Raw genomic sequence first — 51,859 nt, 5'->3', positions numbered from 1 at the left:
CTCCTAAGGAAGAACCCGAGTTAGGAACCGTCTTACTGTGGATTGCTAAATTAGGCGGGCACTTGGCTCGCAATTCCGATGCTCCTCCGGGCCCCCTTACCATTTTTAAAGGCCTCATGAGAGCTATGGAAATCGGGTTTATGTTTAAATTACTCACGAAAACCTAACTTGTGGGTAAGGTTATGGTAGTGAGCGTTTCACTGAGTTCAGATAGTGATCACTTGAAATAAGTGCCTCATTCTCTATGGGTCATTCGGCAGGGAGCGAGATTGAGTTACGCCTCGCGACCCATAGATAAATCTAAATCGGCCACCGCAAACCAAAGTGTAGCGGCTTAACAAAGTCGACCGTGAAGGAAACTCAACACCTCACTCCGACCCGCGAAAAATCCTATCTGAATCAGAGCCGTATCAAAAAAATGAGTAAAATCCACATTCTAAAAAGGCAAACCTAACTCTATGTTCTACGAAATTACAATCCTTCAATTTTCAAAAATGCTCCGTAATCTAAAGCTACTTATGGAAAAAGCCGCTTCTTATGCGGAAACGAAAAAGTTCGATGTGGAGGTTCTTTTGAATTCAAGACTGGCTCCCGACCAATTCAATTTCATCAAACAAGTTCAGATTGTCTGCGACACGGCAAAGTTGGGAGTATCAAGACTTACGGGAAAAGAAGCTCCGAAACACGACGATCAGGAAAAAACTCTATCGGAATTGCAAACAAGAATTCAATCCACGTTAGACTATCTTGAAACGTTTACGGAAAAAGATTTCGTCGAAGCAAACGAAAGAAAAGTGTCGCAACCTCGTTGGGAAGGAAAATATCTCACCGGAAAAGAATTCGCGATTCAGCACATGATTCCCAATTTCTATTTTCATATCACAACGGCTTATTCGATCCTCCGTCACAACGGAGTCGATATCGGAAAAAAGAATTATCTGGGCGAAATGCCTTTCAGAAGTTAAACAAAAAACGAAGAGGCCGTTTTGAAATTCAATCTTATTCATATTCTTAGATACGAACTTCTCTGGATCGGAATATTCGTTTTTTTAACCGGAACGTGCAGTTCTCCCTCGAAAGATTTTCAAACGTCCCTTCACCCGAATCCGAACGGAATTCCGGTTCTTATCTATCACGAAATCATAACGGACTCTTCGAAAACGCCGGGAGAAACCGTAATCACTTTGGAAAAATTCGAAGAGCAGATGAAATATCTTTTTTCCAAAGGTTACAATCCGATTACGATGAAGGACCTTCTGCTATACATAAGAAATAAAAAAGTTCTACCGGACAAATCCCTGGTCCTAAACTTCGACGACGGTTGGAAAAACGTCTTAAACGCGGTCCCAATACTCGATCGTTATTCGTTTCCGGCTTCGTTTTGGATCATAGCCGGACCCACAGGGATTGGAAAAGGGGAATATCTGGAATGGTCCGATATCCAAGAGCTTGCAAAAAATCCTAGATTTGAAATCGGATCCCACACGTACAGTCATCCTTGGAACCCAAAAGATAACTTGGTGACTTGGGTTGACAATCGTGTCGACGGAAAAAGTAAAAAAGACGCACTCTTTGAACTGAAGGAATCCAAAAGGATCTTAGAATCCAAGTTAGGCGTTCTTGTAGAATATTTGGCTTGGCCCTGCGGTTGGTACAATGATCAACTTATAGATTTGGCTCAGCAGTCGGGTTATAAAGCGATACTTACAACGGAAGACGGAACTAATTTGCCGGGAGGTGATCCTCTCAGAATCAAACGAGTATTTATAGACGGGAAATGCGATCTTGAGTCCTTTATTCAACAGTTGGAAAATCCGAGATACATCGTCTGTCAAAAATCGCAAAAACCCACAAAAGGAAATTCTCCCTATTCGGATTAACTTTTTTCGTATCCGCCTAAAACAACTCTCGGCCTTTACAAGGCCTGGATTCGCCCAAACTTTTTCCACGAATTCACGTAATTTTAAGAAAAGAAGCCTGAAATATCGAACCTTTCGGTAAGATTTCCTTTCCAACGAGTTTGAGCAAGTTTCTGCTTCCTTGAAGGTCTCCAGGAAACGATCTGAATTACTTTTTCTTCTTCAAGGAATTATTATGATTTCATCGCAGAAGCATAGTTTTGTTTATTGTAAGTTTAAGTAAATTTGAATGAAAACCGATCCAGATTCCGTAACGCAGTCCACACATTTGAAAAAAAGCCGGTATTACCGAAACCAGATCTGGATCACAAGAATCTTTCTTTTTTTAACGATCGTCGCCTGCGCCTGCGCCGGTTTCGAAATGTTCGGAGTTTTGTGGGAAGAACTTCTGGATCATAAACCGTTTGCGGCCATCGGACAAATCTCATTCTTTGTAATCATCGCACTTCTGACCTACGGTAACTTCGTTTATCAATTTACACGATTGGGTTACTTCAAAAGACTTTTGAAACATATTTCTCCCGATCGGAAGGAATTGGAAAAAATCTACGAACAGGATTGTCCTCCTTTGGCAATTCTCATTCCTTCCTACAAGGAAGAATTGGATATCGTTCGCGAAACTCTTCTTTCCGCCGCTCTTCAAGATTATCCGAATCGAAGAGTAGTATTGCTCATCGACGATCCTCCGGAATCGAAAAGTTATGCGGATTTTGAAGCCCTTCAAAATATGAGAGCGTTGCCGAATTCTCTTCAAAAGGAATTCAACGAGGCGGCCCGTCCTTTTCTTCAGGCAAAGAAGGAATATCTGGAACGCAAGGTTTTCAATAAGTCGAAAGCGCTCAAAGAAACGGAACGTTTGATCGAACTTTATAAAAATGCAGCTCTCTGGTTTCGAAATCGGATGGATCTCTACGACGATTCTTCCACCCAAAAAGATCTTCCGGAACATACTCGCATTTTTATGAGAGACTCTTTTTTTAAGGAGTGGCATAAACTTCATTTAGAGAGAGTCTCCGATCTGGAAATTCTTTTAGAGCAAGGCGGAGCCGACTCCGAAAGAATCGAAAAAGAATACAACCGTCTTGCGTCCCTCTTTACCGTAAACTTTACCACCTTTGAAAGAAAGAAATACGTAAACCTTTCCCATCTCCCGAACAAAGCGATGAACTTGAACAGTTACGTCTATCTTTTGGGAAAAAGATGGGAAGAAAGAAAGGATTCTCACGGAGTTTTTTTGGAGGAATCCGAGAATCTTCATTCTTCCTTTGAAATTCCCGGAGCGGATTTTTTAATCACCTTGGACGCGGATAGTATTCTTCTTCCGGATTATATTCTGAAATTATCATACGTTATGTTTTCTCCCGGAAACGAAAGAATCGCCGTGGCTCAAACCCCTTACAGTTCCTTTCCGGGAGCGCCTAACGTGTTAGAGAGAATGGCCGGAGCGACAACCGATATTCAATATCAGATTCATCAAGGTTTCACACACTTCAACGCGACGTTTTGGGTGGGCGCGAACGCGATGTTACGATACGAAGCCCTTTTGGATATCAGGACCGTTTACGAGGAACGCGGTTTTCAAATTCATAAATACATTCAAGATAATACGGTCATCGAAGATACGGAATCCAGCATCGATCTTTTGGATGTGAACTGGAATCTTTACAACTATCCGGAAAGACTCGCTTACAGCGCAACCCCTCCCGACTTCGGTTCTCTTTTGATTCAAAGAAGAAGATGGGCCAACGGTGGACTCATCATTCTTCCGAAACTTCTTCGTCACGTATTTCAGTGGCCTTGGAGTTTTGCTAAGTTTACGGAAGCGTTCTTTCGAGTTCACTATCTCGGATCGATCGCGGCCGTGAATATCGGTCTTGTTATTCTTATGGGAAGTCCTTTGGGAGAAGGAATGGAAACGTATTGGATCGCAATTTCCTCCCTTCCCTATTTTATCTTATACGGAATGGATTTGGTAAGAATGGGATATAAATGGATCGATCTGATTCAAGTTTATTCTCTCAACTTACTTTTGATCCCCGTAAACTTAGCCGGTGTTTTTATGTCGATCAACCAGGCGATTACCGGAAAACAAATTCCATTTAGTAGAACTCCAAAAGTGATCGGTAGAACCGCAATGCCAGCGCTCTATGTCATCGCCGAATTTTCCCTTTTGGCTCAACTTCTTTTCGGATTTATCACGAACTATCTGTATCGAAACTGGGTATATTCCATCTACAATTTAGCAAACGCGATTCTTTTAGGTTACGCGATCGTTAAGTTTATAGGACTTAGATCCTGTTGGGAAGACATTCTACTTTTCATGAACAAACCTCCGGCGGAAATCACTGTCTCTCATTGGGTGGAACCGAGAGTTGCGATCGATTTGGAAGGAGCGATGATTTATACGAGTGAAAGCGCCGAGGAAGACAAAATCGCTTCCTAATTTCCTCTTGTAATTTGGTTCCTGGAAAAAACTCTCGTTCTATATGTCTGCCAATCCAGGACCGATATCCGTACAGGAAGTTTTGTACAAAACGCGGTTATTCTTTTCCGGATTTTTTCTCTGCCTAATCGTAATCCTCGGACTGATTTTTTTAAGTCCTCTTTTTTTAATCCAAGACCGCCCATTTCCTAAAAGCGACGCCCTCGTATTGGAAGCAAAAGAAACGATCCCGCAAGATATACTCAAAAACGCCGCCGACGGTTTCAAAAAAGGATACGCGGGAATTCTGATCGTTCTTTACTCCCCTGCAACCTTAAATTCCAACTTGGGTGTGACCCAAAACTTAACGACCGAAATCCAAAATTCTTTGGTCGCCTTAGGCGTGGAAGAATCAAAAATTCTAATATACAAACTTGAACCGTATCCTATGGGCGCTAAGAATTTTTCCAAATCCCTTTTAAAAATCTGCCTGGATCGACAACTTAAAAATATTATCATCCTCTCCAAAAGATTCGAATCTTCTTTCAATCAAAAACTCTACGAATCCGTATTGGGTCCGGCCGGCTTAAAAATTCACGTGGTTCCTTTGTCGGATAAGATCGGGCTCGGAAATTGGTTCTTAAGCGAAGAAGGATTTGAAATCGTTTTCTTAAATTTAGCCAGAATGTTTTATCAAATACTCCCGGGAAAATAAAATCGAAAATGTCAGACGCAAAAGAATCGAACGAACTCATTCAACAAAGAATTCAGAAAGTCGAAGAACTAAAAAAACAGGGGATCAATCCGTATCCGGTTCGTTTTTTTCCGGATTCTAAATCGAAAGACATCGTCGAAAAGTTCGAAAAAAATCCTACCGGACCTGAAACCAAATTCAAGTTAGGCGGGAGACTACATTCCAAAAGGGTAATGGGGAAAGCGAGTTTTGCCCATCTCAAAGACAACGCCGGAATCATTCAACTTTACGCGACCCGCGACGATCTTGGAGAGGCCTCTTACGCGATTTTTAAGTCCCTCGACTTGGGCGACGTCATCGGTCTCGAAGGTTATCTTTTTACCACCGGAAAGGGAGAAATCACGTTACACGTCACCTCTATCGAACTTCTCGCAAAATGTATCCGCCCCCTTCCCGTTGTAAAAGAAAAGGACGGGGTCGTCTACGACGCGTTTGCCGATGTCGAACAAAGATATAGAATGCGTTATGTGGATCTTGTAGTCAACGACCACGTGCGGGACACTTTTATAACGAGAAGTAAAATCGTTTCCGAAATCAGAAGTTTTCTGACCCAAGAAGGATTTTTGGAAGTGGAAACTCCGATGATGCAACCGATCGCGGGAGGCGCCGCGGCAAGGCCGTTCGTAACTCATCATAATACCCTAGACATGCAATTGTTCTTAAGAATCGCTCCCGAACTTTATCTCAAACGTTTGATCGTGGGTGGAATGGATCGAGTGTTCGAACTCAACAGAAATTTTAGAAACGAAGGAATATCCACAAAACACAATCCGGAATTTACGATGATGGAAGCTTATATGGCCTTCGGCGATATGAGCACGATGCTCGATCTTACGGAAAGACTCATCACTCATTTGGCAAAAAAAATCTGCGGAACTTTAAAAGTTCAGTACGGTAAGGATCTGATCGACCTTTCTCCTCCCTGGAGAAGAGCGACTTACGTGGATATCATCCGAGAATATAGCGGAATCGATTTCAGCCGAATCACTTCCTTGGAAGAAGCAAAGAAAAAAGCTTCCGAGCTAAAAGTGGACGTTTCCAAATGCCAAACGATCTGGAAAGTGGCGGACGAGGTCTTTTCCGAAAAGGCGGAACCGAATCTGATTCAGCCGATCTTCATCACGGATTATCCGAAAGAACTTTCTCCTCTTGCAAAGTCCAATCCGGACAAACCGGATTATGTGGAAAGGTTCGAACCTTACGTGGCGGGAAGGGAAATCGGAAACGCCTTTACGGAGTTAAACGATCCTTTCGACCAAAAAGAAAGATTTGAAGATCAGGTAAAACAAAGAGAAGCGGGAGACGACGAGGCCTTTATGATGGACGAGGATTATATCCGCGCGTTAGAATACGGAATGCCTCCAACGGGAGGACTTGGAATCGGAATCGATCGTTTGGTAATGCTTTTGACCAATTCTCATTCAATTCGAGATACGATTCTATTTCCATTGATGAGACCGGAATAAAACTGGATCGGATTGATTACCCTTGAAGCCTTTTCTTTTTACCGGGAATAATCGTTTCCAAATCGAATCGCTAAACTGTCCACTAAAACGTCGATTCTATTTCTAAGCACAGAATGACCCGTGTCAAAATGAGTTTCCAAATCGTATGCAGAAATCCGAAAATAGAAACGAATCCCAAAAAAACGGTGACCAACAACGTCAAAAAAGACAAATCCGTCATACAAATAAACTCGTATCTTCAAAAATCGAAAACAAGCGCTTTTCTGGCGTTTCTATATTCAAAAAAATAAATATTCTTACGACAAACAAAATAGGTTTTAGTGATCTCTATAAAATAGAATGCGATCCAATTTGAGAGCAAAAACACTGCTTCAATGCAAAATATTAGGTTTGATTGTTTGCACACCCATTTTTGCTTCGCTAAGAATCTTCGTTTTGTTGCGGCAACATTCGTCTCCGCGAGCACTCGACATCTATATTATAAAATTTGATTTTTAGAACAGACTGCGTAACACAATCTCGAATTCGATCGTGTTTTAGGATTTCTTTCTAAAGAGAGATTTAAAAAATAAGATCGTAAAAAACTGAAACATTCTGAAAAGGCGGAATAGTCTCCAAGGTTTGGAAAAAATTCTCCACAACCAAATGAGCCCTTTGAGTTTAAAAAAGTTAGGCGCCTTTCTCACCTTGCCCGAAAGAATATCCAAGGAACCGCTGACTCCTATGATCACGGAATGTCCGAAAAATGCAGTGTTGTTTTCGATCCAGATTTCCTGTTCCGGAAAATCCATCGCAAGAAAAATAAGATTCGGACTCGTTTTACGAATCGATTCCTTTACCATCAGCTCCCTTTGAGGATTCATATAACCGGCGTGTCTTCCGACGATTCTCACCCCCGGAAAATGTCTGGAGAGAGTGAAATATACTTTTTCAATGATGTCTTCCCTACCGCCGAGCATAAAGATAGAATAATTTCGGAGTTCACAGAGACGAACCAAATCCATCATTAAGGCGATCGGAGAAATTCGCTCTTTCAGAATTTTTCCAAGACGAGTCGCAGCCCACTGAAGTCCGGCCCCTTCCGCCAGAATCATAGTCGCCTTTTCCGTGATCCTATGAAGTTTTTTTCCCTTCCGAACCGACATGATCTTGATCGGATCCAAAAAAAGAATATGATGAAACTTTTCCTTTTCCTCCAAGAGTCTGTAGATCTTGGCGACCGATTCGTCCTGGGTCACGTTGTCGAACGGAACTCCAAGAATATCAGTTTTTCCTAATGTTTCCGTCTGAATGATCTGATAATCCAAGAGATAGTCTCGGTCGTCTTTGGCGGAAAGATGTATGATTTCACCAGGCTTTTTCATCCTAAAGGCATCCTATACGACATAAGTCCGAAGTCAATTGAAACTTATCAATTTCGCTCCCGTATTTTCGCGGCGGCAGTTCTAAATTCCGTTTCTAAACAAGCCATGGAAATGCTTGAAAGTAAAAATTCTCCCGCTTTCAAAATCAGATCCAAATTTCCAACTTGGATCCCCCCGATCAAAGTTACGGGCAACGAAGTTCCTCCCGCAATTTTTTCCAAAATTTTCGTCCCGGTTACGGACTTCGCGTCCTCTTTATTCTCGGTAGGAAAAATGGGTCCCAGTCCGGTATAATTCCAAAGGGAAACATCCAAGGCATTCACCTCTTCCAAAGTATGAGACGAGGTTCCGAGATAAAGATCGGACTCGAATAGAGCGGCCTCCTCTTCGGAATTGAGAACTTCGTAATCTTCCTTTCCGACATGCGCCCCGAAACAATTCCATTCGATCGCCCGTTTCCAATCATCGTTTAAAATCCAAGGCACGTCAGGATACCGGTCCTGCAGGGACTTAACGAGAAATTCCAATTCTAAAACGGAAGCCGACTTGGCGCGGATCTGAACTAAAGGAACGAGATCCGGATATTCCAGCCAAAGTTTCGGAAGACTCAAAATATCCAGATTTCTTTTATTACAAAAGTCCAAATCGAGGATCGGATAAATTCCCGGCAAAGGCCAAGAGAAAATTTTATCCCGCACCGATAGATTCCGTTCTCTCACTTCCGATCTGCCCCTAACACCGATTCACTTGACATCTAAAACGCGAGAAACTCCCGCAAAAATACGATTCGTCAAGAAACGATGACCGGTAAATAAGGTTATCCTCTCGTTTGAGAAAATTTCTTATTTCCGGAAACGAGATTTCAGTTTCAAATATTCTAATAGGAAAAAAATTCTTGTAGATTCCGACTCAAGAAGGCGAAACGGTTTTTGCGTTTACTTCCATAAAGTGATCCTAGAAAGTTGGGTTTATGAATCTTTCAAAGTCCAATCTTTTTTGATTTACGCGGAATTCCGAAATTGGCGATCATACATTTATGAGGAAATTATTTTCGGTCCTACTTTTTTCATTTTTCTTTTTCATCGTACTGTCGGATTGTAGTCCAAGAAAGGACGAAACGAAGGAAAAAGCGATTTTAAACTACATTTTATACTGCGGTCCGGGCGGAACGATCGATTCTTGTAACGCGGCTTGCGGAGCGACTTACGGAGAAACCGCGACGAACGCAAATTTACAATCCCTTACTTCCTGCACGAGCGCCTGTTCTACAAACTGCAACGTGCTCAATTTATTTCTTCAGTTCAGCAATCTCAATAAGTAAAATAACGGAACATCGAGGCCGCAAAAATTCCGGCGGTCTCGATTTTTAAAACCGTATCTCCAACCCTAACTCCGAGTATATTCTTTTCTTGTAATAAACGAGTTTCCTTTTCTCGAAATCCGCCTTCCGGACCCACGATCCAAATCGCATTTTGAAAAAATTCCGGCTTCGGTTTCGATTCTCCCTTCGGATCGAATTGATAGACGGAACAATTTCGGTTTTCTTGCGAGTTTAAAAATTCTTTTAACGAAACGGGGGGAAACACATCGGGAAGGAAAATCCTTTTCGATTGAATCGCCGCTTCTTCCACGATCTTTTTAGCTCGACTCAAATTAAAATCCTTTCGATCCGATTGTTCGAAATTCAAAAAATAAAAATGACTTAGGCCCAGTTCGGTTCCTTTTTGTAAAAGCCATTCCAAACGATTTCCTTTCGGAATTGCGGTCGCGATCGCAAAAATCGATTCCGATTTTGTGTGGGTTTCCGTCTTTTTGAGAATTCCTTGAAGTGAATTGCCTCCGACTTCGTAGATCCATTCCGATCCGACTCCGTTCAACACTCTCAGATTTTTATCTTCGGAAAAAATCCGCTGCGCCTTTAAATGGGATATTTCCTCCTTATTTAAGGAGAACGGAAATTCGGAATTCCATTCCCTCCTGAAAAGAATCGCTTCTTCCAAAATAAAAATCCTATCGGTTCAGGTTGGCGAGTTCGAAGAGGGAAGGATCGGGTTTGACTTCCTTATCTATTTCAGTATATTCCAATACACTAATGGATCCCGTGTTCAAGTCTAGAATTTCCAATCGGTTTGCGTATTCTTCCTTTGTGGTCTTCTGGTTTTGTTTTACTTTTACGGGTCCGTATTTGATGTTCATCGTTTTAAATAGCACTCCGTCCCGATCGTGAAAGTCCAATCGCGCGGGTTTCAAGGATTCCAAATTCAAAAGCAGAATCAATTTGGAATAAAAATAAGGTATGATCGGTTTGAGCGAAACCCTTTTGAAAGATTGATCTGCGGTTTTGAGATCGCTCTGAACGATCGGGTTGTAGTTGGCCTGATAGGAAGCTCCCGATAGATCGATGAAACTGAATCCCGTCCCTAAATGGGATTCGTATTTTTCCTCGTCCACTTTCCGAAAGATTTTTTTGGAAAGCGCGTTGAACGCATAGACCTGTTCCCCCTCGTCCTTGATCAAAATCTTATATTCGAGTCCCCTTCCCCTACTTTCAAACAAATAAAGCGTATCATCCTCTTTTCTGAATATGTTTACGTCCCAACTCCAGGTTTCTCCGCTGCGCCGAATGAGGATCAAATTTGCCTTGATCAAACCTTGACTGGATTTTACGAGAGCCTGATCGAGCCTGGCGACCAATTCCTGAGCAACCCTTATCGCGGATCCTTGCGGGTTTGTTTCTTTGCTCAATATTGTAAGAGCGAAAAAACCTACCGTAAACGCAAGAACCCGATCCAATTTACTCGGCCCTCATCGTTGGCGCGCTGAAAGAATAAAGGCCATGTACGGAACCTTGAGCCTGTGCGGATTCGGATCTTCTTTCAAAACGAAGTTCTCCTTCTCGAAGCGCCTTATGGATTTCGGGTATTGATTTATAACCCATGTCCTGAAAGGACAATCTGAGACCTTGTGACAAGTACGGTATAAAGTTCAGAATCGATCCCCTGTCCACGACGGACCCGCTGACACCCTGCGCCACTTTGACTTTTTGGCCCTCGTTAAAATAACGTTTGTCGCCGCCCGCTTTCATCGCTTCAATCGAAGCCATTCCTCTGTATTTCTTAAGACGAATTCCGTTCTCATAAAAATACTCTCCGGGTGCTTCCGTGGTTCCCGCAAACATAAATCCCATCATACAAGTGGAAGCGCCGATCGCTAGAGAATTTGCGATATCGCCGATATTGGAAATTCCTCCGTCCGCAATGACCGGAACGTCGTATTTTGCGGCATGTTTTGCCGTTTGAAATACCGCAGTCGCCTGAGCGCGGCCAACCGCCATCGTATCCTGTGTGATACAGATCGAACCCGGTCCCATCCCGATTCTAAGCCCATCCGCTCCGGCTTGGATTAGATTCTCCGCTTGTCCGCGGGTAACCACGTTTCCGGCGACCACGTCCAAATTTTTAAATTCCTTTTTAATGAACTGAATCATCTCGATCTGATAGTTCGAATTTCCTTGCGCCGAATCGATGATGATCACATCCACCCCCGCCTCGTAAAGCGCGGCCACCCTTTCCCTCGATTCCAAGAGTGTGGAAACCGCCGCTCCACAACGAAGCCTTTTTCCTTCGTCTTTTGAGGCATCCGGAAATTCTTTATTCTTTTTTAAGTCGGAACGACTTACAAGAGACACCAACTTCCCCTCGGAGTCCACAATCGGAAGTTTTCCGATCTTCGTTTTCTTAATGATCTCGTTCGCATCCTGCAACGTGATTCCCTCTTTACCCGTAATCACGTTCGTAGTCATCACTTTGTCTAAAGTGATTTCCCGATTCCTCTCAAAATCAATGTCTCTGTTCGTAACGATTCCGATCAGTTTGGAATTTCTTGTGCCGTCTTCGGTTACGGGAATCCCCGTAAATCCCTTGTGTTCTTTGATCCAGTCCAAATCGCGAATAACGTTCTTCGGTCCCAAGATCACCGGATCCGTGATAAATCCGTTCTCAAAACGTTTTACCTTTTCTACAAGAGCGACCTGTTCTTCGATCGAATTGTTGTAATGAATGATTCCGATTCCACCCATTAGGGCCTGTGCAATCGCCATCTGAGATTCCGTTACGGTATCCATCGGCGAACTTATGAAAGGTCTCTTTAGTTTTATATTTCGAGTCAGTCTGGTTTCAAGCTCAACTTCGGAGGGATGGAAGTCGATAAATCCAGGGAGAACGAGAAAATCTCTGTACGTTAGACCGATCTGAAGACTGAATAGCTCGTCTCCGGATAGTCCGTCTAAATATTCGGAGTTGCGGTAAGTTTGGTTTGACATTACCTAGTACATAAAAGGTAAACTGAGAACTAAGATCAAGAGAATTTCCCCTCGTTCGCTTTGAAAAACTATGGAAACGATTCAGAGAAAAAAAAGAGAGAAGGAAACGGTCTCCGACCCCACGAAAAAGTTTCATATTATTTCGAAATTTCTCGTGCAAACGGATATCATCGCGCGCGCACCGGGCCCCTTAAAACAAATCGTTAAAATCTTACAGGTTTCCAAAGACGCCACGAAAATCCTGATTCAAACACAAACGCCGAACGTGTTTCCGTTAAACAGTCAAGTCACTCTTACAAAACTTCTTGCTAAATACGTGGAATTGAGTTGTGAAGTTCTGGATGAAAAACCGAACAACCAATTGATCCTTTCCGTTTCGGAAATTTCGATCGCGAGCAAAGAAAGAAGTCTCAATCGTATCACACCTCCCGAAGGAGCCGTTTGGATCACCAATATACGCACGAGTAAAACTACGATCGACGCGAACCTTTTTAACATCCCGACTTCCGTTAAGGTAAACTTTGCCGACTACGAAACGAAATTAAAATCGAAATACGATTTTCTAAAGATAGACGTTTTTGGAACGATCGGAGATAAATTCGATCTCGTAAAAAAAACTCGTAAGATCCTTTTTATTCCGAACACTCAAAAAGAAAAAAGTTATACGGCCTATAATCAGGAAGATTTTATAGACTACGCCGCCGAGTTAGGGGACGCGGAGGACGTTCGCAAACGAATCATTGAATATGCGAATCAAAAAATCAAATCCGAACTGATCGTTCCCGTGATTTACCTGAGCCACGAAGAACAAGCGATTCCGATCGGGTTCGTTCACGCCCAAAATCGAAATAGGGAAATCGACACTTTGGAAGTGATGGAGATCAAAACTCTCACCTTTGAAATGGTGGATCGAATCCGGGAATCCAATACGATTTTAGTGAAGGAAAGATTTCCGATCGTGAATATTTCCACGGGAGGTCTGAAAGTAAAAATCAACCATCCCGACTTAAATCAAGATTTTACCAAAAGGGCCGGGTTTTCCTTTGATATTTTTTTCAAGATGCAGGCCCCTCTCACGGCTTTCGGTGTCATTCGTTCCGTAACCAAGGATGCGGAAGGTAATCTTTACGTAGGCCTTTCCATCGAAGGAAATTCTTACAGACCGGGGGAAAGAAAAAAATACATAGACAATGTAAACCGACTCCTTGCGGAAACCAATCCCATTTAACTTTTTGCAACGCGATCCATAGAGAGCGTTGTGTTTTAGTTCTTCAACGCGTTCTAAAACCAGCCGAGCGATTTTAAAGGAATTCTATTTTTCTAATATTCAAGAACTTGAACATCCACGAATAAGACGTTTTCTTTTGAAATTTTTTTGCTGTAGGTCACCAAAAGAATCCCGTAACTGATATCGTAGTATGGATTGCTGATGATCCATTCCGCTCGGATATCTTTCATCGATTTATAGAGCTGCTCCAAAAAATACGGTCTCCAGCTCCAGTTCCTTCCCGCAAAAGAATGATCCACGTCTATGGAATCGTTCTCGATTTTCATGTAGTTCGGAGAAACCTGACTTCCGATAAGGTTCGTAACGTAAATTCGGAACACAAAATCGCTGAGAAGACCCGGATTACGGATTTGAATCGAACAAAATTGCCCTTCCGCATCCACAAGAATTCCCGCAAGATCCAACTTTTGCTCCAATTCCTTCTCCAACGTAATCCGTCGCGTCAATTGACTCCTTTTGTGATTTAAGAAACATTCGTGCACGGCGGAAAACCTGCGTTTTAATTCATCCTGACCGACCATTTTCGGAAGCGCTTCCGCAAAATAGAATCCCTGCAAAAAACGAGCGCTGTAAGTGAGGGATTGAAAGAGTTCCGTATCATTTTCGATTCCTTCGAACAAAAGCGAACAACCGAGAGATTCGGAAAGCCTCGAAATCGTAAAAAGAATTTCCTGAAAATTCCGGGAAATGACCGAATGCCGGAGCATTTGCAAATCCACCTTTAAGATATCGGGATGAAAGATTCCGATTCGATCCAAATTGGAGGAACGAGTCCCCAGATCGTCGATCGCAACCAAAAAACCTTCTTCCTTATAACGAGAAATAAGAGGTCTTAAACTTTCGATACTTCCGTCGAAATGTTCTTCGACGATTTCAATCACGATCTTGGAAGGATCCAAACCCAATTCATTCACGAGCCGAATCGTATAAGGATCATCGGCCTCCTCTTCTTCGATATGATCTCTCATATACGCCGGAGAAATATTTACGAACAACTTCGCTTCCGGAAATCGATTTTGATTTTCTAAAAGATGAAGAATTGCCTTTTTACGAATATCCCGATCGATATCTCTTTTCAGATTGTAGATTTCTCTTCGCTCTTGAAGATCCTCTACTCCGGACATCGCGTTTAAAAAGAAGGGACCGAGGGAATGAATTTTTCCGGATTGATCCTTAAACCTTCCTAAGGTTTCATAACCGAAAATAGAATCCCTTTCCACGGAAAGGATCGGTTGAAAAAAGGGAACGACCTCACCGGATTGAAACCAAAGTTCCCATTCCGATTTCGTTTTTGGAAATATGCGGGAAGACTCGATCATTCGGTTACACGTTTTTCGATTGTCCCAATTCTACAAGGAAATTCCACTCATCGTAAAAAAACAACGTATCTTCCGAAAGTTACTTATGAAAAAAGGAACACAATTTTGAAACGTATTGTATATTTCGCCTTTACTCTTCTACTGATTTTATTCGGCGTTATCTCCGCATATCGGATGCGTTGGATGGCAGACGACGCGTTTATTAGCCTACGATATGCTAAGAATTTCGCGGACGGAAAAGGATTGGTCTTCAACGAAGGAGAGTTTGTGGAGGGTTATACTAACTTTCTTTGGACGGCTCTTTTGATTCCGTTTCATCTTTTCGATCGAATTGATCCCGTAGACGCAAATTACTTTTTTGGAATTCTTTCCTTTTTAGGAACGTGTATCTATCTCATTCTTTTTAGAAAAAAATTTGCAAAAACGGAATTCCCCGTTCCGTTCGCTCTTTCCTGTTTCGTTTTGCTACACCACAATCGGGTTTTTGCCACCGGCGGTTTGGAAACGTCTTTACACGGGTTTATATTCTTAACCGCATCTTATCATTTGATAGATTTCAAGGCCGCCGATTTCGATCCTGTAAAAAGAAAATTCAGCGATTGGTTCTCTACCGATCGTTCGGCAAATTTTCGGGAACACTATAAACCGTTCGCAGGAGTTTTTCTTTCCTCCTTAAGTTGTCTCAATCGACCGGACGGAATTTTATTTCACATTCTCGCAGGCATTTACCTAACTCTAAAATTTTTTCAAGAAGCGAAATCGTGCGGCGCACGTTCCACGTTTTTCAAAACTTCTTTCGGAATCCTTTGTGCGATCTATTTATCACCCGCCCTTTTCTATATTTGGAAATTGGAATATTATGGAAACTTACTTCCCAATACTTTCTACGCGAAGTCGGGGGGAAGTTCCAATCTTTTTCAAGGACTGATTTATCTCTTTTCTTTTTTAAAAATGTATTACGGAATGATCCCGATCGTCGGATGTTTTTTCTTTTTTTTCTTTCAAACGATTCGAAAACAATTCTTTGAGGCGCAACAAGAGAAGGACTTTCGTTGGATCTTATTCGTTTTGTTTCCGATTTTTTACGCGGGTTATTATACTTGGATCGGAGGGGATTTTATGTTCTCCCGGTTTTATCTTCCGATTCTGCCCGTCGTTTTTGTTTGGGTGGAACAGGAAATTCTTTCGTTACGAAAAAAATCCGTTCCCAAACGAACATGGGTCGCGGACGCGCTTCTCTATTCGATCCCGATTTTGATTTTATTACGTTGGGATATTTACAAAGGTCTTCCGTTTCCGATCGTGTCCGGAATCGCGGATGAAAATCAAATCTACAAAAGGGAATCCGTGGAAGGAATTCGAAAAAGAATTCTTCCCTGGAAAGAACATTTTGAGAAGTCCAAGGTTCGAGTCGCCTTTCAAGGATCGGAATGTATTTTGATCTATTACTTGAATCCGATATTGGCGATCGAAACGGAAGCGGGACTTACCGATCCGGTCATTGCGAGAATGGAATTTAAAAATCGAGAAAGAATCGGACACGGCAAACCAACCCAGTTACAATATCTACGAGAGAGAAACGTACATCTTCTTCTTTATTCGAGCGGACTTCCCGGTCCAAAAGAATACGATGAATTTTTAACGGGGGATTTTTCAACACCTTGGAGAATCCTAACGTATTCACCTTCCGTGATGAAGGAACTTCTAAAAATTTCCGCCTTTCGTGCCGTAGACTTCGAATCTTATTTGGACGCTTATAAATACAAATATAAAAAACTCGATCCGACGTTTCGAAAGGAGAAATTTTTAGAATTCGAATCTTACTACTTCCGAAACGGAGAGGATGAAATCAGACGGGAATGGTATCGAAAAAATTTGTAATTTTTTTCAAAACGCGGGCGTCCTTCCCCCATGGAGAATCTTGATTGCTAAAATCGGGGAGAGAAGATAGCCTGCATTTATTGTCGTTTAAAAACCCAAACAAAAAATAAATGAGTCAGTTTCTCAATTTAAAAACCGTTCCTCTTCTAATCCTTGTTTTTTCTCTTACTCTGCTGTTCTTTTTTGATCCTTCCAACCCGTCCCTTTCCAGAGATTCGGCGGTATTCAGTTTTTTTGTTTGGGTCGTTTATTTAGGAATATCGTTTCGGAAAAAGAAATCGAGAGTCCATCCGCTTTTTCAATTGGCCTGCCTATTGTTAATCGGACTTTCCACGATCAACGGAATCAATAGCGCTCCCGTCGTCTACTTTCCTCAAAAGTTGAATTTAAAACTTCTCTACGTCGCGGCTTTGTGTTTTACGATCTATCTTTTCTTTAAGAACGTCCATCCGATCTTCTTATTCGTTCACACCGTTGCCTTTGCGTGTTCTCCTCCTCTTTTTTCAAGTATCAAATCGGTCCCGCTTTTACTCTTTGTGAGCGCCTCTTTTCTTTATTTGATTCCTAAAAGAATTCGATTCCGTAAACTGCACGCGGTCCTTTCCGTTTTCATTTTTGTGTTACTGATTTCATCTTTACTTTCTTTTAAATCCCAGGCTGCTCTCCTGCAACTTTGTCTTTTATTTTCCGGGATTCTGATTTTCTTTTTGATTTCCTCTTATCCCAGTCGGTTTATCAAAAGAGGACTTCTTTTGATTCTTTCCTTAAATCTTCTTTTGAATACGGCAAACTTATTCTCTGCGGTTCATATGATCTGGCCCTTTAACTTTTTGCTGCCTCCGCTTTTTCTTACCTATGCCGGTCTTCCCGTATCGGCGATCGCGGTGATATCCGCATTTTCCGCGTTAGTCGCCTTTTATACTGCGTATCAATATCGCGGATATTCTTGGTTTTTAGTTCCCGGCGGTCTCATTGCGTTATACCTTGCGTTCTTCAATCACTCTCGCGCCAGTTTATTGGCTTTTACCCTCGCCGTGTTATGTATTTTCCTATTTCGTCAGATTAAAAAAAGAATTTTCTTTCGAGTTTTGCTTCCCGTCTCTTTCCTAGTTCTTTTGTTCTCGATTGGAAGCGTATTTCTTTTACCGAAAGATACCGCACCTCGATATTTCAACCCGGAAACTCTCCTCATTCGATTTTCTCTTTGGAATTTCCACTTTCAATCCGTGCTTCAAAACTCTCCGATTTTCGGGATCGGCTTGGATGCGGATTCTCTTTTGGCTCATCTCCCCGGAACGCATTCAGGAAGAATCGGCTACGATGATTTCTACAGATTTTTACATTCTTTCCGATCCTATCCTCAAGCTCATAATCTATATGTGGAGGCTTTTACAAGTTTCGGAATTTTAGGTTCCTTACTTTTTCTTTGGATTGCCGTATATCTTTCTCTTCTCACCTATCGGATGTTAGTTTCCAAGAGTAGGGAAATTTCCAATTTAGGGATTTTCGTCTCCGGCGTCCTTGTGTTCGTGGCCGTACACGAGTTCTTCGATTACAATTTAGGAGAACAACATTTTTTCATTCCGGCCACACTCGCCATGTCTTTGATCCGAATTCGATCCAATGTTCAAGTCGGAACGTTCAGTCAAAACGTTTCGTTTAAGACCGCTTACGCGATCGTACTGATTCTTTTAGGATTTCTTTCCTTTCAGTTGATCTGGGAGCAAAGACTCAGAAATCTCATCTTAGCTTCCGCTCAGGACGAAATTGAACTTGACAATTTTCTAATATATAAAGAGAAAAAAAATTCCGGAAACCGCAAAAAAATTTCACCGCCCTTCGAAGAGATCGTAAAAAATCAGTTTTGGATCCGTTCCGAGGAAAACATAGTCCTGGCGTCCCTAATCCTTCGTAAAAGTCCAGACTATCCGGATTTGGTCGAATCTCTTCTGGATCGATGCGTCCAAAAAAACCCCTATTCATCCGTTTGTTGGAAAGAAAAAGCGGATGTGCTTAAAAAAACGAATCCGAATGACTTGGAAGAAGGTAAAAAAACGGATCCGTTTCATATCATATTTACGGAATAAAACTCAATGTTAAATCGATTGTCTCATCCTTATTTCCGCTATTTTATCTACGTACTCGTAGTCTTATTTCTCGCTTTCAATCGTTCCAAGTTGGACGATAAAATCCCTTTCGTTTCGAGCGACTCGGAGATAAAATATTATCAAACTTTAATATTTGCGGAAAAAGGATTTACGGCAATCACGGAATCGGAATGTGCCTATCCCGGAAAGGTTTACGATCCCGAATTCAGTTATTTTCCATTCGACTATCCTTGGGCCTTTCTCAAAAAAACCGGAAATTCCAAGTGTATCTTTCAATATCCTCCCTTATTGGCGCTTTTAAACGGACTTCCGGCTTATTTATTCGGAACGAAAATCATTACTCTGCTTCCCCTTCTCTGCTTACTCGGATGTCTTTTGATTTTTGACAAAATTCTTTCCTTATTCATCGCTAACGTTTGGATCGTCTTAATCGCCACCTTAATTCCTTTCACATTTAGCTTTCCGGTTCTTTCCTCGGTTGAATTTTCGGAGGTTCCTCTCAACAATTTTCTCTTGCTGTCTTTCGGATACTTTTTGACCCGTTCGCTTTTTGCGGACAAGATCACGGCTCAAGACAAAAGTATACATTCAAATTTTAGAATATTTTCTTTTATTTCCGGGCTTTTGGCTGTGGCAGCGTTCTTTTTAAGAACCGAATCCGCGTTCCCGGTATTCCTATTCGGTTTTCTTTCCTTCTTTTCCGAAGGTTCAAGAAACAAACTCAAAGAATATTTGATCTTTTCGACGTTAGGTGCGATTGTTTCTTTGGGATTTATAGGCGCTTTGAATTCCTTTTATTCCGGCCATCCAATGGGGATTCGTTTTCTTGTCAGTTCTCAGGATGCGATGAGTCAGTTTTCTATCGGAAAACAGATCTCAATCCTTCAAGGATATCTTTTAGGCGACGCGACCAAATCCGGATTCTTAAAGGCTTCGCCTTACGCCGTTTTAATTCTTGGAATTATTTCCAACCTCGTCCGCAGGAAAAAACTTTCCGGTGAATCTATCTTCGGGCTTGTGGGAATCGGAACCGTCTTTTCCATTTCCTTTTTAAGTCCTTATACCGCGGGAGTTCACCATTTCGGACTTCGTTATTTGGAATCCGGCTTTATCTTTTTGTCCTTGGGAATTTTTATTTTCCTCCACCGAAGGTACGTCGAGTTTCCGAACGCCGGAAGAATTTTAGTTTTGTTGGCTTTTTTAAGCTTATATTACAATTATAAATTCACGAGAGAAGGTTTTAAGATTTTATTCGGAGCCGTTGCGCCTTATACACAAATTCAAAACGAGTTTCAGACTCGAAAAATCATCGTTCACAAAGGACAGTTTACGAATTATTTAATCGGTTTTTCTTATATGAACTCCGTTCATTTTGCCGTAAACAAAACAAAGGACGCGCTTCAATTGGAAGAGACTTTAAAAAAAAATCGAGTGGAATCGTATTCCATCTTGGAATACGAGCTGGAGCCTCCGCGCGACCCAAACCTTCCGGAAAAACAATTTAAAGAAAAAATCGCGGTTCGTTTTCCGGATCCAAACGTTTACTATCAATTGAAAGACCAGATGAAAATTTTGGACTTCACTTTAAGAACCTATCAACTGAAAAAGAATTAAATTCTTTGAATATTATAGAATCATTCTTCTCGTTCGACCTTTTATTAGGCGCGTGGATTTTTCGTTGTGTAGAAAATCCGAAGAAAAAAAGTCGTCCGATTTAGAAAAGTTTTAGGACATAGTTTTAATAAAATAGAAAACGTCTTCTTAATAGATCGCGATATTTTTCAACTCCGTTGAAAGCCCAACGCTTTTGCTTCGCGGCTTTTGGCTAACTCGCTTCCTATCATAACGTTACCCACAAGTACTTGGATCTCAAGATAAATCTGTCGGAATTCCGACAATCCTCCGCCGTGAAAAGATCAGCCCCACCCTGATTTTGGGTGGTGGGGCGGGAGGGTGGGAAGGCTCGGGAGGCTTTTCTCTATCAGAAAATCATACTTTTTGCAAGTAAAAAGCTCCATTCTTGTCGGAACACTTGAAAAATGTGCGTTTTTGATCCTTCTTATTCCAAAAACCTTCTTAACTTGTGGGGTTAGTTATCGCTCGCTATGGGACGCGATATTTTTCAACTCCGTTGAAAGCCAACGTGAAACTCAGTCCTCGCTCCCTACGGGTCGCTCAGTAATGCTCCGCTGCCTTATGGCTAACTCGCTTCCTAAGGGGCGCTCGTTATGTTCTTTTCAGCAAATGTGCGGTGATCGTTTGTCCGATTAAATTCAAAATCTGAACGCTCAAAAAACTAATCATCAAAATTTCCTTTTCCAAATCGAGAACTTGGAAAGAGTTTCTCCACCAACGAAACACGATAAACGCGAAAAGCAAAATCACAAACAGAATCATTCTTGCCGAATACCAAAAAAGAAGATCTTCGGATAAAAGATTCAATTTAGAATACAGGCTCAATTCAGGAATCTTACGCGCAGCGAGAAACAAACCGATCGACCAAACCGTTTGTCCGAGCGTCGCTACCAGGAGGGAAACGGTAAGAGAATGAATCCCGAAGATATGAAAAGGACCAAACGCAATGATCCCCGTAAAATAACCGAGAATCGTAATCGCCCAGCCGATCCAAAAAAGCGTAAAACCGGTATAATAAAAAAGCTGCTGGGAATGAATGAGAATTTGCAAAAGATGTCTCATTCCGTCCCTCCAAGTTCTTAAATGAGGAATCCTTCCCGCCACGTCCGGACGCAGACTGATCGGAACGTGAGAAAGTTTGACTCCGCTTCGAAGCGCCTTCACGAGCATTTCGGAAGCGAATTCCATTCCGGTACTTTCGATCTCCCATTCGAGATATTTCTTCTTCAAAAAACAACGAAATCCGGAGTTTGCGTCTTTGACACGGTTTCCTTTTTTTGAATATAATACATTGATAATCCAGTTGATCACAGGTGTTCCCAAATAACGATGTAGAAAAGGCATCGCTCCCTGATGTATCGTCCCGTCCAATCGGGAACCGATCACGAACTCCGCGCCCTTTTCCATCTCCGCAAGAAGCGCGGGGGATTCCAAGAAATCGTACGTATCGTCCGCGTCCGCAAATAATACGATTTCCCCGCTTGCGTTGACAATCCCGTAATTCAACGCGGCTCCGTATCCTCTTTCTTTGCAATGGACGACCTTTGCGCCGAACTTCTTTGCGATCGATACGGATTTATCTTCGCTTCCGTTATCGGATACGAGAATTTCCACGTTATATTGTTTTAATTCTTTCTTGAGTCGAACGAGTTTTTCCAAAACGAGCGGAAGGGTTTTCTCCTCGTTCAAACAGGGAATTACGTAGGTGATGTTTTTTTTCTTCATAGTTTAAAATTCCGAATATTACTTTTTACGGATCGTGATCACTCTCATTCCGTAAAATAACTGATCCTTTCGATCGAATATTTTTTTCGTAAACAACGAATCCACTTCCTTTGAATTCAATTTCTCCCAGGAAGTTTCCAAAATCACGAGATACTTTCTCGCGGGATCATGAATAAAAAGATCCGCCTCTTCTTTGGCGTAAATCTTGGGCGTCACCCCCGTAATCTTTGCCGTCTTTAAAAAGTATTCCATATTATAGATATGAGAAGAACAAAGAAGCGTAAATTCTTGCGGACGATCCTGAATCGTAGAGATGATATACTGAGAACTTTCTCTCCACTGCTCCTTATACGGCTTATAATAATAACGCGTAAAATAATAAAGCGACACGAGAGATATTAGAATCAGAATCGATTCTAGCCTTTTCCCCTTGTAAATCGGAAACAAGGAGAAACCCGTCGCGATCAAAAAATACAAAACGGGCGCCGTAACCAAAAGGTTTCTCGCGGTGATCAAAGGTTGAATCGAAGAAAGAATTCCGAGAACGACTGAGAATACGAGAAGAATGATTCCAAACAAAACGACCGACTTCTTATGAGAAGGCTCTAAAACGACGGATTCCGTCTGACTCTTTTGAAAATAAAGCGAAGCAAATCCCACGAGCAAGGCCAGTGAGGTTACGATTCCGGGAATGAACTTCTTTAGAATTCCGGAATGAAAGATCAAATCGAAAAATACGATAAACGCTGTGATTCCCGCTTCCGGAATCCAAGAGGCGATTCCTATCTTATCCGAATTGAATAACAGATAAAGCGCCGGAAGAAATAGAATTCCGAATACGATGCCGAAAAGGAATTCCATTTTGGGAATTTTTTTCGTATAGATCCATTCTCCGATAAAAATCCCGAGAAAAACGGATGCGGACCAGATAAATCCGAAAAAATGAGTATAAGATGCTAATAAAGAAATTCCTAATAAACTCAAGTACAAACGGAGCTTCTTCTTTTTTCCGTTTTCATAAACGAGTTTTAAAACGACCGCAAGCTGAATCGTACAAAACAAAACCAAAAGACTATAAGATCTGAGTTCCTGGGAATAATAGATAAGCCCCGTGGATAAACTTAAAAGAGTCGAGACGGAGACCTTGATTCTCCCGCTTAAGTCTCGAGGCGAGAAGAAGTAAAACGCGAAAGGAACCAGTAATCCCGCGATCGCGCTGAGTAACCTTCCGGCAAAAACGGTCGGTTGTTGAAACAGTTGGAACCAAAAATACAAAAGGGTCTGATACAGCGGAGGATGCGGATCGTTTTTCATCCAATCCCAAAGATTGTGCAAGGAAGTTTCCGAGGAAGCTCGAATCGAAAAGAGTTCGTCTTCCCAAGGACTTTGCAGATCCAAACGAAAAAGTCGAAAGAACGCGCCTAACGCAAATAAAAACAGGAAAACTTTCAGATCCTTATTTCTTTTGATTTCCGTTAATAACGAGTTCGGCCGACTCATAAATCACCAGATTCCCATGATTCTTCTGTAGAGATCGGTTTCCAAAATTCCATTCGGATCGTATTTCTTTTTCAAAGTATGAAACGTCTCCAAATTCTTCTTAGGAAAGGCGCGTTGTACGATTTCCGGTCTGAGAGTGCTGTCCTTTGCGAAGTAAAACTTCCCGCCGAACTTAAGCACTGTCTCGTCCAACTCTCCCGCAAGCTCCCAAAGTCTTTTTTTGTTTCCGGAAGTCACCGGAAAATCCATCGCCATCGAATAACCGTCTAACGCGTGCGTAAGTAGAAACGGATCTGGTTTATGTTTTTTGAATACTGCCAGCCAGGTTACGATTCCCCGTTTCTGACAGATTTTTAGGATTTCGGAGAAAGCGTCCACCGCATTCTCTTTGGGAATAAAACTTTGGTACTGAATCATGGAACCGGGTTTATACATAAACTTCCAATTCGGAACGTAATCCAGTAAAAACGCGTATTCGGCGTGTCCTTGAAAATACGGTTTGTCGTTCGTCAAATAGCCGGAAATGAATTTCGCAAAGTTGACGAATCTCATTCCTAAGTTATTGGAAAACGGAAGCATAAACAACCACATCCAAGCCTTCGGAACGATTCCGAGAAACGTGCTCGGTAAATTCTGTTTTTCTAATTTACAATTTTCGGGAAAGTCGGGGTCTTCTCCTTTTTTCAAATGAACGGCTTTGTGAATCTGCCCTCTTCCGAGCGAACTTCCGGAAGCGAACGCGTCCACCCAACCCACGAGATAATCCGAATTTTTATATTCCTTTTCGAAGTAATCGAACATATCCTGAAGATTTTTGCTGACCACGGGCCACACCTTCATCTTTCCGGCGTAGATACGTTTCAATTGGATCGTTACGGTCAAAAAAACTCCGAGCATTCCAAAACCCGAAATGGCCGCAAAAAAAAGTTCCTGATTTTTTTTTCGGGAACAAACGAGAACCTTTTCGTCCGGAGTCATAAACGTAAATTCAAGAACGTGATCTCCGATCGGACCCACGGCAAAGTTATTCTTTCCGTGAATGTTCATCGAAAGCGCGCCGCCGAGAGTCGGAAACATCGTTCCGCTTACGACTGGAGGCCAATAACCTTTTTCGATTCCGAATTCCCAGAGTTGTTTGATCGTAACTCCCGACTCCGCTTTGATGATCCCCGTTTTGGAATCGAATTCCAAAATTCGATTGTATTTGGAAATATCGATCACCGCACCTTTTGTATTGGTGGCCGCGTCTCCGTAGCTGCAACCTCCGCCTCGAAAAGTCAGCTTTAGTCCTCTTCCGTTCGCGTAAGAAAAGATATTTCTAAAGTCCTCTTCCTTTTCCGGAAATAGTACCGGAGAAAGAGAATAATGATTCATTCCCCACGCTTCTACCTTGCTTGGCTCGGGCAATTGAAGCTCAATCCGAGTTTTTTTTGTCGCCTTCGAAGTTTTTGAGGAAGCCTTCTTTTTCGGAGAAGTCTTGGATGCCCTAACCATATTGTTTACCTTTTATCGATTCGGATTCTTTCAAATAGAAAGACGTTTGAATAGGAAAGACGGAATCGAACGGATAATCAAACCCACAAGTCCCCAGCGCGCGGGAACATAGATACATTCCTTACCGGAATCCGCCGCCTTGACGATGATCGTCGCCGCTTCTTTTGCGGAGATGAGCCAGAAAACTCCTTTCATTCCTTGGGTCATCGCAGTATCGATAAAGCCAGGTTTTACAGTGAGAACTTGAACGCCTAACACGCCCAGACGATTTCGAAGCGCTTCGAGATAGGTGTTCATTCCCGCCTTGGAAGTATTGTAAACCGGATTGCCTCTTCTTCCTCGATCTCCCGCAATCGAAGAAATTCCGATGATCTTTCCGCCTTTTTGTTTTTGAAACAAACTCGCGGCGGGATTGAGCCAGGCCACACAACCCAAAAGATTGGTGTTCAGCATGGCGATATCTTTTTCAACGTCGAACTCGTCCGGTTCGATGTTGTACATAATTCCGGAAGCGTAATAAATCTCGTCGAGACCTTTCATGGATTTGACCGCTTTTTGAAATACGGAATCGGCCTGATCGAAGTTTGTGACGTCGTGTTTGATGATGAATGCTTTTGTTTTGTCGAACGGAGCCGCGATCGCCTTCAATTCCTTATCGCGACGAGCGACGAGAGCGACCGTATGTCCCTGCTCCAAAAGAAGAGTCGCTAATTCCTTTCCTATTCCGCTAGATGCACCGACGACGATGATTTTTTTTGCCATATTGATCCGTTCTACGGGAAGAAACGGAACTGACAAGTATGATTTAAAGAGAGAATTCTTCAAGAGTTTGTTTCAATTCCGCTTTGAAATAAATAGAAAAGAGTCCGGGGCCGTTTTCGTTTAAAAACGACGGGATGTGTTTCGAGTTTATTTTGATAAGACAAAATGAATTTTTGGGACATACCGTAGAATAAAAAGAACGGTTATACTCCGCGGTTTCTGCGAAGTTCTACCAAGAAAAGTCTGTATGCCGCTTTTGAAATTCTTCGAAACGAATCCAATGATTCGTATCCGGTTCGCGGATCTCCGCGGGGCCCAATACTTTTTATAATCCATGTCCGGATGTCCCGGAAGAAAATAACCGAGGTGATAGAATTTCATTCCCATTTCCTTGGCGTAAAGAATGGAACAAAGGATCGCAAAACTTCCCAAACTTCGATCGGTATAATCCGGATCGTAAACGGAGTAGACTGCGGAAAGAGAATCGGAGGCGCGGTCCAAGATCATAAAACCGAGAATCTTCTCGTCCAAAACGAGAGTCATCTCCAAAGAATTTTCGGGATACGCGAAAAGATTCCAACGCATTCCTTCCAAAAGTTCCCGATCCGATTCTCCGATCACAAAACTTTCGTAACGAGATCTTTGATAACGCAGATAAAGAATTTCTTTCTCCACGGTCAGAGCGGGAAATCCGAATCGAACCGTAAGGTCGGCGTTCTTTTTTAAAAGTCTCTTTCGATTTCTACTGGGAACAAACTCGTCCAATGGAATCCGATAACTCAGACAATCGCGGCAACCGTTACAAGAAGCCCGGTAAAGAACGTTTCCGGTTCGTCGAAAACCGGCGTCGAAAAAAAACTGCATTGTTTCCTTTGCAATCTCACCTTGAAACGGAAAATATTGAATCTGACTCAAACGATCCTGATAATAAGAACAGCTCCTCTCCGGACTGATGGGAAGAGAATCCACGAGGTTTTGGAGTTTATGCCGAATCATCTTAGGAAACGGTGACAGATCTACCGGACTCGTAAAGTTTTTTAGGGAAAACTCGACGAAAGAGGCGGTTGTTTTCAGGATGGTTTTTAATCAAACCACGCGTAAGGATCCAAAAACTCTCAGATGCACAAACTCTTTATGAACTTCGAAGTAAAAAAACGCGGCCTTCGGATCGCCTTATTTTTTACGATCGTCAGTTTGATTTGTTTTTTGATGGAAAATACAATCCTTCAATTTACTTTTCTCGGACTTGGACTGGTTTCTTTCGTGTTCACTCTGGTTCTTCCGGAGGTATTTTATTCTTTTACCAACCGAGTTCTGGAATGGACATTAACCTTTCTAAGCGCGATCTTAAAAGTCGGCCTATTATTCTTCTATTTGATTTTCTGGAAACCGATTGGGCTTGGGATCGATCTCTTTCGGGGAGGAAAAAGTTCTTGATCACCATCTTTTGCGACGGAGCGTCCAAAGGAAATCCGGGGCCGGCTTCGATCGGAGTTGTGGCGTATATCTCCGAAAAGGAAGAATTTAAAATCTCCGAACGTATCGGAGAAACCACAAATAACGTGGCGGAATGGGCCGCGCTCAAAAAGGGTCTGGAAGAATGTATTCGAAGAAAGTTCGATTCCGTCCACGCTCACCTGGACTCGGAACTTGTGGTCAGGCAAGTTACGGGAAAGTATAAAGTAAAACATCCCAATCTTTTGGAGTATAAAAAGGAAGTGGACAAACTCGTTTCTTCCTTACAAAGTTTCCAGATCACTCATGTTCCCCGTGAAAAAAATTCGGTCGCAGATAAACTCGCAAACGAAGCCTTTCAGAAGTAAGAACTCTTCCGAAAGAAAACTCGATATAGAAAATTCGAGTTTTGGGACAAACTCTAATCGGAACCGGTTCGAAAACGCTTTTGTTCTTTTGGGGAGAATTCTCATCTGTATCCTTCCTTTTTTTGTCGTGTCGGATTGCGGCCGATCTCTGAAGGACAAACTGATCGTTCTTCAAAAGGAAGAAAAGTTCGAAGAGATGCTTTTGCTCTGTTTTTCCGAAAAGGAAACGGCGGACACAAAAGAACTCTGCGATCTCGCGACGGAAAAAACGGCCGCGGGAATCGATAAGATTCTTTTCGAAAAAACGGAACTTCCTTTCAGTCAAATCACTGTGGATCCGGAATGGAAAAAGAAAATCGAGACCATTCTCCGGAACAACGAAACGTTTCGAAACCGATACGGAAATCTCTGGAAAAAAATGATTCAAGATGACTAACGTGGATCCGATCGCACTGATCGAAAAAATCCCCGAAGTCTTTCGGGAAGACATGATCCACATCACACAAACCGTTCTTAAAGAAGGCGGAGAATGTTATCTGATCGGAGGTTCCGTGCGGGATCTTGTACTTTCGAAAGTTCCCGAAGAATTCGATCTGACCACTTCTCTTTTACCCGAGAAAATTACTTCCATCTTCAAAAGAACGGTCCCCACGGGTATCAAACACGGAACAGTAACCGTTCTGATACAAGACCGCGCTTATGAAATCACGACCTTTCGAAAAGACGCCGACTACTTAGACGGAAGAAGGCCCGAAACGGTGGAATTCGGAGTTTCGTTAGGCGAAGATCTCAAACGAAGAGACTTTACGATGAACGCTTTGGCCCTGGATCTGGAGACAAAACGTCTCATCGACGAACATTCGGGGCTTTTGGACATTCGGAACAAAATCATTCGAACGATCGGCAATCCCATTCAAAGATTCACGGAGGACGGCCTGAGACCGATCCGTGCGATTCGTTTTGTAAGCAGCCTGGGTTTTACCTTGGAACCTAACACCGCAAAGGCGATCGTCGCATGTAGAAACGTAACCGCAAAGGTTTCCAGGGAAAGAGTTCACGACGAACTGAACAAAACTCTCAAAAGCAAAAACCCGTCCCCTTCCCTGAAGTTATTCAAGGAATTTCAAATCTTAGAATTATTCACGAATCTCAAACTATATCCGACGGAAAACGGAATCGTGGAAGAAAGAATTCAAGAAGTTCCCGTTTTTCCTCCGAGTCTCAGACTTTCTTTTTTACACGCTTGGTTGTTCGGAAACTTTCCCGAGGAAAACCTGGCAAAACAGTTTATGAAAGACCTTCGCTATTCCAATCAAAACACGAAGGATTCCGTCTTCTTCTCGACTATGTTGGGTATTTTATTGGATCGGAAACAAAATACCGCGTTGACGACCGATTCTGAAATTCGAAAGACCCTTCTACATCCGGTTTGTGTACACGCAGGAAGGAAAAATCTCCGAATCGTAACGGAGCATATTCTCAATCTTGCATATACTTACGAACCGGCCCTCAAGGATATTTTCGATTTTCAGAAAATTTTAGATCTGATCGAAAGACCGGAAGCCCTTCTTGTTACCGAACTGGCTCTTCGGGGAGAAGACATTCTCAGGGCTTGTCCGAATCTTCCCCCCAAGGAAATCGGTTCCGTTCTCGGAAAACTTCTGTCCCACGTCCTCGAAAATCCGGACGAAAACCGAAAAGATTCCCTTCTTCCTCTTGTAAAGTCCTAAAATCTGATTCCTATCTACTGACTCCTAAAACGTGGGGACCTCCTACGTTTTAGATCTCAGGGGATTTGTGGATGGTACCAGGCTGATGACCTTGCCTGTCAGACATTGACCTTTTTTTGAGATCGGTTCCGATTTTTTTCACTCTGAACGTTCTCTTCCGAACGGTACGAAGAACCGTATACGTTAGGAGGAGAATTCCTTGTTTTACAAATTCATTTTTATCCTTTCACTCTTAACGTTCGTCGAGTGTATTCCCGACTTGCAGCCCACGACTCAAGAGGAAGGTTTTCAAGACCTTACCGGTTCTTGGGAAATTTACCTCGGTTCCCATCCAAACGAAGACCCAATCGATAACGATTTAGAGTCGGACAAGAAACCGAACGTTTCGGATTCCGAACTATGGAAACCTGTACCGATTCCTTCCAATCTCAAGGATTTCGTAAAACCGACTTCCTTTCGCGGCAAAATTCTACTTCGAAAACGTTTTGAATTGAAAAGGCCCGTCGATTCCCTGCTTTCACTTTCCTTAGGAAGGATATCGGATCATGTCCGAGTCCGATGGAACGGACAAGAGCTTTCGGAAGAATTGTTTGACGGTTATCGAAATTCGATTCCCCAAGGATACGATCGAACACGAATCTATTCGATTTCTGAAAAAAGAATATTCCAAAAGAATGAAATACTCGTTTCCATTCGACCCTATTTCGATTACGAATACGGAATACTTTCAGGACCGGTCGGAATCGGTTCGCCCGCTACGATCTGGAAAAAATTCTATCTCCGGGAAATCGGCGGGCTTTTGATGTCGGGCTCCTTCTTGCTGATTGGCGGTTTCTTTTTGTTCCTTTCCTGGAGAGAAAAAAAGGGAGAGGAAAATTTTTATTTCGGATTGTTTTTGGTACTATTCGCCCTATTTCAGATTTTTCTTTCGGAGCTAAAATATATCACCGAATGGAAAATCCTTTACTTAAAAAAAATTGAATATTCTTTTCTTGTGTTTCTGTTTCCCGTTTTCTGTAGATTCTTAAATTCCCTGTTTAAAAAGGCGCGAACCCGATTTCATACTTTTTTGGAAGCGACAATTTTGGTCGTACTCGTTTGGATTTTTTTCGCACAAACCGTTTCGGTATTGGATACGATCAATCGATACGTTCTACAGGTTCTTTGGATCGGATTTGTCTATTTGAGTTTGAGAATTCTCATTCCGAATTTGAAAAAAAGTTTCGAATCCAAAACGATTCTTTCCGGAATTTTATTCTTACTGATCTGCGTAGGGATCGACGTACTTTCTCAAAGAGGAATGTTCAAAACGATTCGCCTTTCCGGATTGGGAGTTTCCGGATTTTTGGGTTTTTTAACCCTAATACTCGCAAACAAATTCGTGAAAATGAAGGAAAAACTGAAATCCTGGAACCGAGTTTTGGAGACGGCCATTCGAAACAGAACCCAAGAACTTTCCTCGAGCCTGGAAGAAATCCGAAACCTCAAAGAACAACAAGACGGGGATTACTTTCTCATTACCCTTCTTTTTCAACCTTTCCTATCGAAAAATCTCAAAACAAACTTCGCGGAGATCGATATCCATAGAAAACAATTTAAGAGTTTTCAATTTAAAAATCGGACCTACGAAATCGGAGGGGACGTGGTGCTCAGCGAACGAGTTCTCATCTCGGGTATTCCGTACCAAGTGTTGATCAACGCGGACGCGATGGGAAAATCGCTTCAAGGCGCAAGCGGCGCGTTAATCTTTTGTTCCATCGTAAAAAGTTTTCTACAAACTCAGGATTATGAATTCAGAAATCCGGAGAATTGGCTTTTTCTTCTCTACTCCAACCTTCAGGCGGTTTTCGAATCCTTTGACGGAAGTATGCTCGTTTCCGGAATTCTCTCCTTGTACCAAATCGAAACCGGAGATTTATTTTTTATCAACTGCGAACATCCTCCGATTGTCATCGCCCGAAACGGAAAAACGAATTATCTTTTCGAAACGGCGGTCTTACGAAAGATCGGTTTTCCGGATTCGGATACCAAGGTAAAAATCGAATACTATAAACTTTTGCCCGGAGACACGATTCTTTACGGTTCTGACGGAAGGGAGGATTTGTATATTCAAGATTCTTCATCCCGAAAACAAAAATCTTCGGTTCCGGACGTATTCTTTGAATTGATTCAAAACTCCATTCCGGACCTGGAGGAGCTGGAATCTAAGATTTCCGAAAAAGGTGCGCTCTCGGACGACTTGAGTTTTTTGAGAATTCAAACCGGCTTTGAAGCCGTTTTCCAAAACAACCTTTCCCAATGCGGAGTTTTGATCCGAGAGGGAAATGAATTTCTTCAAAAGGGAGAAGTTCAAAACGCATGTTTTCAATACGCAAGGGCTTCGATCTTGAATCCCGGAGATCTGAAGTTGTCCAGGCTTGTTTTGCTTTTGGCGAAAAAATCTCGGAATTTGAAACTTGTCCGCTTCTTTTCCGAAAAGGTCCTTTTAAGAACCGACGGGCTTGAAATTCAAACCTCGAAAGGTTCTTCCCAGAAAGAGACCTATTTAAGACCTGAAAGTAGGATAAATTCCAATCTAAACTTAAATTTAAGAAAAAATGCAGCTTAAATGATTATTAAGTAAAAATATTGTTGAATTTATTACAAAAAGAATATAAAGTCATAATTAATCCATTCTTTAGCGAAGATTCGGGCGCTTACAGGAAAGAATGAGTCCGGGAAACCCCAGTCTCCTCCATTCTGCTTTTCCGGACTTCTTTCAATGCCAGCTCGTTACTGGGATAGGATCCAATTCTTTCTAACGGAAGATTTGGATTCCGTCCCGGGATTTTTAGCTTATAGGAAAGAGCATGAAAATATATTCAGGAGCAATAATCCCTTCAAAATTGGATCAACCGTCTCTGTTCGTAACAAAGAACGGATTAAAAAGAAAAATTCCGGTTCAAGAACCCCAGAAAGTTTTAGAAACTTCCCTCGCTTATAGTCTTGAAAAAAATGTTTTAGTCATTTCTTACAACCTACTCTTGGATCATACCGGAGATTCAAGGCTCGCAGAAAAAGATTATCTCCAATTTTCCGCCCGGTTTCATGAAATTTTTGTTCAGGATTCCTGGTTCTTTCTATCCAATCGAATCGAAACCTTTCTCAGAGAACGCGAGCAAGCCAAATTGGATTTTCACTACGATTCCAAATTCTAAAATAAAATTCTGATTGAGCTAAACGCTACCGCTCAATTTACTCTGAAAACGACCCTGATTCCGGTATTTCTCTAACCGATTCCTACCAGAATTTCGATTTTATCCCCTTTGGAGCTGCTATCCATGAAAACTAGAGTGATTACTTTCCATTACACCCTTCACGATAACGAAGGTAATTTGATCGATTCTTCCGAAGGGAAGGCTCCGTTATCCTATTTGGAAGGAGTCGGACATATCATTTCCGGTTTGGAAGAAGAGATGAAAAAAATGGAAACCGGAGAAAAGAGAAAGATCAACGTGTCAGCAGAAAACGCATACGGTATGAAAGATCCGGATCTTATTTTTGACGTTCCTAAATCACAGTTTCCTCCCAATGAAGATTTGCAAGTGGGAATGATGTTTCAAACCGACGAACCGGACAAGGTTTTCACGATCACGGAACTTCAAGAAGAGTCGGTCATTGTAGACGGAAATCATCCTCTCGCGGGAGTGAATTTGGTTTTCGATGTGGAGCTTACCGGAATTCGAGAGGCCACCGAAGAGGAGATTTCGCACGGACACGTTCACGGAGAAGGTGGTCATCACCATCATCATTGAGAGTCGTCACCGATTCGTTCATGTCTTGGAAAAAAGAATTAAATCCGGCTCAATTGGAAGCGGTCCTTACCCAAGAAGGACCCTTGCTCGTTTTAGCGGGCGCCGGAACCGGTAAGACCAAAACCATCATCAGTCGATTGGCGCAATTGGTTTCCTCCGGAATCCCCGCTTCCTCCATTCTACTTTTAACATTCACCCGCAAGGCCGCGAGAGAAATGATTCTCAGGGCTTCTTCCATCGGAGACAAAAAATGCGCCGAGGTTCAGGGCGGGACCTTTCATTCTTTTTGTAGCGGAGTTTTGAGAAAATTCGCCCCCGCTCTCGGAATTTCCTCAGGATTTACGATTTTGGACGATTCCGATTCTTTGGACGTGTTTCAATTTTTGAGAGAAGAACGAGACTTCGGTAAAACCAAATCCCGTTTTCCTTCCAACGAAACCTTGGTTTCCATTCACGGTGAAATTCAAAACACCGGAAAAACCCTCCAGACTATATTAGAAAAAGATTATCCTATTTTTTTGCAAAGAGCCAGGGATATTTCCCAAATTTTCGAAGACTACAAAACGTATAAAAGCGAAAGATCCCTTTTGGATTACGACGATCTGCTTTATTTTACGAGAGACCTTCTCGCAAATCATCCCGGAGTCAGGACGGCGTTATCCGAAAAATATAGATTTATTATGGTGGACGAGTTTCAGGATACGAACAAAGTCCAAGCACATATCGCTTGTTTACTCGCTTCCGAACATTCCAATTTGATGGTGGTCGGAGACGACGCACAATGTATTTATACGTTTCGAGGCGCTTCGGTCAGAGGTATTTTAGATTTTCCTAAAATATTTCCGAATACGAAAACGATTTTTTTGGAAAAGAACTATAGAAGTACGCCGGAGATTTTGAATCTTGCAAACGCGGTCCTTAAAAACTTTTCCGAAAAATACGATAAATATCTTTTTACGGACAATGAAAACGGTCAACTCCCGAACGTTCTGCAATTTGAAGACGAACTGGAGGAAGCGGAAGGAATCGCGGAAATTCTTCTGCAAAAAAAAGAGGAAGGAATTCCCTTTAAAAAAATGAGCGTTCTTTTCCGCGCGGGTTGGAACTCGAATCAGCTCGAACTTATACTCGCAAAACGGAATATTCCGTTCGTAAAATTCGGAGGAAGAAAGTTCATCGAAACGGCTCATATCAAGGATTTGATTTCTTTTTTAAAGCCGCTCGTCAATCCCTTGGATTCCGTTTCTTGGATCCGAATTTTAAAACTGATCCCCGGAATCGGAAATACAAAAGCGAACGGCATTTTAGAGAAGATCCGTAAGACTTCCGGTTCCTTAGAAGTTCTTTTGGAAGAAAACGGAACCGCGATCGGTAAATATCTTTCCCCACTCTTTCATCTTTATCAAAAACACAGGGAAACGAATGCGGAAGTAAAAAAGATCACTGCGGACTTTATCGACTACTACCGGGTTCTTTTGGAAAAAAACTACGACGACTCCAAAAGAAGATCGGAAGACTTGGATTCCGTTCTCGGATTTTCTTTGAAATACGTTTCGCTCGGCGATTTTTTATCCGATCTTACGATGGATCACGCATCCTTAAGTTTGGATAAAATCAAACCGGACAACACCGAAACCGACTTACTCAACTTATCGACCGTACATTCCGCAAAAGGATTGGAGTTCGATCTTGTATTCGTTCTGAACACAACTGAAGGGAGTTTTCCTTCGAGTAAAAATACGGACACGGAAGAGGAAAGAAGACTTTTTTATGTGGCGATCACAAGAGCCAGAAAAGAATTGTATTTTACGAGGGCTTCTTTGGCGGGTTCGAGATCGGGACCGTATTATACGAAACTCTCCCGTTTTTTAAACGAAATTCCGACTCCCGAAAAAGTCTACGAACTGAAACTCATGCCGGGGAAATCCGTATCTAAGGAGCCTTTCACGAACGAAGGCTCCTCTATAAAAAAAACGAACGACTCCTTCTCGAGAATCCAAGGCTACTTCGGGAAGTAAAAATTCATGTTTTCCGCATTCGAAAAACACAGCGAAGAAATTGAAGAATCCTCCGCGCTGAGTTTTTTAGAAAAAAGAATATTCGAATTTTGTAAACTTCCGGGTGGAAAAATTTTGGACGGGAAAAAAATCGGAGCTAAATTTTATCCCTATTCCAATCTAGGAAGTTCCATTCGGATCTCCTCGGAAAAACTCGAATTCAGGATTCATTCCTCCTATTTGAAATCGGAACCGAAAAACTTGGAAGCGGTGATCGATCTTCTCCTGTATAAATTACTAAAACGGCCGATTCCGGATAACTTGGAATCCACGATTCGAAAATTTTACGAAAATCATTCCGCACAAAAAAGTAATACGAACAAAAACCGTAAGAAAGTCCAACGATCCTCCGAGCAAAACGGACAACTTAGGGAAATTCTAGAAAGGATTAACGAATCGTATTTGAAAATCGATCTTTCCGATCTGGAGATTTTTTGGGGAAAATCCAAGTCGATCACAAGACTCGGGCATTACGACCCGACGCATAAGATGATCGTAATCAACCCCGTTTTATCTCTTGAATCCGTTCCGGATTTTGTTTTAGAATACATCGTGTTTCACGAACTGTTGCACGTTCATTTTCCGGTTTCCAGGAAAAAAGGAAGAAATATCATCCACGGAAAGGAATTCAAAACTTTCGAAAAAAAATTCGCCGATTACAAACGGGCCAATACGTGGTTAAAATCAGAATTTTTCCTAAGAACAATTTTACGTTGAATTCTTTATATTCGAAAAAAGAGGTAAATGGTGCATCCGAAAGTGTTTGAAACTCTTTATATTCGCAAAAACTACGTGGACGAGGAATTACGAAATCACCTGAAAGAAATGCAAAGTTTGAATTACCGCTCTCTCGGGGAATACGACCGGGGAGTTTACGACGGCTACGTTCAGGCGATCACCGAAATTCTAAAAAAAATAGAAAGAAAATTCTCTCAGGCCGGATAGTTTGTTTCGAATTTTAGTCTTAGGGACCGGAGCCATTGCCGGACTTTACGCCGGTAAACTTGCGCAAGCCGGTTGTAAGATCGATTTTTGGGTTCGAAGAAATTTTTCCGAATTGGAAAAGAACGGTTTTCAAATCGAAAGCCCTTCCTGGGGAGATTTCCGTTATAAAGCGAACCGAATTTTTGAAACGGTTCCTAAAAATTTAAAAGAATACGATCTAATCCTCAATTGCCTAAAATGTCTTCCCGAAGTTCGTCTGGAAACGATCTTAGGAAAATCCATTCCGAACGATTTGCCGATTTTACTTTTGCAAAATGGGATCGATATCGAAGAACCCGTTTTATCCCTTTACCCGAACAACGAAATTTTAAGCGGCCTGGCCTTTGTTTGTGCCAATCGTCTCGGCGAGGGAAAAATTCTTCATTTGGATTATGGAGAATTGACGATCGGATCTTGGAATCGAAATCCTTCTCCGATTTGCGAAAAACTCGTCGCACTTTGGAATCAGGTCGGAGTTCCGACTGAAAACACGGAAACGATTCGACAAGCTCGTTGGAAAAAATTGATGTGGAACGCGCCCTTCAATCCGATCAGCGTGCTTTCGGGAGGAAAAAACACCTCCGAAATTTTAGCGGAGCCTACGAGCCGGTTGCTCGTAATCGAAATCATGAAAGAAGTTCAAAAACTTTCCAAACTCGACGGCGCGGAAATTCCGGAAACTCAGATCGAAATCTTGATTCGAATGACCGAAGTCATGAAACCGTATAAGACAAGTATGCTTTTGGATTTCGAAGCGGGAAGGCCCTTGGAATCGGAGGCAATTTTGGGAAACGCGATTAGAATCGGCGAGAAAAACGGTTTAGAAATTCCGTATATTCAAACTCTCTACTCCCTTTTAAAATTAAGAGCGGATTAGCGCATAATCAATGCGAAAGCGATTGAGTGTGAAAACAAAATTAACTTGCAGAATTTTTTATATTATAACGTGAGATTCGCGCGATTTTTTATATTTGCCTAAAAAGAATTGAGAAGTTTCCTGATTCCTTTTTCAAGCCCGTCCAAGGACAAAAAATACATCGGAACACGATTTCCAATTTCACGGATCGTAGGAGCGTCCCAGTATTGGATCGGCTCGGGATTCAACCAAATCGAATCCTTAAAATGTCTTCGAATTCTTTTTAAGGAATCCAAACCCGACTCAGGATTTTCAGGAAGTCGAAAGTCCATCCGAAACCGACTGTGATAATAACCGTACGTGGAATCGAGCAACTCATAGGGCGCCATATATGCGTCCCCGATGATGATAAGTTTGGTATCGTTACTGTGTTTTTTAAAAACCCTTTGTAGAGAAAGCGGAGTTCTCATGTTTGCCTTGGGATAAACCGCGTCGTAGATGATATTGTGAAAGTAATAATAATGAAACTCCTTGAAGTGATTGATCTGATGACTCGCAGAAAAGAGTTTGTTTACCCTTTCCGCGTGCGAAGTCATACTTCCTCCCGTGTCCATCAGCAATAAAACCTTGAGTCCGTTCTTGCGAGAACGTTCGAACTCGATCTGAATATCCCCCGCGTTTCTACAAGTGGAATCGATCGTCTTCGGAAGATGAAACTCGGATACGCCTTCCTTTCTTAAGTTTCTGAGCTTTTTGAGAGCGGTTTTGATCTGACGTACGTCGAGTTGTTCGTCCGTTCTGTATTCTTTATAACGTCTTTCTAATGCTTGAAAAACTGCCGACCGATTTCCGCCCTCGCCTCCTACCCTCACTCCTTCCGGATTTTTTCCTCCGTGCCCGAACGGAGAAGACCCTCCGGTTCCCACCCATTTGTTTCCTCCGTGGTGTTCCCCCTTTTGTTCTTCGAGCCTTTTTTTAAGTTCCTCCAAAAGTTGATCGGGGGGAAAAAGGGACGGAGGGAGTTTATTAGGATTATCAAATATTCTATTCAGCCAGTCCAATAATTCCTGTTTGAATTCCGATTTGAGCGCGCCTTTTTCCCCGAAAATTTCGGAAAAGACTAGGTCAAAGGCGTCGAAATACTTGATGTCTTTGACCATACAAGCTCTGGAAAACCGATAGAGTTCGTTTAAGCCGATCCATGCCTTTTGATGAGTCGTATAATGATCCACAACCTTCAGGAAGTCCAAAAATTCTCCCGTTGTAACCGGTATTCCTTCGCCTTTAAGTCTGTAAAAGAACGGAATGAACATCTTAATTTCTGAATAACCTCAGATCCTCCTCGTTTTTGATCAAAGCCCCGAGAAACGGAATTCTTACTTCTTCCTTGAGAACCGCACCTTGATGTACCAAAATTTGGATCCAATCCAAAAGTTCGCTCGTTCCCGGCTTTTTCTTGAGATCGTCCATTCTTCGTATGAGATAAAACATTTCGAGAGCTTTGATGAGTAACGTATGACCCACTCCCGGATAATGGGAAAGAATGATCTTTTTCATAAATTCGGGATCCGGAAATTCTATATAATGAAAAATGCATCTTCTTAAAAAAGCGGCGGGTAATTCTTTTTCGTTATTGGAAGTGATGATCGTAAGAGGACGATGTTTTGCCTGAATACGTTTTGAAATTTCGGGAATAAAAAATTCCATTCTATCCAATTCCAACAAAAGATCGTTCGGAAATTCTATATCGGCCTTATCGATCTCGTCGATGAGTACGATCGATTTTTGGTCCAGGTTAAACGCCTCTCCGAGTGCACCGAGCCGAATGTAGTTTTCAATATTTTTTACTTTTTCGGAATCTTCGGAAAAACGAGAATCGTTCAGTCGGGAAACCGCATCGTAAAAATACAATCCTTCCCTTGCCTGAGTGATCGACTTGATATGCCAGGTATAAAGAGGAAGTTTTTTTTGATTCGAAAGATATTCGGCTAAGAGAGATTTTCCGGTTCCGGGTTCTCCTTTTAAAAGTAAGGGACGAGAAGTTACTTCGGCGAGAAGGATCGCTTCTTCCAACGCGGGAGATAAAAGATACGTTTCAGTCGATAGTTTCATGAGAAGTCTTGGATTGATTCTAACTTGAAGGCGGTTCCCTGCAAGAGAAAAACTATCTGACTTCAAAAACGACACTGTCGATGATTTTTCCGGTCTTGTCCCGTAACGAAAGAATATGAAATCCACGCTCCGGTTTCCAGAACACGTCTTTCTCTTTTGCTTCTTGCATTTCTTTACCGTCCAAGATCCATCTTAATCCGGACGTAAATACGGACGCCAAAAAACGAAGTTTTTGCCTTCCTTCTGGAATGTCAGGGTCGAGCGCATATATGGTTTCATTTCCGGGAAGCAAAATTTTAGAAATAGAAGACGAAACTTGGCGCACAGGTAAATCTCGTAAGGTTTCTAAAAATCGATTGTCCGGGTGTTGTTCTCTTTCTTGTAAGAGATTCATCACCGCGTTCCAAATCGGAGCCGCTCCGGTGATCCCGCTCACATCCCACATCGGACTGCCGTTCATGTTTCCGACCCAAACTCCTACGGTATATCTTTTCGAATAACCCACACACCAGTTGTCCCGCATGTCTTGAGAGGTTCCCGTTTTAACCGCCGTAAAAAATCGTGTACTCAGATGATTGTTCAGACCGAAGGAAAGGGACCTGTATTCTCGGTTGGAAAGTATTTCGGATAACGTGTCAGCGGATTCTTTGGAATAAATTCTGCTCCAGAGATTTCCCTCCTGAAAATTTTCCGAAAGAGTTTGCCTTGCCTCGGACGGGTCGAACGTCGGTTTAGAAGAAACTCCTCCGTTCGCAAGAGTTCTGTATGCGTTTGTCAATTCGAACAAAGTGACGTCCGCGCTTCCGAGTGCGAGAGAAGATCCGTAAAAGTCCGCCCTCTCAAGTCCGCTAAAACCCAGTTCCCGCAGACTCTGAACAAAATCGGGAACACTTACAAGATCCAATACGTGAACCGCGGGAATATTCAACGAAGAAGCCAACGCAAATTTTGCCTGTACGTTTCCGTGATATACATTGCTGTAATTTCCGGGTTTGTAAATGCCCGAAACCGCGTTCCATTCCGCTGGGCTGTCGTCCAAAATCGAATTCGGTTTTAATACTTCCTTTTCAAATGCGAGTGCGTATAAAAACGGTTTGAGAGTGGAGCCGGCCTGTCTTTTGGACTGGATCGCATCCACATAAAAGGAAGAACTTTCCGGAAGATTTCCTACGTATGCGAGTATCGCTCCGGATGTATTCTCGATAACGAGGATTCCGGTTTCGGACACGTTCTGTTTCTTCAGTCCGTCTATGTTATTTTTTGCAAGTTCCGTGACTTTCCATTGAAGATCGAAGTCCAAGGTAGTTCTTACTTTTGCGTCCCTGAAAAGAATCCCAGAATTTTCTTTGAAGATTTTCTGAGCCGCGTGAAACGCGATTCCCTCCGTGGATGGAAGCCCTGTGATCTTGGATGTTGCAATCTTTGCTACGTTTTCAAAAGAATCACAGAGATCCTCTCGTCCGATTTTTTTGGCGAGAATACAACTCCTTTTTGCCAAGGTTGCAGCCTTGGCTCTCGGAAACGGAAGCATCGCTACGAGAAGAATGGATTCGGTGTCGCTTAACGCGGATGGTTCTTTTTGAAAAAGACCTCGGCTGGCCGCTCTAAGTCCTCTCAATTCTCCTCGAAACTGAGTCAGATTCAGATATCCGGTTACGATTTCATTTTTCGTCCAAGTTTCTTCGAGTTTTTGAGCCAGGTTCATCTGTTCCCATTTGTCAAAAATACTTCTGCTGCCCGGTTTCGTTCCTAGAAAGATTCCCGCAAGTTGCATGGAAAGAGTACTCGCTCCTCGTTTTGAGTTTCCTAGGATTCGATCCTTCACCGCGCCTAAAATTGCAAGTCGGTCCACTCCCGAATGTTCGAAGAATCGTTTGTCTTCCTGTAAGAACAAGGAAAACAGCAAGGTCTCCGGAATTTCCCCCTCTTCCGTCCAAGCAAGTTTTCTTTCTCTGGAGTCGAGGCGAACGGTCTGTAAAAATCTTCCGTGCAGATCCAGAATGGTTCCGTCCGAGGAATGATACGAATTTCGAATCTCCCGATAAGACGGAACTCCTTCGGAAAAAAGAATATTTGAATACAAGAATATACTGATACAGTAAAATAGGAGTCGTTTTTTCTTGAGGATAACTATTACGGTAGCATATAAGCGGCTCATAGAAACGCCCCGCAAATGATTCGAAGCTGCGGAAAACTGAGTCGGAATTCCGACAATCCTCCGTAAAAAATCGGCCACCCAACCCTGATTGTAGGTGGTGGGGAAAGAAATTCTATTTCGCCTCCTACGGGTCGCGAAATAGGAGGTGGGAAGACTCAGGAGACTTTTCTCTATCATAAAATCATACTTTTTGCAAGTAAAAAGTATACCTTCTATCGGAACACTTGCGTTTTAGATGTTAGGGACGAGTAGCTAGGAATTAGGAACAGCCGCATGTTCTGCATTTAAAATCCTAACCACTCGCCACTTGAAACGTCGGAACACTTGAAAAATCGCCCACATCTTTGGCCCATCTGAAAGACGCGTAACGCGATCGCAAAAAACTTAGTATGACGCTTCCTAAGGGGCGCGTCATAGGGAGAAACCTCCGCCCCTTTTTTGTCTTTTGAATAACCCTGTCTTCTCCGCTTTGATGATATAACTCGCAACTTACTCCTTCGTTACCGTTTGATCCGGATTCGGAAGTTCCGCAAACTGATCCGGAAGATACATCGCTTCGGCCCGAGTCGGAGGCAGAACAAATTTTCCGGAATGATTGATTCGATATACGTATTCCAAAGTCACGGAACCTCCCGGTAAGTATTCGAAATACGCGGTATAACCTTCCCATTTTCGTTCTACGAACGTAGGAGAAGACCACCAATTGTCGTCTTTCGCCAGTTCCGCACCGGATCTGGAATCGTTTCCAAGTCCGGAACCTAAGATACTCGCGCCCGCGGGAATCGGATCTTTGACCGCAACCCAAGAAAGAGCCGCTTCGGTATGAATTTTTAAACGGACACGGACCAAATCCCCTTCTTTGAAAGAAGACTTCCTACTTCCGGATTCATCCAGAATTTCCTTGTCCATTCTCATCCCGCTTTCGAGTTTTTCTTTCAAAGGCAAGGCCGCCTTTGTATGAATGACCGCATACGGTTTTCCACTTCCGTTTTGTACGAACTCCAGGTTTTGTGTACTTTTGGGCATGGGGATCGATAAAGTCGGAGGATCTTTTTTATTTTTCCATTCCAAAGTGTTCGTATTGTTTTCCAAAGTAATCGTAGTGTTTCCTTCCACGCTGTCTTTTTCAAACTGTTGCGAATATGCTTGGAACGCGAGAATTCCGAGTGCGTTTGCGGGTGTAATATCCCAGTGTCCCTTGGACTGTCTTGCGATCGCACCTCGGATCAAACGAGGGAGATCTTCTTTCCAACTCGGATCTTTTGCCACGGAAAGAATGGTTCTCATCACGGTCGAATCGTTGGAAGACAACAACCACCAAAGACTTGATTCGTCCGTAAAGTTATAAGAGGTTCCTTGAATTCTATATCTTGACTTCAAAAGGACGTCTAACGCAGGAATCTGCTTCTTGAAGGAATTGGATCTGGAATAGAGATTTCGAAGGCTGATCAAAATGTCCGAAGGAAGAATTTTCGGATCGGTCTGAACGGAACGAATCACGTCGTCTTCCACAATTTGAAAACGAGACATTGCATCGAGCACGATAATCCTTTTCAATAGAAAATCAGTATTGGAAATGTAGCTGTTTCTATAAATCAAACCTTTGTTGTATCGATTCAAGGCTTCTAGAAGAGTTCCCCGAGTCTGTTCCGGAATTTTATTTCCGGACTCCGAAGAGAGAATCAAAACATACGCGGTCAAAATCTCGCTTCCATACCAAGACGACGGAAAGAATTTCAACAATCCGTCTCCGTCGAGATAAGCGCTTAGTTGATCCATAATCTGATCCCATTCTTTCTGAGATCCGGACGAAATCGCCTTTGAGAGTTTTTGTTCGAGACAGGTATATTGATATTTGCTCATATACTCTCTCGAAGAAAGAATCGCTCCGCCCGTAAGCGAGGATTTTAAACTGATCTCAAGCTCTCCGCTTCCTGCGATCGCTTCCTGATTTTCTTGGATCGGAAGACTGAGTTTGCCGTCTTCTAAACGTCGAAAAGTAGATTGTAAAACCCGGACCGGAACCGATTCTCCCACTTTCTGACGGAAACGAACCGTATCCGTAAAAGCTCCTCCGACTTCTTTGGTCTGGAACTCATAGACGATCTCGTCCTTTTTAGAAGGGATCGATAGACTCCAGTGAACGTTTACGGATTCTCCCGCCTTTAATTGAATATTCTTAGTTTCTAATTTAAGATCCGGTGATGTTTTAGGGCTGATCGTGAGTTCCAAATTTCTTTCGGTCGTGTTTTTGAGGGAAAGCCCGCTTTGTACATTGTCCCTTTCTCTCGCAAACGGAGCGATGGACGGATAGACGAGAACGTCTCTTGTGGTCTGGATCTGAGTCGAGCCCGAACCGAATTTATCCTTTCCGGAATGTACGATCGCGACGATTTTAAACGAGGTCAAGGAATCGTTCAAAGGAACTTCCACTTCTAAAAATCCGTTTTCGTTCGGTTTTAAATCCGACTTCCAATAGAGCAAAGTATCGAACAACTCTCTCGTAGTCGCCCCGCCCCCGCCTCCACCCGGAGGTAAACTTTTTAATCCGAAATGTCTGCGACCTACGACCTGAAGTTGCGCGGTGGAAGTTTCTACCGAATTTCCTCGTTCTCGCATCATCGCTCGGAGTAAATCCCAGGTATCGTTTGGTTTCAATTCCAAAAGCCCCTGGTCAACCGCGACTAACGTGATCCTTGCGTCCTTCTTAACCTGCGCGGAAGGATGATCGATTTGAATTTTTACCTTTGCTTTTTGTCTGGTCCCATAAACGGTTTTATCCGTTTCCACTTTTACCGGAACCTCGAACGGTTTCCAACCGACTCGAATTTGAGCGAGGCCCAATCGAAAGGAAGGTTTTGCCAAATCGACAAGGGCGGTTTCTTTCGGGCCGTCGACTCTGCCTCGTACAGCCAAAACGGAAACAAATACGTTCGGCGCAAAGGAACTTTCAATCGGAATTTCGATTACCGGTTCTTTGCCGCTCAAGGTTTTGATAAACGAATTGAGAATTCCTTCTCTTTCCACGGTAACGAGCGCAGTCGCTTCCCGAAACGGCATTCGGACCTGGAAGCGAGCTCGTTCACCCGCTTGGTATTCTTTCTTTTCGGGAAGAAGATCCATACGATCGTGATCGCTTGCAGCAAACCATAGATCTTCCTTGCCCGTAATCCAAACGGAAGAATTTGCCTTTACGTCTTCTCCGGAAAGAGAGGCTTCAAAATAAACCTCTCCCGTTGCTTTTACGGGACCGCTGCAAAATAAAATCCCTTTCGCATTCGTTTTTCCGGAACAGAATTCTCCGATTTCTTTTACTTCGTATTTGTGTTCGTAGCTGTAAAAACCGCCGACCAAACGTTTTCGATTGGAATAATATTTCTTAGTGTAAGCAACGACAGTCGCCTTCTTACCTTCCACGGGTATTCCCTTTAAATCAAGAACCGCCACTTTGAACTTAACGGAATCTTGAACCGCGGCCCAGCCTTCGGGAGCGATTCCGATATGATATTCCGAAGGATAAATCGGAAAGGACCTAGTTGCGCTCTGAATCTCTCCGTTCGGATCTCTGTATTCGAGTTCGGTTTCGAGTCTTTGGGTCGTGTTCGATTCCGGAATGGATTTCACAGTCGTTTCAAAAAAACCTTTTTCGTCCAAGGTAAGCTGGGTTTTTGTAAAACCTTCCGCGGAAGTCGAAGTTTCTTCGCTTTCTTCCGATCTCTGATTCACCAAACCGTTGCTAAATAAAAAGTCGGAATAGTCCGGAAAATAAACTCCGCCTCCGACCGTAACTCTGGTTCTCAAAAGAACCGGAAGTTTACCGGCTCCCCCTCCGGAAAGATAACGAACATTTCCCGTAAGTCCCAACTTAGAAGGACTGATATTCGAGCCGGAAGTCTGGAAGTCGGCTTTCATCAATGGAACACGAAATTCTTCCACCCTAAATTCTCCGATGGAAACCTGACCTTTGTCCTTTGCCGGGAATTCGCTTAACAAAATCTGATAAACTCCCAGATTTGCCTCTTTAGGAATTTTAAACTGAAACGAACTCGTTCCTTCCGGATTCCATTTTAAAGAAATGGAATATTCTTTTTCGCTCCCCGAATGGATGATCTTTACAAAGGACGGATATTCATTCTGGCCCGGAATTTCAAACCCGGAGCCTCTTTTCGCTCTCGATACGATTTTCATAGAAACGGTTTCTCCCGCTCTAAACAAGGTCCGATCTAAAACGGGATGAAAGACAACGTTACTGCTTCCGTAATCCCCCGGAAGATTGAATCTCCAGTTTTCGATTCCGTTTTGCCAACGAGTGTGCGTAAACGTAAAATCGTCTTCGAAGGCCGCGGTCAAAAACAAACCGTTCTCGTAGGATCTCCAAGAACAATACGGAACCTTATTTCGCGTAGGAATTCCTTTTACGATCAAAGTTCCGGAAGGACCGGTTTTACCGACAAAAATCTTCTCATTCTTGCAATTGAAAATCTGAATGTCTGCGTTCGGAACTGGTTTGGCGTCGTTCAATTTTGTCACCCAAACGAGAGAGGATTCTTTTCCCCATTTAAAATGCAGGGAAAGATTGGTCACCAAGGCGGCGGTTCGAACGTAAAACGGTTGATTGGTTTCTAATAAAGAATTTTCTAATACGTCCGATTTCATTTCGACTACGTGAAAACCCGGTTTCTTGAGAGGAATTCCCACCACCTCGAATCGACGAGCGCCTTGTTTGGATTGGAGTTTGATCTCGTTCGTAGGAGGCGGATTTTTGGAAGGATCAAAGATAGAATACTGATGTTCTAAGTCTTCGATCGTCTTGAGATATTGAACGATCTCCGCGATCTGTGTGGAATCGAGAATCATTTCTCTTCCCGTGAATTGTTTTGGGGGATTGGAATTCTGCTTTTCATCCTTGCCCGTAGCCCAATTCAGGATTTCTTTCCCCTTCTCCTTTAACTTATCGAATTGTTCTTTAACCTTGTCTTGAGTATCCGGACTGGTTTTGACTTGATAGAGGCGGACCGGATTCTCCGCCTCCAGGTTTCGAATCGTAACCGGAAGAACGGCTTCCGGAAATCTTTCTAAAATTCCAAACGTAGACGCAAACTTCAAAAGAGGCGGGTAGTCGTCCGTCGATACGCTGAGAGGAAAGGAAGACTGATTGGTAAGCGAACGTCCCGCGTCGTCCTTGACTCCGGATGGAAGAAGAATTTGAAACTTGGACTTTGGAGAAAGAGGCGCCGGAAAACTCACTCCGTAGTCATGGCTTCCGTTTTCGGAAGAAACTTTAGCGGGAATCGTTTTTCCGTCGCTCGTCTGAAGCTGAATCTTACGAAGGATCTCAACGGGAACGGGAGAATTAAAATTGAGAGTCAAAGGCAGAGAAGGAATACAAGCAGACTTGGCGTTCACTCGATCACAGTTGAAGATCGCACGAAAAGGATCCCTGACCGTAAATTCAATTTTTCTTGTAGAACTTCTGGCGACTCCCGATTTGGATTTGAGTCCTTGTTCTAAGATGAGATAAGCTTTTTTACCACTCGGAAATTTTTGATCGGGTTTGATCAGAATTGTCTTTTCGCTTTTGCCTTCTCTGTAAGCGGCTTTTAAAATTTCCTTTTCGACGGAAGAGCCGACTCTGCTGAAACCGATCTTATCTTTCAGACCTTCCGTTACGAAGTATAAATGATCGCTCGCGCTGGAAAGATCCGCTTCCGAATCCAAATCCAGGATAAAAATCTGATCCTCATTGATAACCCCGCCTTCGTAGGGATAAGAAGAATCAAGTTCCGGTCCGCCCGTATGAAAGGAAAAACGTTCTCCTTCGTTCAAAGAATTTCCGGCTACCGACTTTACTTTTTTGGTTTCAAAAATACACTCTACTCCGCCCGGAAGCAGTTCGGGAAATTCAAGAACCCAGTTCTTATCGTCCACCCAACGTTGTGTTCCTTGAAGAGGACAACGAATTTCAAAAGGATACAAAGAGAATTTTGGATTTCCGAGTGGAATCATCGATTCGGAAAAACGGGCTCTGATTTGAGAGGGTTTTTTAACTTCTCCGGTGGGACCAAATTCGATTTTCACCTGAGCGTTCAGACTTCCCGTAAAGAGTATAAAAATTATAAAACAAAAATTTTGCAGCCTTCCGTTTTTCCCCAAAAGAAAATTTAAGTTTTGAAAGATGTTGCGAGCTTTGGAAAAAGAAATAGATAGGGAATTCAAGGTTTTCTCCCGAATCGTTTGTATGTTTCGGAAAGAAAACCTCGGGCTCAAAAGAGGCGCAAGCGAAAAACCGGATTAACCCGCGATACTCGCTTCCCGAATCAAAATGTCCGGAACCTTGATCGAAGAATAAGAATCGTTGTATTCGTTTGAAATTCCTTCGATTCTAAAAAGGAGATCGAAAAAGTTTAGATTCATCGTTATACGATCGACCGGATGAACCGGCATTCCGTTTTTATAATAGATCCCCTGCACACCGATCGAGATCTCACCGGAAACGGCGCTACATCCCGAACCGCCTTCTAATTTTAAAACGTAGATACATTCCGGGTATGCGTTTAACAATTCCTTGAGAGATTTATCTCCCTTGGGAACCACATAATTGTTAAACGAAGTGCCGACCCTTCCACCGTAAGAACGAACCGCGTTCCCGGTTGGAGAAACACCCTCCTTTTTCGCGGATTCCAAATTGTAGAGATAGGTCTGAAGGACTCCGTTTTCGATCACCGCTTTTTTGCGGGTCAAAACGCCTTCCGCGTCGAGAAGTCTGGAACCGGGATAGTCGACAACGTGAGGATCGCAAAACACATTCCAATTTTTTGATGCGATTTGGGATCCCAGCTTCCCTTCCAACCTGGACAGACCTTTTTGAACGCTATCCGCGGAAAAAGGAGAAGAAAACATTCCGAAAATTTGAGGACTGATTCGATTGGAAAGTACGATCGGATAAGAACCGCTTTTTACCGGACTTGCGCCCAAAAGAGCCATGGAACGTTCGGCGGCTGTGGACACGATAAATTCAGGTTGGATTCTTTCTAAGTCCAAACCCGAACGCGTATAACCGCCCATTTTTTTGGACTTCCCATCGGTTGCGACTAACGCAACTCCGGCCGAAACCAGATTCGACTTTTCGCTGTGAAAAAGTCCATTCGAATTTGCTAATATAAATCGACTCCAGGTTTTACCCGCGTAAGAATAAGGAACATTTTCTATTTTTTCCCCGACGGACCAGGCAAGGTCGTCCAATTTTTCACCCGTGGATTTCAACCATTCAAAACCGAGAGATTCCAGGGATTCTTCGTAAGAACGAATGTGAATATTAGGGAGTTCTGAAGTTCCCGGAAGATCGATATCAAGCGGATCCGAAATTTTAGCCTGAGCGACCGCGTCTTCTACCATCTGCGTCAGCGCTTCCTCGGACAATTTCTCGCTGTAAGAATATCCGGGTTTTCCGGACTGAATCAAACGAATTCCGATCCCTCGAGAATTGGAAAGTTCGGTATTACTCACTCGTTTCCGAAAGAGTTCGATTCCCACGTCTTTCGATTCGGAAGCTACGAGATCGTATGCGTCGAGTCCTTTCTTTTTACAGACGTCTAACACGTATTCAACGGATCTATCCAGATTCAAGAGCGACCTCCGACGAGAATTTCGTCCACTTTCAAGGTAGGTTGTCCGACCGTAACCGGAACCGATCCGGAAGCGGCTCCGCACATTCCCGCGGCGAGTTCCAAATCGTTTCCGACCATGCTGATCTTGGGGAGAATCTCGTCTCCTTTGCCGATGAGAGTCGCGCCTCGAACGGGCTCGGAGACTTTACCGTTTCGGATAACATATCCTTCTTCTACGGAAAAGTTAAATTCTCCCGTGGAAGGATTGACCGAACCTCCCCCCATTTTTTTGGCAAAAAGTCCGTATTCGATTCCGGCCAACATGGAATCAAAAGAATCCTTACCCGAGGCAATGTATGTGTTTCTCATTCTGGAAACGGGAGCATACATATAACTTTCTCTTCTCGCGCTTCCGGTGCGTGGAACTCCGACTTCTTCGGCTCCGACTCGGTCGGCGAGATAACTTTTTAAAATTCCATTCTCGATCAAAACCGTTTTTTGAGGAGTAGACCCCTCGTCGTCCATGTTGATACTTCCCCAAGAATCGGGAATCGTTCCATCATCGATCGCGGTCAAACAAGATTGCGCGATTCTCTCTCCGAGCTTATCCACAAAGGGAGAAGACTTTTTACGAATCGCTTCGGTTTCCAACGGATGTCCGCAGGCTTCGTGAAAGATCACACCGCCGAATCCGTTCCCCATCACGACTGGCATCTTCTTTCCTTGGATGTATCCAGCGGATAACATCAAAAGCGCTCTTTCCGCCGCCGTCTTGGAAAGTTGTTCAATGGGAAGGTTACTGAAAAACTCAAAACCCTTTCTGGCTCCCGGATTTTCCGAGGCTACAAATCGTTCTCCTTCTTTTTCCGCAGCGACGTTGATGCTAAAACGACTTCTCACCCTCAAATCTTCGAGAGAAAGTCCTTCCGAATTGTAAATCCCAATTCTGGAAACCGAGTCGGACGCGGAAGCGCTCACCTGCACGATGTTAGTTGAAATTCCTCGAGCGGTTTTGTCAGCACGAAATAAAAGTTCCAATTTTTCATCCGGAGTTACTTTGCGCGGGTCTCTTATATTTTCCGGAAAGGAAGGAACTTTCAGATCCCCTCTGAAAACGAGGGCCTGCCCGCCACCCTTTGCGGCTCCTCTGGAGTCCGCCAATAAGTCTATTAAAGAAATCAAATGTTCCGGATCTTCGTTGTTGGTATGTGCGTAAAGAACGTCGGTTCCGTAGATAAGTCGAATTCCGATTCCGTAGTCGATTCCCGCAAAACTTTGTTCTATCTTTTGATCTCTTAAACTTACGGAAGAAGATCTTGTTTCTTCTTCAAATATTTCTACGAAATCCGCTTTTCTGGAAAGTCCCGCTTCCAGGATGAGTTGGGCTTTGTTTGTCTGCATTCTATCCTTTTAGACTCCTAAGAAGTTCGGAGTCCGTAGTTCTTTTTGATCAAGGTTTCTTGATTTTTTCCCTGTATTTGATCGCGTGAGCGGTCGCTTTCCATTTGATTCGATTCCAAACGATCAGAAGAATACTCGTTTCTTCGACTTCGAAACGGTAGTTGATGATCTCGTCTCCGCCGAGTGCCTTGGATTTATCCAGCAATTCTCTGTAACCGGTTTCACCCGTAACCCAAAGTAAAAACCAAGAAGTGTAAACTCCTTCGGTTTCCACCGTTCCTAAAATTTGAAAATCATCCGAGTTCAAAACGTATTGAGTGAAGTTCGTACTGAGTCCGGGAACTCGAATGTCCCTATAGATACAACCGCCCAGCAAAAAAGAAACAATCGCTATACACAGAATGTTTTTCCGTCTCAAAACTTTCATAAACTTCCTCCCCTTCTTAAAATTTCAAAAAGAAAACATTATAAATCTCGAATGTAGTTATGTTCGGGTAATTTTCCCTGCAAAGCGAGCCGGATATAGTCGATTCCTTTTAAATCGTCGGAATACCTCGGGATCAGATGAAAGTGCATGTGAGGAACCATTTCCGAAACGGTGACGGTATAAACCTTAACGGGAGAATAATTTTTATAAATCCAGGATGTTGCAAACTCAAGAGCCTTTCCGAAATCGGAAAACGAATCCGTTGTCCAATCCCGGTAAGAAGTCCAATGCGAACGAGGTTCGATGTAAAGATAACCTTTGAGCCTTTTTTCTTCTTCGCAGTGGCGTACCGAAAACTCTCCGAATTTCATGAGAATTTCGGAGCGATCACCGGACTGATGGAACTTGCAGAGAGGACAGTCGGACATGATAAAAACCTAAAAATCGATTTCTATGATTATTTCAAAGATTCTTCTCTTGTATAGGAGAAAATGGTCGATGGATGGAAATTAGGTTAAGCTCCTATGTTGGAATGATTTCCGAAATCGATCCTTCATTTATAAAAAAAACGTCAAGTAACATGAATTCGATCTAGGAAAGTTTGAACGAATCGGAAACTTAAAGTGTCGGCTTTAACCGCAACGTCTTTCTACGAGAACACTGCTGATATGATGATAGATCAACGATTCGGATCAAAAGACATGAGTCTACACAAATACATTGATAAATCGAAAACTCGCCTTCATCTTGATCCTCATTTTTTTGCGGAGGTCCGTATCCATTTTAAATCCGATGATCCGAAAGTGATGAGATGAGAGCACGTTTTTACACGTTTAAATTAGAGGGTTCTAAAAAGGATTTCGTCGAACTCGTTTTCAAATGGAACGGTCAAGTCCTTTTTCAGTAGCATTTCTCTGAAAAATACTTGGAGCTTGTCCCAAAACCTGAAAAT

General features: G+C 42.8%; 40 protein-coding genes and 2 pseudogenes. 23 read left to right on the top strand and 19 right to left on the bottom strand.

Translation table 11 applies throughout. The features are described 5' to 3' along the window. The 7 genes and pseudogenes from LEP1GSC194_RS07065 to LEP1GSC194_RS22565 form a co-directional block, all read left to right on the top strand. A pseudogene (locus LEP1GSC194_RS07065) lies at positions 1–167 on the top strand (IS4 family transposase); the annotation flags it as partial. Positions 168–458: 291 nt separating this feature from the next. Next, positions 459–965, top strand: coding sequence for a DUF1993 domain-containing protein (locus tag LEP1GSC194_RS07060; RefSeq protein WP_020772869.1), 507 nt, complete (start codon positions 459–461; stop codon positions 963–965). A 21-nt stretch (positions 966–986) separates the two neighbouring features. Next, entirely contained in the window at positions 987–1,880 is an 894-nt protein-coding gene (locus LEP1GSC194_RS07055; RefSeq protein ID WP_020772812.1) for a polysaccharide deacetylase family protein, read from the top strand. Between the two features lie 268 nt (positions 1,881–2,148). Beyond that, a complete protein-coding gene (locus LEP1GSC194_RS07050; protein ID WP_020772945.1) occupies positions 2,149–4,362 on the top strand; it encodes a glycosyltransferase family 2 protein in 2,214 nt (737 codons plus the stop codon). 43 nt (positions 4,363–4,405) lie between these two features. Beyond that, entirely contained in the window at positions 4,406–5,056 is a 651-nt protein-coding gene (locus tag LEP1GSC194_RS07045; RefSeq protein WP_036041616.1) for a hypothetical protein, read from the top strand. Between the two features lie 8 nt (positions 5,057–5,064). Continuing rightward, positions 5,065–6,561: a lysine--tRNA ligase gene (gene lysS / locus LEP1GSC194_RS07040; protein WP_020772794.1), complete on the top strand. Its 1,497-nt coding sequence runs from the start codon at positions 5,065–5,067 to the stop codon at positions 6,559–6,561. Between the two features lie 145 nt (positions 6,562–6,706). Next, positions 6,707–6,916: a hypothetical protein gene (locus LEP1GSC194_RS22565; protein WP_162265800.1), complete on the top strand. Its 210-nt coding sequence runs from the start codon at positions 6,707–6,709 to the stop codon at positions 6,914–6,916. 181 nt (positions 6,917–7,097) lie between these two features. On the opposite strand, the gene LEP1GSC194_RS07035 is transcribed toward LEP1GSC194_RS22565, so the two are convergent. Continuing rightward, entirely contained in the window at positions 7,098–7,925 is an 828-nt protein-coding gene (locus tag LEP1GSC194_RS07035) for a WecB/TagA/CpsF family glycosyltransferase (RefSeq protein ID WP_020772866.1), read from the bottom strand. 47 nt (positions 7,926–7,972) lie between these two features. Then, positions 7,973–8,623 carry a thiamine phosphate synthase gene (locus LEP1GSC194_RS07030; protein ID WP_020772928.1) on the bottom strand — a complete coding sequence of 217 codons (651 nt, stop codon included), beginning with the start codon at positions 8,621–8,623 and terminating at the stop codon, positions 7,973–7,975. A 338-nt stretch (positions 8,624–8,961) separates the two neighbouring features. Here LEP1GSC194_RS07030 and LEP1GSC194_RS07025 point away from each other — a divergent pair, with 338 nt between their 5' ends. Next, positions 8,962–9,246 (top strand): hypothetical protein, encoded by a 285-nt coding sequence (locus tag LEP1GSC194_RS07025; RefSeq protein ID WP_017809789.1) that lies wholly within the window; start codon positions 8,962–8,964, stop codon positions 9,244–9,246. Here the strand turns inward: LEP1GSC194_RS07025 and LEP1GSC194_RS07020 are convergent. Genes LEP1GSC194_RS07020 through guaB form a run of 3 tightly spaced genes read right to left on the bottom strand, consistent with a single transcriptional unit; the run spans position 9,236 to position 12,246 of the window. Further along, the gene (locus LEP1GSC194_RS07020; protein WP_020772876.1) at positions 9,236–9,925 is read right to left on the bottom strand and encodes a 16S rRNA (uracil(1498)-N(3))-methyltransferase; all 690 of its coding nucleotides are present in this window, start codon (positions 9,923–9,925) and stop codon (positions 9,236–9,238) included. The two genes, LEP1GSC194_RS07025 and LEP1GSC194_RS07020, sit on opposite strands and share 11 nt — an antisense overlap. A gap of 10 nt (positions 9,926–9,935) precedes the next feature. Further along, positions 9,936–10,718 (bottom strand): outer membrane lipoprotein-sorting protein, encoded by a 783-nt coding sequence (locus LEP1GSC194_RS07015; protein ID WP_020772798.1) that lies wholly within the window; start codon positions 10,716–10,718, stop codon positions 9,936–9,938. A 1-nt stretch (position 10,719) separates the two neighbouring features. After that, on the bottom strand, positions 10,720–12,246 hold the full coding sequence (gene guaB / locus LEP1GSC194_RS07010) for an IMP dehydrogenase (protein ID WP_020772894.1): 1,527 nt from the start codon (positions 12,244–12,246) through the stop codon (positions 10,720–10,722). A 70-nt stretch (positions 12,247–12,316) separates the two neighbouring features. On the opposite strand from guaB, the gene LEP1GSC194_RS07005 reads away from it, so the two are divergent. Then, on the top strand, positions 12,317–13,474 hold the full coding sequence (locus LEP1GSC194_RS07005; protein WP_020772816.1) for a DUF1577 domain-containing protein: 1,158 nt from the start codon (positions 12,317–12,319) through the stop codon (positions 13,472–13,474). A gap of 92 nt (positions 13,475–13,566) precedes the next feature. On the opposite strand, the gene LEP1GSC194_RS07000 is transcribed toward LEP1GSC194_RS07005, so the two are convergent. Continuing rightward, on the bottom strand, positions 13,567–14,853 hold the full coding sequence (locus LEP1GSC194_RS07000) for an EAL domain-containing protein (RefSeq protein WP_020772923.1): 1,287 nt from the start codon (positions 14,851–14,853) through the stop codon (positions 13,567–13,569). A gap of 105 nt (positions 14,854–14,958) precedes the next feature. Here LEP1GSC194_RS07000 and LEP1GSC194_RS06995 point away from each other — a divergent pair, with 105 nt between their 5' ends. The 3 genes from LEP1GSC194_RS06995 (at position 14,959) to LEP1GSC194_RS06985 (ending at position 20,456) form a co-directional block, all read left to right on the top strand. Further along, positions 14,959–16,734: a hypothetical protein gene (locus LEP1GSC194_RS06995; RefSeq protein ID WP_020772890.1), complete on the top strand. Its 1,776-nt coding sequence runs from the start codon at positions 14,959–14,961 to the stop codon at positions 16,732–16,734. A 110-nt stretch (positions 16,735–16,844) separates the two neighbouring features. Next, a complete protein-coding gene (locus LEP1GSC194_RS06990) occupies positions 16,845–18,821 on the top strand; it encodes an O-antigen ligase family protein (protein WP_020772759.1) in 1,977 nt (658 codons plus the stop codon). 6 nt (positions 18,822–18,827) lie between these two features. Beyond that, positions 18,828–20,456 carry an LA_3751/LA_3752 family putative glycosyltransferase gene (locus tag LEP1GSC194_RS06985; RefSeq protein WP_020772850.1) on the top strand — a complete coding sequence of 543 codons (1,629 nt, stop codon included), beginning with the start codon at positions 18,828–18,830 and terminating at the stop codon, positions 20,454–20,456. A gap of 612 nt (positions 20,457–21,068) precedes the next feature. On the opposite strand, the gene LEP1GSC194_RS06980 is transcribed toward LEP1GSC194_RS06985, so the two are convergent. From LEP1GSC194_RS06980 to LEP1GSC194_RS06960, 5 genes and pseudogenes are all read right to left on the bottom strand, one after another. Next, positions 21,069–22,202, bottom strand: coding sequence for a glycosyltransferase family 2 protein (locus LEP1GSC194_RS06980; RefSeq protein ID WP_020772911.1), 1,134 nt, complete (start codon positions 22,200–22,202; stop codon positions 21,069–21,071). A gap of 18 nt (positions 22,203–22,220) precedes the next feature. Further along, positions 22,221–23,702, bottom strand: coding sequence for a glycosyltransferase family 39 protein (locus LEP1GSC194_RS06975; protein ID WP_020772859.1), 1,482 nt, complete (start codon positions 23,700–23,702; stop codon positions 22,221–22,223). A gap of 3 nt (positions 23,703–23,705) precedes the next feature. Next, complete coding sequence (locus LEP1GSC194_RS06970; RefSeq protein WP_020772898.1) at positions 23,706–25,196, bottom strand: FAD-binding oxidoreductase; 1,491 nt, start codon at positions 25,194–25,196, stop codon at positions 23,706–23,708. Positions 25,197–25,226: 30 nt separating this feature from the next. Continuing rightward, entirely contained in the window at positions 25,227–25,958 is a 732-nt protein-coding gene (locus LEP1GSC194_RS06965) for an SDR family NAD(P)-dependent oxidoreductase (RefSeq protein ID WP_020772752.1), read from the bottom strand. Between the two features lie 229 nt (positions 25,959–26,187). Then, positions 26,188–26,954, bottom strand: a pseudogene (locus LEP1GSC194_RS06960) (arginyltransferase). Positions 26,955–27,077: 123 nt separating this feature from the next. Here LEP1GSC194_RS06960 and LEP1GSC194_RS06955 point away from each other — a divergent pair. The 11 genes from LEP1GSC194_RS06955 (at position 27,078) to LEP1GSC194_RS06905 (ending at position 37,223) form a co-directional block, all read left to right on the top strand. Continuing rightward, complete coding sequence (locus LEP1GSC194_RS06955; protein WP_020772804.1) at positions 27,078–27,395, top strand: hypothetical protein; 318 nt, start codon at positions 27,078–27,080, stop codon at positions 27,393–27,395. Then, positions 27,392–27,781 (top strand): ribonuclease HI family protein, encoded by a 390-nt coding sequence (locus LEP1GSC194_RS06950; protein ID WP_020772784.1) that lies wholly within the window; start codon positions 27,392–27,394, stop codon positions 27,779–27,781. Before LEP1GSC194_RS06955 ends, LEP1GSC194_RS06950 begins: the two co-directional genes overlap by 4 nt. 103 nt (positions 27,782–27,884) lie before the next feature. Then, a complete protein-coding gene (locus LEP1GSC194_RS06945) occupies positions 27,885–28,217 on the top strand; it encodes a hypothetical protein (RefSeq protein WP_086005164.1) in 333 nt (110 codons plus the stop codon). Further along, complete coding sequence (locus tag LEP1GSC194_RS06940) at positions 28,210–29,511, top strand: CCA tRNA nucleotidyltransferase (protein WP_020772883.1); 1,302 nt, start codon at positions 28,210–28,212, stop codon at positions 29,509–29,511. The genes LEP1GSC194_RS06945 and LEP1GSC194_RS06940 overlap by 8 nt, the downstream gene beginning before the upstream one ends. Before the next feature lie 199 nt (positions 29,512–29,710). Continuing rightward, positions 29,711–32,119: a SpoIIE family protein phosphatase gene (locus LEP1GSC194_RS06935; protein WP_020772864.1), complete on the top strand. Its 2,409-nt coding sequence runs from the start codon at positions 29,711–29,713 to the stop codon at positions 32,117–32,119. A 241-nt stretch (positions 32,120–32,360) separates the two neighbouring features. Further along, entirely contained in the window at positions 32,361–32,708 is a 348-nt protein-coding gene (locus LEP1GSC194_RS06930) for an LIC14007 family protein (RefSeq protein ID WP_020772770.1), read from the top strand. A gap of 123 nt (positions 32,709–32,831) precedes the next feature. Continuing rightward, positions 32,832–33,305 (top strand): FKBP-type peptidyl-prolyl cis-trans isomerase, encoded by a 474-nt coding sequence (locus LEP1GSC194_RS06925; RefSeq protein ID WP_020772949.1) that lies wholly within the window; start codon positions 32,832–32,834, stop codon positions 33,303–33,305. Positions 33,306–33,325: 20 nt separating this feature from the next. After that, positions 33,326–35,323: an ATP-dependent helicase gene (locus LEP1GSC194_RS06920; protein ID WP_020772943.1), complete on the top strand. Its 1,998-nt coding sequence runs from the start codon at positions 33,326–33,328 to the stop codon at positions 35,321–35,323. A 6-nt stretch (positions 35,324–35,329) separates the two neighbouring features. Continuing rightward, complete coding sequence (locus LEP1GSC194_RS06915; RefSeq protein ID WP_020772875.1) at positions 35,330–36,079, top strand: SprT family zinc-dependent metalloprotease; 750 nt, start codon at positions 35,330–35,332, stop codon at positions 36,077–36,079. Between the two features lie 30 nt (positions 36,080–36,109). After that, complete coding sequence (locus LEP1GSC194_RS06910) at positions 36,110–36,307, top strand: hypothetical protein (RefSeq protein ID WP_020772826.1); 198 nt, start codon at positions 36,110–36,112, stop codon at positions 36,305–36,307. Position 36,308: 1 nt separating this feature from the next. Continuing rightward, the gene (locus tag LEP1GSC194_RS06905) at positions 36,309–37,223 is read left to right on the top strand and encodes a ketopantoate reductase family protein (protein WP_020772742.1); all 915 of its coding nucleotides are present in this window, start codon (positions 36,309–36,311) and stop codon (positions 37,221–37,223) included. Between the two features lie 98 nt (positions 37,224–37,321). On the opposite strand, the gene LEP1GSC194_RS06900 is transcribed toward LEP1GSC194_RS06905, so the two are convergent. The 8 genes from LEP1GSC194_RS06900 to LEP1GSC194_RS06865 form a co-directional block, all read right to left on the bottom strand. Then, positions 37,322–38,515, bottom strand: coding sequence for a hypothetical protein (locus LEP1GSC194_RS06900; protein WP_020772751.1), 1,194 nt, complete (start codon positions 38,513–38,515; stop codon positions 37,322–37,324). 1 nt (position 38,516) lies between these two features. Continuing rightward, positions 38,517–39,314 (bottom strand): AAA family ATPase, encoded by a 798-nt coding sequence (locus LEP1GSC194_RS06895; RefSeq protein ID WP_036041658.1) that lies wholly within the window; start codon positions 39,312–39,314, stop codon positions 38,517–38,519. Between the two features lie 52 nt (positions 39,315–39,366). Next, positions 39,367–41,472 carry a penicillin-binding protein 1C gene (pbpC, locus tag LEP1GSC194_RS06890; protein ID WP_081605049.1) on the bottom strand — a complete coding sequence of 702 codons (2,106 nt, stop codon included), beginning with the start codon at positions 41,470–41,472 and terminating at the stop codon, positions 39,367–39,369. Positions 41,473–41,961: 489 nt separating this feature from the next. Next, complete coding sequence (locus tag LEP1GSC194_RS06885; protein ID WP_036041654.1) at positions 41,962–47,625, bottom strand: alpha-2-macroglobulin family protein; 5,664 nt, start codon at positions 47,623–47,625, stop codon at positions 41,962–41,964. Positions 47,626–47,763: 138 nt separating this feature from the next. After that, positions 47,764–49,098 (bottom strand): TldD/PmbA family protein, encoded by a 1,335-nt coding sequence (locus LEP1GSC194_RS06880; RefSeq protein WP_020772927.1) that lies wholly within the window; start codon positions 49,096–49,098, stop codon positions 47,764–47,766. Next, entirely contained in the window at positions 49,095–50,480 is a 1,386-nt protein-coding gene (locus tag LEP1GSC194_RS06875; protein WP_020772895.1) for a TldD/PmbA family protein, read from the bottom strand. Before LEP1GSC194_RS06875 ends, LEP1GSC194_RS06880 begins: the two co-directional genes overlap by 4 nt. A gap of 49 nt (positions 50,481–50,529) precedes the next feature. Continuing rightward, a complete protein-coding gene (locus LEP1GSC194_RS06870) occupies positions 50,530–50,907 on the bottom strand; it encodes an LIC11742 family lipoprotein (RefSeq protein ID WP_017809133.1) in 378 nt (125 codons plus the stop codon). A 38-nt stretch (positions 50,908–50,945) separates the two neighbouring features. Further along, positions 50,946–51,335 (bottom strand): HIT family protein, encoded by a 390-nt coding sequence (locus LEP1GSC194_RS06865; protein WP_017809134.1) that lies wholly within the window; start codon positions 51,333–51,335, stop codon positions 50,946–50,948. Positions 51,336–51,859: the final 524 nt, after the last annotated feature.

The sequence above is a fragment of the Leptospira alstonii serovar Sichuan str. 79601 genome (genome assembly GCF_000347175.1).
Classification (GTDB): domain Bacteria; phylum Spirochaetota; class Leptospiria; order Leptospirales; family Leptospiraceae; genus Leptospira; species Leptospira alstonii.
This window is presented reverse-complemented; position numbering and strand designations above follow the sequence as displayed.

What these genes read in the sequence shown, in the direction of transcription:
- LEP1GSC194_RS07060 (WP_020772869.1), top strand. Translation starts at nt 459, where the DNA reads ATGTTCTACGAAATTACAATCCTTCAATTTTCAAAAATGCTCCGTAAT.
- LEP1GSC194_RS07050 (WP_020772945.1), top strand. Translation starts at nt 2,149, where the DNA reads ATGAAAACCGATCCAGATTCCGTAACGCAGTCCACACATTTGAAAAAA.
- LEP1GSC194_RS07045 (WP_036041616.1), top strand. Translation starts at nt 4,406, where the DNA reads ATGTCTGCCAATCCAGGACCGATATCCGTACAGGAAGTTTTGTACAAA.
- lysS (WP_020772794.1), top strand. Translation starts at nt 5,065, where the DNA reads ATGTCAGACGCAAAAGAATCGAACGAACTCATTCAACAAAGAATTCAG.
- LEP1GSC194_RS22565 (WP_162265800.1), top strand. Translation starts at nt 6,707, where the DNA reads ATGCAGAAATCCGAAAATAGAAACGAATCCCAAAAAAACGGTGACCAA.
- LEP1GSC194_RS07035 (WP_020772866.1), bottom strand. Translation starts at nt 7,925, where the DNA reads ATGAAAAAGCCTGGTGAAATCATACATCTTTCCGCCAAAGACGACCGA.
- LEP1GSC194_RS07025 (WP_017809789.1), top strand. Translation starts at nt 8,962, where the DNA reads ATGAGGAAATTATTTTCGGTCCTACTTTTTTCATTTTTCTTTTTCATC.
- guaB (WP_020772894.1), bottom strand. Translation starts at nt 12,246, where the DNA reads ATGTCAAACCAAACTTACCGCAACTCCGAATATTTAGACGGACTATCC.
- LEP1GSC194_RS07005 (WP_020772816.1), top strand. Translation starts at nt 12,317, where the DNA reads ATGGAAACGATTCAGAGAAAAAAAAGAGAGAAGGAAACGGTCTCCGAC.
- LEP1GSC194_RS07000 (WP_020772923.1), bottom strand. Translation starts at nt 14,853, where the DNA reads ATGATCGAGTCTTCCCGCATATTTCCAAAAACGAAATCGGAATGGGAA.
- LEP1GSC194_RS06990 (WP_020772759.1), top strand. Translation starts at nt 16,845, where the DNA reads ATGAGTCAGTTTCTCAATTTAAAAACCGTTCCTCTTCTAATCCTTGTT.
- LEP1GSC194_RS06985 (WP_020772850.1), top strand. Translation starts at nt 18,828, where the DNA reads ATGTTAAATCGATTGTCTCATCCTTATTTCCGCTATTTTATCTACGTA.
- LEP1GSC194_RS06980 (WP_020772911.1), bottom strand. Translation starts at nt 22,202, where the DNA reads ATGAAGAAAAAAAACATCACCTACGTAATTCCCTGTTTGAACGAGGAG.
- LEP1GSC194_RS06975 (WP_020772859.1), bottom strand. Translation starts at nt 23,702, where the DNA reads ATGAGTCGGCCGAACTCGTTATTAACGGAAATCAAAAGAAATAAGGAT.
- LEP1GSC194_RS06970 (WP_020772898.1), bottom strand. Translation starts at nt 25,196, where the DNA reads ATGGTTAGGGCATCCAAGACTTCTCCGAAAAAGAAGGCTTCCTCAAAA.
- LEP1GSC194_RS06965 (WP_020772752.1), bottom strand. Translation starts at nt 25,958, where the DNA reads ATGGCAAAAAAAATCATCGTCGTCGGTGCATCTAGCGGAATAGGAAAG.
- LEP1GSC194_RS06955 (WP_020772804.1), top strand. Translation starts at nt 27,078, where the DNA reads ATGCACAAACTCTTTATGAACTTCGAAGTAAAAAAACGCGGCCTTCGG.
- LEP1GSC194_RS06940 (WP_020772883.1), top strand. Translation starts at nt 28,210, where the DNA reads ATGACTAACGTGGATCCGATCGCACTGATCGAAAAAATCCCCGAAGTC.
- LEP1GSC194_RS06930 (WP_020772770.1), top strand. Translation starts at nt 32,361, where the DNA reads ATGAAAATATATTCAGGAGCAATAATCCCTTCAAAATTGGATCAACCG.
- LEP1GSC194_RS06925 (WP_020772949.1), top strand. Translation starts at nt 32,832, where the DNA reads ATGAAAACTAGAGTGATTACTTTCCATTACACCCTTCACGATAACGAA.
- LEP1GSC194_RS06920 (WP_020772943.1), top strand. Translation starts at nt 33,326, where the DNA reads ATGTCTTGGAAAAAAGAATTAAATCCGGCTCAATTGGAAGCGGTCCTT.
- LEP1GSC194_RS06915 (WP_020772875.1), top strand. Translation starts at nt 35,330, where the DNA reads ATGTTTTCCGCATTCGAAAAACACAGCGAAGAAATTGAAGAATCCTCC.
- LEP1GSC194_RS06900 (WP_020772751.1), bottom strand. Translation starts at nt 38,515, where the DNA reads ATGTTCATTCCGTTCTTTTACAGACTTAAAGGCGAAGGAATACCGGTT.
- LEP1GSC194_RS06895 (WP_036041658.1), bottom strand. Translation starts at nt 39,314, where the DNA reads ATGAAACTATCGACTGAAACGTATCTTTTATCTCCCGCGTTGGAAGAA.
- pbpC (WP_081605049.1), bottom strand. Translation starts at nt 41,472, where the DNA reads ATGAGCCGCTTATATGCTACCGTAATAGTTATCCTCAAGAAAAAACGA.
- LEP1GSC194_RS06875 (WP_020772895.1), bottom strand. Translation starts at nt 50,480, where the DNA reads ATGCAGACAAACAAAGCCCAACTCATCCTGGAAGCGGGACTTTCCAGA.
- LEP1GSC194_RS06870 (WP_017809133.1), bottom strand. Translation starts at nt 50,907, where the DNA reads ATGAAAGTTTTGAGACGGAAAAACATTCTGTGTATAGCGATTGTTTCT.
- LEP1GSC194_RS06865 (WP_017809134.1), bottom strand. Translation starts at nt 51,335, where the DNA reads ATGTCCGACTGTCCTCTCTGCAAGTTCCATCAGTCCGGTGATCGCTCC.